The following is a 52,298-nucleotide window of genomic DNA, read 5'->3' on the forward strand; positions in this document are numbered from 1 at the left end:
CGCGACTCATGAGTGCTCGGTTATATGCGGGCCAATTGGTTGTGCGGTAGATTTTGTGTGTAGGCTTCTTCATTTGAAAATTATATCGCTGAAAAAGCCTTTACAGATAGGTTTGTGCAACAAAGCCGTGGTGAAGACCATAATGAGCCACTAAAGAGAGCCTTTTTGTTAAAGGATTTTAAATTAGCTAATCAGGACTCAAATATTAGCATTGAAAATATTGAGAATGATATTTGGCAGTTGAATGTTGATGAAACCGAAAACGGTAATGATAGCACTTTGGTTGTTAGTCGTTTAAAGCAAAAAGACATTCAAGACTTAATACAACAAGTTGCCCAAATGACAGATACAAGCCAAATTAATCAAATAGAAAGTTCTATTTTTAATAGTTTTGCAAAAAAAACTTTCTATCCAGTTGATGATACGGATCTAAGATCCTATATAAGGAAAATTGCTACGAGTTGGACTAGAGAGCAACGTATTTCATCAATTAAAAACTTACCTAAAGTTGCATCTTTGTTTAAAGCAAAAATTGATAGTTTGATGAATAGCTTCGCTTCTGAACAATTTAAATTTTTTGTGAGTAGCTCTCAAATAAAAGCTCAACCTTCATTTAAATTATCTCCTAAGTTATCTATCCCTTCAGTTCTACCACTAACTTATGAATATCAACTTTATGAGAAGGAGGCTGAAGCAAATAGCTTAGAAAAAAGCTTCATAGCGGAATTGGTTGGATTAAACAATATTTATTGGTGGCATCGTAATTTAAATAGAGGAAAAGGTTTTGCGATAAATGGTTATTTAAATAATCATTACCCTGACTTTATTATTATGACTAAGAGCAAACATATCATCCTGCTAGAAACAAAAGGTAATATGCTAGATGGATCGGACTCAAAGTATAAACTTCAGTTAGGCAATACTTGGGCAAATCTATCAAATTCAATGACTCTTTCATCTGATTACCGATTTAAGTATTTTATGGTTTTTGAAAAACAAACAGATCTAGAGAATGCTTATACCTTTAATCAGATATTGACGGTAATTAGAAATCTTTAAACAAGTAGGCGTGAAGGATAGTTGAACTAAACATTGATAATGGTCGGAATAGATAAAATTATTTGTTTTGTATCACTATATGTATCACATGATTTTATTTAACTTGAAAAACTAATATAAATCATGTGATTATGATTTTAGTTCAATTGACGCCACCCCACCAAATTCTTAAATTCATATGAAGTTACATAACTAAATATGACTAAAAAAGCCTTTAAACTCAATGTTTAAGGGCTTTTTTTATGGGTTTAGCGTCCAATGCTATCCAGAACAAATTGACCCAAATTTGAATAAATTGGGTCAAAATTGGGTCAATTTGACCCACAACTTTTGAGCATCGTTTACCACGAGTAAACACACTCTAAATGCAACTGTCATCAATCTGTAATATGACTTGCTTCTTCCTCATGTGATAATTCAACTTTATATTTTAAGGTTCAGGAATGTCAGCAAACATCAGCTTAAAGTATCTAAATTCATTGATCAGTGATGCTCAGACTAAAGGCAATAAAATTGAGAAAATATTATTGGGCTATAAGGCTTATTATTTTTTCATGTCAGATAGTGATTTCCATAAGGCAGTGACTAGCTCTGCACTCTCGCCAAGCAAACGTAAATATAAAGACCATAAAATTAAAGTGACCCAAGACGACTATCAAATTGAGGTAAAACTTCACGAAAAATGATCAGGATTGCTCACTTTTGCACAATACAGGTTCAAATCCACTTTTAGGATTTAAGCCTTTTTATTGGACGGTTTATTCATCTCCAAACATTTTTCGCTTTCATCCCCCAAACCGAATAACTCTCCCGCACAATAACAAAATAGATTATATTCTCCTTAATTGATAAAAAATTATGCGGAGTACACATGCAGGTATTTCCCTTAGGCAAGCGAACGATTTCCGTGATTGTGGTCATTGTAGCTTTGGTTTTATTGTTAATTTACGTAGTCTTACGCACAGGCCCATTTGCCCCTGTCAACGTCACCCTCACGCAAGCCAAATATCAATCCATTCAACCTAGCCTGTTTGGCATAGCTACCGTTGAAGCGCGTTATAACTATAAAATTGGCCCAACTGCAGCAGGTCGCTTAAAAAACTTAAAAGTAGATATTGGCGATAACGTACAAGCAGGACAACTGTTAGGCGAAATGGATCCTGTCGATCTAGAAGATCGTTTATTGGCTCAACGTGCGATAATCCAAAAAATTACCGCTCAGCAACAAGACACTCAAATCCGTCAAAATTTTGCGCAGCAACAAGTCAAGCGTTATCAACAACTGGCCAAAATCAATGCCACCAGCCAAGAATCTTTAGCCATTAAACAACAAGAGCTCGATTTGGCAACGGCGGCACTCAGCGCGATGCAACAAGAACTCAATAAAGCACGCGCAGACTTAAACACCTTACAAGCACAGCGCGATAATTTAAATTTAGTGGCCACAGCCGCAGGTGTCGTCACTGCACGTTATGCAGAACCGGGTTCAACAGTCGTGGCAGGTCAAACAGTACTAGAAATTGTCGATCCTAACTCCATTTGGATGAATGCCCGTTTCGATCAATCCAGTGCGATTGGTTTAGCTGCTGACTTACCAGCTCAAATTCATTTACGTTCACGGCAAAATAATGCTTTGGCAGGTCATGTGTTATGGGTAGAACCTCGTGCCGATGCCATTACCGAAGAAATTTTAGCTAAAGTGGTTTTTAATCAACCTCCAACGCCTCTTCCGCCTTTGGGTGAGTTAGCAGAAGTCACCATCAGCCTCGCACCATTGGCACGCAGCTTAACCATTCCCAATGCGGCAGTTCACCGTATCAATAACCAAGTAGGCGTGTGGAAAGTTGTGGCCGAAAAGCCGCAATTTGTTGAAGTTCAATTAGGACGTTCAAATTTAGCGGGCGATGTGCAAGTGCTCGTAGGCTTATCCGAAAATGATCAAGTGGTGCTGTATAGTGAAAAACCCCTACATGCCAAAAACCGTTTACGGGTTGTCAAGCAACTTGCAGGAGCAGCTAAATGATTAGTCTGGCAGGTCGTGATATTTTCCATTCATGGGGTAAATTTGTATTTACTGGCTTTGGACTCGGCTTGCTGATTGGTGTGACCTTAATTATGGCTGGCGTGTATCGCGGCATGGTAGATGATGCCAAAGCCCTACTGAATAACAGTGGTGCTGACCTATGGGTAGTGCAGCAAGATACACTTGGCCCTTATGCAGAACCTTCAAGTGTGCGTGATGATTTATATCGCAGCGTGATGAATATGCCCGGGGTGGCGCATGCTTCAAATATTACTTATTTAACCATGCAAGTGCATCATCAAGATAAAGATATTCGCTCGATGGTGGTCGGGATTCAAACAGGTGAACATGCGTGGAATAACTTGGGGTGGCCGCCACATTTATTGGCAGGACGTCAATTGACCCGCGGGCACTATGAAGCCGTAGCCGACATGAGTACGGGATTAAAGTTGGGTGATCGTATTAAAATCCGTCGTAACACCTTTACCGTGGTGGGTTTAACCCGACGCATGGTGTCTTCGGGTGGTGACCCGATGATTTTTATTCCGCTGAAAGATGCACAACAGGCGCAATTCCAAAAGGACAATGCTGCCATTTTACAAGACCGTAGACGAATTGCAGTAAACCCAATTTATAACCGCCCTGCTTATCCTGACTTGCTTGAAAGCGTACTCAATGCACAAAGTAGCAACCGTTATGTGAATGCTATTTTAGTCCGTTTAAATGCAGGTGCTTCAGCTGAAGAAACAGCAGCACATATTCAGCGTTGGCAACAACTAACAGTCTATACCCGCCCGCAGATGGAACACATTTTAATCAGCAAAATGATTGCCACATCCGCCAAACAAATTGCCATGTTTTTGGTGATTTTGGCCTTGGTCAGCGCCGCGATTGTGGCATTTATTATTTATACCCTGACTATGGACAAAATTCGTGAAATTGCGGTCTTAAAATTAATTGGCACACGCAATCGCACAATCGCTTGGATGATCTTGCAACAAGCACTCGCGCTTGGATTAATTGGGTTTGCTGTTGGTAAAATCAGTTCAACCTTTGCCGCACCATATTTCCCGAAATATGTCTTATTGGTTCCGCAAGATTCTATTTTTGGATTTATTGCGGTGATGCTGATTTGCATGTTAGCCAGTTTGGTTGCAATTCGGATGGCACTGCGCATTGACCCTGCCGAAGCAATTGGGGGATAACATGACACACGGCATTTTAATTGAAGGTTTAAAAAAGCGTTTTGGACAAGGTGACAATGCCTTTTATGCCTTAAAAGATGTCAAAATGCAGGTTGCACCCGGTGAAGTGGTTGGGCTGATTGGCCCCTCAGGTTCGGGTAAAAGCACCTTGCTCAAATGTTTAGGTGCCGTGATTGATCCTACCGAAGGACGCATGACTTTGGGCGATGAGGTGATTTTTGATCAACGTTGGTTAGTCAAAGACTTAAGTGCCTTACGCCGCGATAAAATTGGTTTTATGTTCCAAACCCCGTACTTAATTCCTTTTTTAAATGTTTTGGATAATGTAGCGCTGCTGCCGATGTTAGCAGGCGTAGCCAATGACATTGCCCGCGCCCGCGCATTGGAAATTTTAACGGCGCTCGATGTGCAGCATCGGGTACATGCCATGCCTGGGCAATTGTCTGGTGGTGAACAACAGCGTGTCGCCATTGCACGTGGTTTGATTAATCAACCGCCTGTGATTTTAGCCGATGAACCCACTGCACCATTGGATAGTGTACGCGCGATGACCGTGATTCGCTTATTACACGAAATGGCAGAAAAATTTCAAACTGCAATTATTGTAGTCACACATGACGATAAAATCATCCCTACCTTTAAACGCTTGTACCACATTCGAGATGGTGTGACTTATGAAGAACAAGGCGAAGGACGTCCTTTTAAGTAGGCTCTAAAGTTTTCAGCGCTGGAAACTGATGTTTTAGCTCAATATCAAAAGCAATAAAATATCTGCATTTCAAGTTACATGCGACACAATGCTAAAAAACGGTTGATGTGGTATTCTGATAGCATCAGAAATGCAAAAATATAATACTTACTAGCTTCATACTGTTCTTGGAATTTAATCAAAATACGCATATATTGATTAAATAGAGCAATTTATTCTTAATCCAAGAATTGACGCGCTAACCATGAAACTTAATCACCTAGAGGTTTTAGATATGTCAACTAGAAACCGAACCAATGAAAGTGAAATCGCTACAGCTGCAGCTGACGTTTTGCGTGAACGCTTCATTGCAGTAGCTCACAGTGATCGAGTACTTTATGTGGAAAATGATGCCTTAGTCAGCAAAACCCCGAATGGCAAACCAGTTTTAATCAAACAGTTATCTGGTCGGAACCCTGATCTAGCCCGCCAGTTTAATGGTCGCAGAACCTTTAAAATTAGAAAACGTAACATAGAGGCTACTGCAGAATAATTTATGTTGCCAAAAACACCTCGAATCAGAATGTTTGCGGGTCCAAATGGATCGGGCAAAAGTACGATGATTAATGGTTTAGATAGCCGTTTATCTAAATTGTTTTTGAATGCTGACAACCTTGAGCGCGATCTTAAAGCCACACCCATTCTTGATCTAAGTCAATTTGATATACGCATTAATGCAAACATATTGGTTGATTATCTTACTCAAGCAAGTCGACCACTAAAAAATGCAGATGGTACTCTAAGCAAAAGTCCTCTCCTCTCAGTAGATCCTGTGATTGATGGAAGCTTAATCGACTTAAGCGGGAACACGATTGATTCCTACCTCGCAGCCCGAATTCTTGATGTCATCCGTAAAGAGTTACTTACGCTTAAGGTTGGATTTACATTTGAAACCGTAATGTCTCATGAGAGTAAAATCGAGTTTTTGCGAGATGCTAAAACGCAAGGCTATCGTACCTATTTATACTTTGTGACGACTGAGGACCCTGATATTAATGTGGACCGAGTTAAACAACGTGTGAAAAATGGTGGTCATCCAGTCGAAGAAATTAAAATCCGTGAACGCTATTTCCGCACTATGCACATGTTGATTGATGCGATTGAAGTATCCGACCGAGCGTATTTATTTGATAACTCAAGTAATGCGACCAAGAATATGGCTTCTTATATCTGTGAAGTGACTAACGGAGATACATTGATCATTAATCCAGATTTTAAAGGAGAGTTTCCGATCTGGTTTGAAAAATATGTACTTGTTCATTTGGTTGATGAAGAATAAAAAAACCGCGCTTGAATCATTCAAACGCGGTTTTTTAAATATTCACAGGTCAGTAAACTGAACCCATCGGCATCTTACTCAGCCAACATTTTACTCAGTATTCATAGCCATTGTTGATTGACCATTGCTGCAATTTGCCATAATAGATTTCATCGTTGAACAGTAGGTCTGCTTTAGAGGCAGCATTACTTTCTTCAGTTGGGCAGAAACCATCATCACAATCGGCATCGACAACCCAGCAACCACGAACGAACAATACTTTATTGCCTTCTTGCTCCAGCTGTTTCTGAACGCGATCAATCGCTTCATGTAAGTCATCTGCGCCTAAATATGCGGTCAAATACGCATAAGAGCCTGTTTCATCGGATGCTTTGCGGAACTCGACACCCACACAAAATAAATGTTTTTTCATTCTTGGCTCCTTGTCATCTTATACAGCTAAACTAATCTTTAATTTGGTCTAGGTCTAGTGCTTTTTCTTACACTTAACAATACGTTACCTATTCACAATACTGCAGTTCAAAGTAAAAACATAGTATCCAAATATTAGACTTAAGCCATAATCGCTGTATAAATGAGGTAGAGCGCAACACCAATGACTGTTGTAGCAAATACCTTTTGTACAGTATTGCTATTCATGCGATGTACCAAAGTACGTCCAAGTAACATCCCGACAATACACGCCAGAACAAAGGTGATGGTGACTGCCATTGGGTACTGAAAGCCATCTAAAACGTGTGCTGAAATACTCACGCCACCAATCAGGAAAATAATCATCAAAGAGGTTGCGACGATACTGCGCATATCCAAATCGGTAAATTTACGCAATAACGGCACAATAATAAAACCACCGCCCACACCCAACAAACCCGTCAGCAAGCCTGCAATTACACCAACACCACCAAGCAAAGACGCCGTTTTAACATTCCAAATTAAGCGTCCTGTGTTTTGGTTTACCTTACACGGTGGATTAATTTGGTCGTTGACTTTATTAAAGAAAATACGATACGCCACAATAAACATGACCAGACTGAACGCCAGTGTTAACCAAATGGGCGGGACAATACCTGCCAAATGCACCCCGTAACGTGCAGATGGAATACTGATTAAGGCAATCCACAATGCAGCACGATAACGCACAATACGTTTGAACAAGCCTTCAACTGTGCCAACCAAAGCTGCCAAAGTGACTGCCAATAAACCCACGGGTGCAGCCTGCGCCACAGTCCAGCCTTGGCTTGCCATAAGAGCAGGAACGGCAAGAATACCGCCCCCTGCCCCTGTCAAACCCAGCAAAGTACCAATCGCCAAGCCTTCTAGGATTAACATCCACATGCGTATTTTCCCCTATTCCATCACTGTGTTGTGCTGTGCAAGCATTACTTGCCGCAAACTTTATTGGCAGGCAAAGCCACATCAATATGTTTTGGATAAGGCAGTTTTAAATTCTGCATGAGGGTAATAAATTCCGCTTTGGTGCGCCCTTGTCCTAAACGCGAGTTATTGCGTTTTTCCTGCCCAACGGTAGAAGACACACGCCCTTTGTAGTCATGCCCTGGGTACACCAAAGTGTCATCAGGTAAGCTAAAAATTTGTAGATGAATGCTGTCATATAAAGTCGCTGGGTTGCCTTCCTGAAAGTCAGTACGACCACAACCATCAATTAACAATGCATCGCCAGTGAATACCATGCCATCGACCACATACCTGGTACAGGCGTTGGTATGACCTGGGGTATAACGTGCTTCAATCAATAATTCACCCACACGAATGGCGCTGCCATCGGTAATGAAAATATCGCCACACACCACACCTGAATTACGATGTAATACAGTTTTACAACCAAAACGTGTTCTGAGTTCGTTGGCAGCAGTAATATGGTCAGCGTGTACGTGCGTATCTAAGCTATACACCAATTGCAAATCATGCTGTTCTAGAAAAGCAGCATATTGCTCAACCTCTGAAATTACAGGGTCAATCAGCACCGCTTCACGGGTTTGTTCAGATGCCAATAAGTAAGTATAGGTCGAGCTGTCAGCTTCAAAAAATTGATGAAAGATCATGAGATAGATACTGAGTTTTATATTTTGTTATTCTTAATTTTGCAAATATAGTGCCAACTTAATCTATTTTAAATATATTAATAAAATACAATATATTAAGAGATATTATTTAATTTAGATCATCCTCCATGTTTCACATCTGTTGCATTTTGTGTTTCAATTGAATCAATAATGAAACAAAAGATGAAACATCATGAATGCGATACATGACTTTGAACAACAAGCCAGTCTTGAAAGCTTTTTGTTTCATTTACAACAACTTTGTCCAGACAGTTTGCTCTATGTTTATGACGACATTGCTCAAACATGGATTTATGAATATGCACAAGATGCTTCTGTTTCTGCAGCTACGGGTAAAACATTAAAAAACCAATTATTGAAATTAAAACTACAATCACAATCAGCATCACAACCACAGACAGGTCTGCTGCAACTCCCGAATAGTGCTAAGGCATGGCACTACCACAGCTTAAATATTCGTGTCCATACAGCCGATTTCACAGGATGTTTATTCTTTCTGCAGCCTAGCGTTGCAACAGTGTCATCACAAACACTCACCCCATCTGCCCAAGCACAAAATAGTTTGGCGGAGTTTTTCCATAGTGATTCGCCACAAATGCAGCATATGTATTCCATTATTGAACGGGTAGCGATTACTGAGTTTCCTGTTTTGGTGCGTGGTGAATCTGGTAGTGGTAAAGAGTTGGTGGCGCAAGCAGTACATGCACGTAGCCAACGGCATGCACAAGTCTTTATTGCGATTAACTGCGCGGCTTTAAATGCCAATATTTTAGAAAGTGAATTGTTTGGGCATGTGAAAGGTGCATTTACAGGGGCAATTCGTGAGCATAAAGGTGTGTTTGAACGTGCTGCAGGTGGTACTTTATTTTTAGATGAAATTGCAGAAATTCCACTGGAACTGCAAGCTAAATTATTGCGGGTATTAGAAACGGGCGAATTCACCCCTTTGGGCGGTGAAAAAGCGATTAAATCGAATGTCAGAATTATTACCGCAACCCATCGCGCTTTACGTGAAGAAGCGCGTTTAGGCAGATTTCGCCAAGATTTACTTTATCGTTTACGGGTGATTCCAATTTTTGTGCCACCACTACGTGAACGTAAACAAGATATCCCTAAAATTGCAGCATTTATTTTGCAACAACAAGCCCAGTTTCAGGTCACGCCACATTTGACCGAGCAAGCACTGAAGGTATTAATCAATTACGATTGGCCAGGCAACGTGCGTGAATTAAAAAACACCTTGCTGTATGCCTTGACCATGTCGGCAGGTAAAATTGAAATTGATCAACACGATTTACCCGATGAAATTGTACATGCCAGTTTGAAACTCGCCACAGCTACCCCAACGCCACAACCTATTGAGCTGCCCATCAAAACCAACAATAAAGTAGATAAAGACACGCTGCAGGATTTACTAGAAAAATATCAGGGGCAAACCGAATTGGTGGCACAAGCCTTGGGCATTAGCCGAACCACCTTATGGCGTTATCGCAAAAAATATCATTTATGAGGCGGAAGTTTGCTGAATAAAGGACGCTTTGCTTTGATCTGCATATTCATAAATGGTGTCTAAATCTTTTTGAATGGCAGCTGCGACTCGGCTAGGCATCAACTGATTAAGTTTTACAAAGACTTTTTCAGGATAACCGACCTGATAGGATTGACGGTCTGTTTGTAAAAATTGATACAGTTCTTGTGCCACAAATTCAGGTGAATCCACTTTTGTACCCATTTTGATATTCATTTCAATCACATCGGGATTATTCATACTGGTATTGGTCGCGCGTGGGGAGAAATATCTAAAACGAATGGCAGTCTGACAATACTCTCGCGCCAACGCTTCAGTTGCACCACGCAAGGCAAACTTACTGGCGCAATAACTCACATAGCCAGGATAGCCGATGCTGCCAAAAGTCGAGCCAATATTGATGATCTGACTCGGCTGACTGTCCGACATATATGGAATCACATCCTGAATCAGTTGCAGCGGATAAGCCACATTGACCAACATCATTTGCTCAATGGTATCCTGTGATTGCTGCGCAAACAGACGAAAATCATTCATGCCTGCATTGTTAATATAGTAATGAATCGGCTGTTTTAATGCGGCAAGTGCCTGAATAAAATCATGACGACTGCTGGCATCAATTAAATCACAACGCAGACTGTGTAATTGCAACTGAGGATACTGCTGCGCCAGACTTTGCTCTAGTTGTTGCAAGGTGTCTTGCTTACGCCCAACCAAAATTAAGTTTAAGCCTTTTTCAGCAAAATGATGCGCAATCGCATGACCAATCCCGCCTGTTGCCCCGAAAATCACCGCAGTTAAATTTGACATAAAAGATACTCTCAATTTTAAGATATTCGATACAACTCAATTATAAAAATGCAAGATTCAGTCCCAAGCCCATACAAATATAGAGTTTACGATCTTCTAATGGCACCAATATTTCACGTCTGCCATGCATAAAGCGCTTGTTATCAATGAGCACCACATCACCATCTTGCCAGTCAATTTCTGAGGTTTCACGCTCGCAACGCTCTGCCAATTCTTCCAATAATTCTGCTTGGATTTCGCTGCCATCGGCAAAGTAAAAACGCGGCTTTTCGTAATTATAAGAAGGCCCCAACAAGGTATTGGCAAAGGCAGGCACAGCTTTTAAATTGTCATGGCGAATCATCGGCATGTTCAAGTCATACTGCACACCTTCATCATGCGCAGGACGAATCCGTTGTCCAGGAATCATCTCAATAAAATGAGCGAGTTCCCGCTGCCCGACCTGTGCAGCATCGGCAATATTGAGTGCAGTTGCCACATACTTTTGCCACATACTTTTGCCACATTACTTTAGGTAAGTAACGGCTGATGGTCATCGGTTCAGCAAATTTCTGTTTCAGTGTGTCAGGCAGTTTTTGCCATACCTCATGTCCATCACATAAAGTAGTCTGCGAACCACGCGAAGCACTTTTTTCACTAAAAAAAGCAATAATATCAGGCGGCATTGGGGTTGAACCATTTTCTATATGCAGTCCCATTGCCTGCGTACCTGCATCTACTTTTTGCGATTGTCGGGTCACATTTTCACGTGCAGGGTCATAGGTCAGCTTTTGGCAAATATTGCTCATCAGCCCACTAAACGCATTCACATCATAATGTTCATTTCTAAGTAAAACCCAACCGTGCTCCACCAAACGATCTTTAATTTGTTGTGGGGAATGTTTGAATTGCTGTTGTGCAATATTCATGTGATTTCTCTCTATCTCTATTGATGACTGACAGGTATGTCTATCTGTGAAACATCTCCAAGATCAGCCATTAAATACGTTGTAGGATGTGCCAAAGCTGTCTGATACTGTTGCTGAATGACTGCTCTACGCAATTTTCCGTTATCGGTTAACATCTGATTATTTAAAGAAAAAGGTTGTTCAGCACGGCACCAGTGTTTAATTTGGGCATAATCAGGCATACGGGTATTGGCACGATAAATCGCGGCTGCCAATTGCGCATCTGAACGATGTTCCTCGGCATAAATCACTGCAGATAATGACGGCTGCGCTTCACCAAACACGGCAATCTGTTGAATTTCAGGCTCACTCAAACTGTTCGATTCAACCCATTCTGGTGAAATATTGCGCCCAAAACTGCTGACAATAATTTGCTTGATACGCCCCGTGATATATAAATAGCCATCTTCATCAAAATAACCTGCATCGCCTGTGTGAATATCGGCTGATACCGCATCCTGCTCACGCCCAAGTTCATGCATATATCCCAACATGGCATTGCCCTTGACCACCACTTCTTGATTAGCAGCAATTTCGACTTGAACATGCGGTAATACGCGGCCAACACTGCCACTTCTGCGAGCTTCAGGCAGGTTTAAACTCACGACCGATGCACATTCAGACAGACCATAACCTTCATAAACAGGTAAATTGAATTGCTGACACTGCTTGAGTAAATCTGCAGACACCTTGCCACCACCCACGGCAATAAACTTCAAAGTGCGCAAGCCCAAATCGCCGTGTTGATGGATATATTCCACAATCGCTTTGAGCATTTGCGGCAATAAAATCACGCTTTCAATGCGATATTGCTGCACGGCATCGACAAAGCGTGAAACATCAAACTCATGGTTGGACAGCAAACCGAACTGGCTGACTTCACCCACCACCACTGCACGTCCCATGTGAAAAGGCACATACACGCCTGCGATATTTTCAAGCAATGTTGCAAATGGAATTAGACACAAATGCCGCCCAAGCTGGCTACTTTGTAATGCCTGACTTAAAGAGTGTGTAATTGAATTGATGGTGGCTTCTGCCAAACACACACTTTTGGGTGTACCTGTACTGCCCGAGGTATAAGTAATTTTTGTAGGCTGCTCAGCAGAATTTGGGGATAAATGCGGTTGTGCTGTTTCAACGCTTAGACGAAACAACTGCCCTTGATATAAATCTGATGGTGGCAAAACCTGTGCCTGAACTGCATCAATCATCTCCAACAAAGCTTCTGGAATAGCAGTATTTCCAATAGCCGAGTTAACATTGGACGGAGTATCGCTTTGTGCAGTATCCGTCAAAATACACAGCAACTCCGCTTGGCTGTCTTGCAGTAAATGTTGCACTTGTGCAGCAGTAAAAAATAAAGGCACAGGAATGACTGTCATTGCAGCTTTACGTGCGGCTAAATCGACCACAATCCAATCGGCCTGATTCACACCCGACAACGCCAAACGCTGTACTTGATAAGTTGCCAATTCTGCACTGAGCAACTCAACCCGTTGCTGTAATGTGGCATAACTCAGTGTGGTTTGTGCCGTCACAATTGCTTCACGCTCAGGGTCTGTTTGAGCATAGTGATTCAGGTTTTCAAATAACTCATTCATCTTTCAATTTCCGCCTTTCTGCATGACCTTAGGCATAAAAACAATATTGCTGTTGCGTGACCGCCAACGCTGCTGCAACGTCAATCGCCAGTACATAAGGCGTCTGTTGGTAATAACTGCCCCATTGATGCTGTGCATCGCCCAAGGCTTCGGGGTTGGCTTTTTCTAGTACCTGAAAATGCAAACCCATTTGCTGTAACACATAGCGCACTGCTGCTGTTCCTGTGCAAACTGCCCACGACACATTGTTCTGCGATAAGTGAAAGACCAAAAAAGCCACCATCAATTTGGCTTTGCTCATGTCTTGCGCTGCCAAGTTGCCAATTTCAACAATCTGCGCGCGCGTTACAGGCACTTGGCTCAATTGGGTTAAAATGGTTTCAATGGGTGCACCTAAATACTGTTCCAAAAAGGCTTGGTTTGCGCCCAATGGTTGCATGCCAATCACCACTTGCATGTCGTGGTTTACATAGCCTGCAAACAAGGTATCTAAAAAAGTATTTATGGATGCCTGATGGACTTTTTGGTATTTATCTCGAATAAAATGCTCTAATGCCAAGCGTTGTTTGCTAGCATCTTGGGTCACAGTTGTCACATTTAAATGTTGTGCTGTTGTGTGTGCTTGAATCACCGAGGCATAGCTGTGTAATACATCTAAATGTGGCTGTTCTAGGTTCAACTGTTTTGGGTTCGTTTGTGGTTTATACGGCTGCGCTACAGATGCATACCCGTTGAATTGTTTTTTATTTTTTTGCTGATGAAAATTCGCATCCAGAAAATGCGTTTGACTGGATGATTGAGCATCAAAATTAAATTTGATCATGTGCATCACATTGGATAGAAAATAACTCAATGCTCAAGATAGAAATCTAAACTTAAAGAAAACTTAAGTCGCTACAAACTGTCACAATTCAAAAAACTCTTCATGCACACAAAAAAAGGAGATGATCACTCAACTCCTTATATGTTTAAAACAATAAACTAATCAAAAATAAACAGTCATCCAATTATGCAAAACACAATTGTTCGCGCCCTACCTTAGATTTTAATAGGCATAAGACGCAATTGCCGTTGCAATTGGTTTATCTTCATCATTGACCATCGTCATACGCATGGTGCAGCCTTTACGCCCTAAACGCAAAGTTTCCGCACGGGCAATAAAATACTTGCCGCGTCCCGGTGCTAAATAATCCACTCGCATATCTATGGTAGCCAAACGAGTGACTTTTTTAATGGTATCGGGCAAATCGTCAGGTTCTGTCCGTTTATATAACTCCCCCATTGCCACAATACCGCCCACACTGTCCAAAATGGTTGCAGCAACACCACCATGTAAAATTTGGAAAGCCACGTTGCCCACCATATACGGTTGCATCTCAATATAAGCTTCAATTTGACCATCTACCACACGCATGCTCATGCCATTGTGTTGAAAAAATGGCGATCCATTAAATGCATTGACCAATTGTCTTAGCACGACATCAATATCGACTTTCGCGCCTAAATGTATATTCCCAGTCCAATTTTTCTCTGCATTACTCATAACGTGCCCAAAAGTCCAAACAACTCAATTTACCAACAATAAAAACAGCCAATGTATGCCCAAATGAAATTTAAGGGGCTACAATAGTCGTCTAGTTTAATACTGATCAGTGAGATTTTTATGACCTATACGTTCAATCGCCCTGCATTTCCTGCCACTCGTATGCGTCGTATCCGTAAAAATGATCAATTACGCGCCATGGTTCGCGAAACTCACTTAACCACAGATCACTTGATTTATCCTGTATTTGTTTTACCGGGACAAAATCAAACCCAAGATATTCCAAGCATGCCGAATATTCAGCGTTTATCGGCAGACTTATTACTCAAAAAAGCCGAGCGTTTAATGCAGCTGGGTGTGTCTAAACTGGCATTGTTTCCAGTCACGCCACAAGAAGATAAAAGCCTGACCGCAGAAGCAGCATGGCGTGAAGATGGCTTGGTGCAAAACACACTACGCCTGCTGAAAAAAGAATTGCCAGAGATGGTACTTATTACCGATGGCGCACTCGACCCGTACACCACTCATGGTCAAGATGGCATTATTGATGACACAGGCTATGTCCTGAATGATGAAACGGTTGAATGTCTAATTAAACAGGCTTTAAGCCATGCCGAAGCGGGTGCAGATGTGGTTGCGCCAAGTGACATGATGGATGGCCGTATTGGTGCGATTCGTCAGGCGTTGGAAAGCAACGGGCACATCTATACCTCTATCATGGCTTATTCAGCCAAATACGCCTCTAGCTTTTACGGCCCATTCCGTGATGCAGTCGGTTCTGCCAGCAACCTCAAAGGCGGCAACAAATACAATTATCAAATGGATATTGGCAACCGCGCCGAAGCCTTGCATGAAATTGCACTGGATATTCAAGAAGGTGCAGACATGGTGATTGTAAAACCAGGTATGCCTTATTTAGACATCGTACGTGAAGTGAAAGATAACTTTGGTGTGCCAACCTTTGTCTATCAAGTGAGTGGTGAATACGCCATGCTTGCTGCCGCGATTCAAAATGGCTGGTTGTCGGACAGTGTGATTATTGAATCGCTAATGAGTTGCCGCCGTGCAGGTGCAGATGGTATTTGGACATATTTTGCCGAAGAAGCAGCACTCAAACTTAAAGATATGGCATAAACAGGCGACTTTCATGCACATCGCAATCATTGGTGCAGGCATCAGCGGTTTGTTGTCTGCACTCGAACTGGTAGAGCAGGGCTGCTCTATCAGTATTTTTGATCAACAACAAGCAGCACAAGCGGCATCATGGGCAGGTGGTGGAATTCTTTCTCCCATGTATCCATGGCGTTATCCTCAAGCGGTCAATGACTTAGCCCAATTTGCCAAACCGCAGTACCAAGCATGGAATGAAAAACTCAAACCTATTACAGGCATTGATTTTGAAATCCATGAAACAGGCATGTTGATTTTTGATGAAGATGATTTTGAGATTGGTATAAATTATGCCGAACGTCATCATGAACCGATGCAGCAAGCTGAATGTCTGAATCGGGAACAGCTCGAACAAATTAACCCGCATATCCACCCCAAATTTAAACAAGCCCTGTATTTCTCACAACTTGCCAATGTGCGCAATCCGCGTTTATTACAATCGCTCACGCAATATTTGAAACAACATCCGCGCGTGCGATTTTTTGAACACTGCCCAATTCAGCAATTTCAGATCACTGAAGATCGTATTCAAGCCATTCAATCTGCCGATGGTCGCTTGCATCGTGCAGATCATATCGTGCTTGCGACAGGTGCATGGTCACAGCACTGGGCGGCACAACTGGGTTTAGAGATTCCTGTACAGCCTGTACAAGGGCAAATTGTGTTATTTAAAACCCCTGCACAATGGTTGCCAAGCATGTGCATGAACAAGGTGATGTACTTGATTCCACGTCAAGATGGGCATGTGCTATGCGGTTCCAGTATGCGTCACGTTGGTTTTGACACCACACCAAACCCGCAAACCCAACAAGATATTTTAACGGCTTGTTTTGAAATGGTGCCTGAATTGGCACAGTTCCCTATTGTGAAACAATGGGCGGGTTTACGTCCAGGCTCGCCTACAGGTGTGCCATATATCGGCAAAGTGCCAAGCCTAAATAATGTATGGATGAATTTCGGACACTTCCGTAATGGCTTATGTATGGGCACTGCTTCAGCGCAGTTATTAAGACAGCTCATGCTTGGGCAAGAAACGATTGTTGATCCTGCCGCTTATGATCCAAAGCAGTTACAGCCCACCTCAATCTGTGCATAACACTCAGCAGCATCCTCTGTTTAAGTAGAGGATGATGCACCCAGACAAGCCGCTAGCGCCTGTTCAAGTTTTGGATATTGAAAGCAATAACCTGCTTGTTCTAACGCTTGTGGTTTGACATATTGCCCATTCAGCACCAATTGCGATTGCTCGCCCAATAACCAACGCAAGACAAAAGCAGGTAACACCAAAAATGGACGACGTTTTAAAAGCCGAGCTGCGGTTTCAGCAAAGTCTTGCTGACTGGTTTTTTCAGGTGCAACCACATTCAAAATTTTGGCGTCTACAGGTTGCATCATTAACCAGTGAATGGCCTGTAAAACATCTTGTATATGCACCCATGCAACAGGCTGCCGTCCATGCCCAATCCGCCCGACGGCATTTAAACGAATTGGTAATAACATTTGCGGTAAAATGCCGCCACCGTGTCCAAACACCACACCCAAACGCATAATTTTAGTATTTTGCTGGCTAAAGCTTAACGCAGCTTGTTCCCATTGCTGACACAACTGCGACATAAAAATATCTTGTGCTGCACTGTGTTCGGTACATACTGCTGACCATTGTTCCTGCGGGTCAATTCCGTAATACCCCACTGCCGAGCCTGAAATAATACACTTGGGGAAAATACGGCGCTTTTCAAGATATTGATATAAGTGCAGTGTGGTCTGAACTCGACTATCAAGCAATTTTTGTTTGCGTGCTGCTGTCCATCTGCCCTGCCCAATACTTTCTCCCGCCAAATTAATCACATAATCAATTTGGTCGGTGTCGAGTTCATCTAACTGCTGAATCCAGCGTAATTGTGGATGTTTGGATACTCGATTGGGCTGTCGGGTTAGCCCCACCACCCGATAATCCTGTTGCAATAAAAACGGCAACAATTGTGAACCAATAAAACCACTTGCCCCTGTTACCAGTACCAAAGGTTTATGCATCTTCCAATCTCAGCATGATGAAAAATATAGTTTTAGCTATACGTGATTTAGACTGAATGTTCAAGTCTAAGCAAATCATCATCACATAACTGATCATGTATATTTGAAGAAAATCAGATATTAACAACTTCTTTTATCAGCCAAACATTTTAACTGCCATACGCTGTGCCTGTTTACCATAAAACCAATAGGTCAGCAGATACAATGGAATTGCGATCAACAAGAACATGATCACCACCACACTCATAAATTGCGGCTGTTGCAAATACTGTAAAAAATCTTGCCAAATGCTTGGGTTTTGGCGAGAAAATATCGCCAAACCTAATAATAAAAACGCCAAGTTATAGCCCCAAAAAATCAGGCTAAATCCTAAAGTAAATGTCTTGCGTTCCTTGTCATTCGGCGCACGGTGTTGTTGTTTTAAAAACTTATACAGCACTAAAATCATGGCAACCAAATAAGGCACCGCAGTTAAAATCCCGCCTACACCCGCAGGTAATAATGCAGCCAATACGCCACAAATACAGGTCATCACAAAGCAATACAAGAAAAACCAGATAAAATAACGGCTTAGCGATACCATAAAGATGACTCAGACAAAAGATTCAGCCTAGTATAAAAAAAATTGATTTTTTTTTCATGAAATTGTCAACCGAATACAAAAGCCTGACGTTATATAGGCTACAAGGTCACAACAACCGTTAATGTGTATGGCATCCACAATATTTTCGGTGACCTGACTAAAGCAATAAATCGCATACAGTCATGCTTTGAACAGCAGCCAAAGCTTTACTGTATCGCAAGTTTTTCTTTGACCGACGATTTCATCATCACTCGAATCGTCGGTCTTTATTTTTTAAGGTCTTTTTTTAGCCTTTCTAACATCAGTATTTTAACTCTCTATATTTTTCTATACAGATCACGACAGATTTTACTTTCCCTTCTCTTTAAAATCTCTGCGACCTAAATTGTCGCTTTAAAAGCAGAAAACTGGTTTTTTGCCGCAGTGTTGCGCTCAGTTATGTTAAGTTATCCCATAATTCAACATCAAGATTGGAACACGCATGGCTGTTCATTTTTTACATACGTCTGATTGGCATTTGGGGCAATTTTTCCATCACCATGAACGTGAATATGAACATACTGAATTTTTAAATTGGCTCTTAACTCAAATTAAAAGCAAACAGCCGAATGCCCTGCTCATAGCAGGCGATATTTTTGATGTGGTCAATCCTGCTTCGAGCGCTCAGAAACAACTCTATCAATTCCTTACCGATGCGCATGTGCTTGCTCCACACATGCAAACCTTAATGATTGCAGGCAATCATGACTCTGGGTATCGCATTGAGCAAGTTGAACCCTTTTTAGACCGCTTCAACGCCAAAGCTGTGGGCGTGATTGGTAAAACAGCCGAGCAAAAATTAGATTTAGATAAACTCCTAGTGCCTATTTATGACGCTGCGCAAAATATTGTGGCATGGTGTCTGACCCTGCCCTATTTACGCAGTGCAGAAATTACAGGTTTAAATGAACATAGCAGTGACAATCAATCTGCGGTTGCTTACTTACATCAACAACTGATTGCAGAAGCCAAAGCCCGTAAACAACCCGATCAAGCCCTGATTTTAATGTCACATGCACACATGCAAGGTGGCGAAACTTCCGACTCAGAACGCCCAATTGTAGTGGGGAATGAAGAAGCCTTATCGACTGCGCTGTTTGATGAGGTGATTGACTATGTCGCACTCGGACACTTACACAAACCGCAACAGGTCGGACAGCCACACATTCGCTATAGCGGCTCACCCATCCCTTTATCATTTAGCGAGCTGAATTATAAACACCAAGTCCTTGAAGTTAGGATTGATCCATTACAGGCAGATGCACAGCGTTTCCAATATGAAAGCTTGCTTATTCCACGTACGGTAGAGCTGCTTCGGATTCGCTGTGAACTTTCTGAATTAATCACTAAACTTCATCAATTGCCAAAAGATGAAATTGCAGAAGTTTGCGCACGGCATTTTTTAGAAATTGAATATATCAGCGATGCCCCGCCACCCATTGATTTACGCCAACAAATTGAACAAGCACTGCCTGCCAACCGCTATCGTTTACTGCGCATTGCACGACGCTTTCAAAACTGTGAAAACTCGAACGTGCAACAATCAAAAATTGATTTAGAGCCGCCTACGCCTGAAAAATTATTTTTAGATTTATGGGAAAAAATGGGCTATCAACCTGACCCAGAAGTGAGCCAAGATTTTTTACAGCTTTTGGCCGAAGCCCAACAAGAACTTGATCAGAATAAAGCTTAAGGATTTGCCATGAAAATTTTACGTTTAAGTTTAAATAATTTGGCATCTTTGGCAGGCACGCATGTCATCAATTTTGAAGATGAGCCACTGGCACAGGCAGGTTTAATTGCAATTACGGGCAAAACTGGTGCAGGCAAATCGACTTTGCTGGATGCCATGTGTTTGGCACTTTATGACGAAATTCCACGTTTGAGAGGTGCAACAGGCAGCCTGACCGATACCGCAGGCAAAGAAATTTCCTTAAAAGATTCTAAACATATTTTACGTCGTGGTACGACTTCTGGCTTTGCAGAACTTGAATTTATCGCGCTTGATCAAAAACGCTATTCGGCACGTTGGCAAATTCGCCGTGCGCACAATAAAGTGGATGGGAATTTAAAAGTTGAACGTGCCATCACCTGCTTAGATGAACAACGGGTTTTAAATCAAAAAATTTCTGAAGCTACGCCGATTGTAGAACAACTGATTGGTCTTAGTTTTGAGCAATTCACACGCGCAGTATTATTGGCACAATCGGAAGTTGGGGCATTTTTAAAAGCCAAAGACCATGAACGGGCAGATTTACTTGAATATTTAACCAATTCGCAAATTTTTACCGAAGTCAGTAAACGTGCAGCCGTTAAATTTAGTGAAATTAAACAAAAGCGAACAGATCTTGAAAATGTCATGGGGCATGTGGTGCTCCTCAGCGATGAAACACTAAAAGACTTAGAAACCCAACAACATGACCTAAGTCAACAATTAGCTTTGCTGACCCAAACCGAAAAACTGTATGAAAATGATGTGAAATGGCACAAAGATTGCCATGAACTCTATGCCAGCACCCAAGCTAAAAAAGAAATATATGATGTTCAAGTCGATGCCGATCTTAAACTCGCCTCTCAAAAACAATTGCTCAAACATTTAGATGAATTTCAAACCATCCGCGAGCAATTTGTCTTGCGTCAGCAAGCAGATACCGAGCTAAAAAATCTGAATCAGCAGCTTTTGAAATTTGAACCAAACTTGCAACAAGCGGAATACGCACAACAGCAAGCGATTAGTCAGCAACAGCAAGCGGAAAAAGACCTTCAGGCATGGCAGCAGCATGTTGAACAATTGAAACCACAACTTGAAATTGCGGCACAGTTACAACATGAAATTTCTAGCAAACTTCAACAATATACCGCTTTGGATGCTGCACAAAAATTATTTGCAGAGCAGCAAATTCAGCCTGTGAAAAATAATTTGAAGCAACTGACGACTCAACTTGCAACCGAGCAACAACAACAGCAACATTTACAACAGCAATTCAAACAGACTGCGGCATGGGCAAATTTTGATGATAATTTAGCCCTTACGTTGCAACGTCTGCAAGATTATTTGCAGCTTGAACAGCAGCTACGTCAGCAAAACCCTACGCTGTTCCAATCTGCATTAGATACTTTAATTGAGCAACAACAACATACACAGCAACAACTGTTGGTTTGGGAAAAACAATATCAACATCCTGAACAACTTGAGCAGCAACTCACGGCAGAGCAACAGCAATTACAACATGCTTTAAAGAGTGTGCATGTTTTAGAGCGCTTGCAACAGGCACTTGAACAATGGCAACAACAGACCACCCTATTTGAGCAGTTACAACAGCGTCAGCAAGAAACTTTAAGTCTGCAACAGCAGACACAGACTCAAATTCAAACCCAACAGCAGCAAGTGCAAATTACTGAACAAGCCTTGCAACAATTACAGCAGATTTTTGAACAGCAGCGTTTATTGCAGCATCAAAGTGTGCAGGATTTACGTGCCCAATTAAAACCGAATGAAGCCTGTATGGTCTGCGGCAGCCATGAACATCCGTTTATTCAGCATGAAAATTTACTCAGTGACGCTTTAAACCAATTGCAGGATCAGCAATTGCAGCAGGCCAAAACTGAATTTGAGCATGCGCAAAAACAGCTACAACAATTGGAGCGTGCTCGCAGTCAATACGATGCAACTTATCATCAACAACAACAACGCAGTCTTGAACTGCAACAGCAACTTGAACAACAACAGACATTGGTGCAACAGCTTGCAACATCCTTATCTTTAGATTTGGATGCAGCGCTGCCTGTTGCAAAGCAAATTGAACACGTACAGCAACATTGGGCAACAACACATCAATCCACTCAACACTTGCAGCAGAGTATTCAACAAGCAAACGATACCCTGAAACAATGGCGCAATGCTGCACAGCAGGCAGAACAACTCAAATATGCTATTCAACAACGCCAAGACCTCGCTCAGCGTTTACAGCCTATTTTGTCGCTTTTAGATGCAGAACAAAGACACGCTTGGCTCAATCAACCGATTGAATACTATCAAAATGCCTTACAACAGTTAGAGCAACGTCATCACTTGCAGCAGCAGCAAGTTCAACTGAGCAAAACGATTGAACAACTGACTCAACAACAGCAGCAAGTGCAAGAAAAGTTGCTATTTTTACAACAGCAACATGCAGAGAAAACCCTACAACTGCAGCAGATTAAAACTGCAGGAAGTGAGCTGCGTGATCAAATTAAGCAGCTTACAAGAACTCATGCGGGATGTGAATATCAGACCTATCAAGAATGGCAGCAGGCTTTAGATCAGCAACAACAGCAACTCAATCTTGCACTTAGCACACAACGAACTGTACTTAATCAAGCAGAACAGGTGTTAAAAGACTTACAACTGCAAAAACATGGTTTGGATAGTAGAATTCAACAGCGCATGCAGCAACACACTGAATGTCAGCAACACATTGCAACGTGGCAAGCGACACACACGCATTTTCAAGCCAGCATCATTGATAAATGTTTACAGATTTCTTATGCCGAACATCAGCAAATACGCAACATGCTGCAGCAACAACAAAACAGTTTGGAGAGTGCTAAAACGGCTTGGCAAACATTGGAAGAGCAATATCAAAAACACTTAAAGCAACAGCCACAACTGAGTTTTGACGAGGTCACCACGCAACTGGCAGCGCTACAAACAGACAAAGCCAAACAACAGCAAAACTATAATGAGATTGAGGCACAGCTACGCCTGAATAGCACCAATCAAGGGATTTTTGCTACCTATCAAACTCAAATTGAAAGTATCAAAGCTGAAGAATACCGCTGGGGACGTATTTACGATTTAATTGGGCATAAAGAAGGTACGAAATTTAAGAAAATTGCTCAAGAACATCACTTGGATATTTTGGTGGAATACGCCAATCAGCAATTGCTGCCACTGAGTTCGCGTTATCAGTTGCATCGTATTCCTGACAGTTTGGGGTTGGCGATTATTGATTTAGATATGAACAGTGAAATTCGCCCTGTTCTGTCTTTATCGGGTGGCGAAACCTTTTTGGTTTCTTTAGCTTTGGCACTAGCAATTGCCAATATGGCATCTGGCTCAATGAAACTGGAATCGCTATTTATTGATGAAGGCTTTGGCACCCTCGACCCGACTTCCTTGCACATGGTGATGAATGCCTTAGACCATCTGCAAAGTCAGGGACGTAAAGTGGTGCTGATTTCGCATATTCAGGAAATGCACGAACGAATTCCTGTGCAAATTCAAGTCAAACCAGTGGGTGCAGGGGCAAGTGAAGTCAATGTGGTGGGTTAAAGCCAATACTGCCTAAAATCTGAAGATTATTTGTCGATTGAAGAATTATTGAAATGACTGTGAGATTTCAGATTTTAGGCTTCCATGAAGTTGTATTGAATTTATTTTAAAATCACCCACACTTTAAGTACTTAATTTTATGGATATAAAAACGATTATTCTCTTTGCTGTATTGCCCAGTTTAAGTATTATTTTTCTCACATGGTTAATACGTTTCCCTAAACCTTGGGTTTTTAAAGCGGTTTTAATTTTTGAAATCATTCTCACCGTCTGCACTTTAGTCATTGAGTTGGATGCAAGAAAAACACCTGGAAATAGCGGTTGGACCATCATTTTCACAGGCTTCTTTCAGTTCTGTTTTTTGCTATTTTTACTGATTGCCCGTATTCGAATCTGGATAGAAAATAAATCTTGAATGTCTACTTCACCTATTTACTGGACGGGAGTGGCGCTTTCTAAAAATAGTGAAGGTTATTAAAAATAATCTACACAAGCCAAAACTTTGACAGCTTTACAGCATACATAACTAAAAAAGCCTCGACATCCTGTCGAGGCTTTCTAGATTCAGTTTTTGGTATAACTCCTGTCGTACCAAGCACTTCCGTGTTGTTCTATTTCTTATTCTTCTTATTTAGGAAACTCCCTGTTTCCCGATAAGTTCATATTAAGAAAATCCAACCTTCAGCACTAGCCGCAAAATTCCGCATTTCATGTCAGCCAAAACGTACAAGATAATGTTTGCAAAATCTTGGCAGATTCTTTGTTTATCTAGCAATTAAGCCTTGGAATAGTCACGTGCGCCAAACAATGCTGTCCCAATCCGTACCATAGTTGAACCTGCTGCAATTGCGGCATTTAAATCGCCCGACATGCCCATACTCAAAGTATCCCAATCTTCAGGTTGTGCATGTTGTGCTTTCACTGCATCAAACAATTGTTTGGCATCTTGAAAAGCTTGAGGATGATCAGGTGCAGGAATCACCATCAAACCGCGTAGTTTTAAATGCGGTAATTGGCTGATCTGTCGGACTAATTCTGCAACTTCGCTCGGCTGACAACCATCCTTCGTGTCTTGCGCATCAATATTTACTTGTAAACAAATATTCAGGGGCACTTGTTGAGCATCGCGCTGATTCGATAAACGCTCGGCAATAATCAAACGATCTACCCCATGCACCCATGCAAATTTTTCTGCCAAATGTTTGGTTTTATTGCGTTGCACATGCCCAATAAAGTGCCATTCAATTTCTAAATCACTCAGGGCCTGCATTTTATCCAAAGCTTCTTGCAAATAATTTTCGCCAAAAGCGCGCTGCCCTGTCGCATACATTTCACGCAAGGCTTCACTCGGATGAGTCTTAGACACCGCCAACAATTGCACCGTATTTGGCTCGCGCTGAGCCAAATGGCATGCCTGTTGAATTTGTTGCAAAACCTGAGTGCGCATAAGCTGCAGATTATTCATTGATGCATTTCTCATTTCATTCATCTTTTTTTAGCTTGTCCAGCAACTAACAGTTGGTTAAGCTGATGGAAAGCCGTATTATTCTATCAAAATAATTAAGATTTAATTGATCTCGGGGACTTTCATGGATATTACAGAATTATTGGCGTTCTCCGCTAAAAACGGCGCTTCGGATTTACACTTATCTGCGGGCATGCCACCACTGATTCGTGTGGATGGTGAAGTTCGTCGAATTAACTTACCAGCATTAGAACATAAAGAAGTACACAAATTAGTGTACGACATTATGAATGATAAACAACGCCGTGATTTTGAAGAAAACCTAGAAACTGACTTTTCTTTTGAAGTGCCTGGCGTGGCACGTTTCCGTGTGAACGCATTTAACCAAAACCGTGGTGCAGGTGCGGTATTCCGTACCATTCCATCAAAAGTATTAACACTTGAAGATTTAGGCATGGGGCAAATCTTCAAGGATATTTGTGAATATCCACGCGGTTTGGTTTTGGTGACAGGGCCAACAGGTTCAGGTAAATCGACCACCCTTGCGGCGATGATCGATTATATTAACGACAATCGTTATGACCACATTTTAACGGTCGAAGACCCAATCGAATTTGTACACCAATCTAAAAAATGCTTGGTTAACCAACGTGAAGTACACCGTGATACACATGGCTTTAATGAAGCACTGCGTTCAGCGCTGCGTGAAGACCCTGACATCATCTTGGTGGGTGAGATGCGTGACCTAGAAACCATTCGTTTGGCACTGACCGCTGCGGAAACAGGTCACTTGGTATTTGGTACGCTACACACCACCTCGGCGGCAAAAACCATTGACCGTGTCATTGACGTATTCCCTGCAGAAGAAAAAGACATGGTTCGTGCCATGTTGTCTGAATCTCTACAAGCCGTCATTTCACAGTCTCTGCTGAAGAAAAATGGCGGCGGTCGTGTTGCTGCGCATGAAATCATGATTGGTATTCCTGCAGTACGTAACTTGATTCGTGAGAACAAAGTAGCGCAAATGTATTCGGCTATTCAGACTGGTGCAAACTACGGTATGACTACACTCGACCAAAGCCTGAAAAACTTGGTATCGCGTGGTGTAATTAGTCCACAGACTGCACGAACTGTTGCGAAGCAGCCTGAATCATTCTTATAAGTTTAAAATTCGAGATACGCGATGGACTTTAATGATTTACTGAATTTGATGATTCAGCAAAAAGCGTCTGACTTGTTTATTACTGCCGATGTTGAACCGTCCATGAAAATTCATGGACAAATTGTGCCTGTTGCCAAAAGCAAACTGACAGGTGAAATTGTCGGGCAGTTACTGAACTCAATTATGAGTGAAAAGCAGCGCAAGGAATTTGCCGAAACACGTGAATGTAACTTTGCCATCACCAACCGTGAAAAATCGGCACGTTTCCGTGTCAGTGCATTTCAGCAACGTGATGAACCTGGCATGGTACTGCGCCGAATTGAAACCAAAATTCCAACCATGGATGAGTTAAAACTGCCGCCAATTTTAAAAGATTTGGCAATGACCAAACGCGGTATTATCATCTTTGTGGGTGCAACTGGTACTGGTAAATCGACCTCTTTGGCATCAATTATTGGTTACCGTAACCAAAATTCCAAAGGTCATATCATCACTATTGAAGACCCGATTGAATTTGTACACGAACATGCAGGCTGTATTATTACCCAACGTGAAGTGGGTATTGATACCGACTCATTTGAAGTGGCATTAAAAAATACCCTGCGTCAAGCGCCAGATGTGATTCTAATTGGTGAGATTCGTTCCCGCGAAACCATGGATTATGCTATTGCCTTTGCCGAAACCGGTCACTTGGTTTTTGCAACCCTGCACGCCAACAACGCCAACCAAGCCATTGACCGTATTATTCACTTCTTTGAAGCAGACCGTCATGGCCAGTTGTTTATGGATTTATCGCTGAACCTCAAAGCAATTGTGGCGCAGCAACTCCTTCCAACTATTGACGGTAACTCACGTCGTGCTGCAATTGAAATTTTAATTAACTCACCGCTCATTGCAGATTTAATCCGTAAAGGTGATGTAAACGAAATTAAAGATTTGATGAAGCGTTCACGTGAATTGGGCATGCAAACCTTTGACCAAGCCTTATACGATCTGTATAAAGCCAAGCAAATTAGCTACAAAGATGCACTCAAGCACGCTGACTCACCAAACGACTTGCGTCTACAAATCAAGTTATCAGAAGAAGGTGGCGACCGTTTATTGCATGCTACATCTAATATCACCTTTGATGGGCAATAAACTCAAAACAGATAAGAAAAAGGCTTCCGTAATGGAAGCCTTTTTTGTATTTCTAACTTATTTTTTACGCAATGCTTCACGACATTCAGGCGCATCGCAATAACCATATAAATTTAGTGAGTGACCTGTTAATTCAAAACCGAATTTTTCTGCCACATCGTGCTGTTCTTTTTCAATAGTATCATTAATAAATTCAACTACTTTACTACAGTTCAAGCACACCAAATGGTCGTGGTGATCTTCCTGCATAATTTCAAATACAGAGTGGTTGTTCTCAAAATTATGACGCTCAATAATCCCAGCAGCTTCAAACTGTGTTAACACACGATACACAGTTGCTAAACCCACATCTTCGCCCTGATCGAGTAAAGTTTTGTAGATGTCTTCTGCACTTAAATGATGTTGTTTTGAATTTTCTAATAATTCTAGGATTTTAATTCGTGGAAGGGTAACTTTAAGTCCAGCTTTGCGTAATTCTTGATTTGAAATAGGCATGTAAAAAGGTCTCTCAACAAAATTAAAGTTGGAATATGCAACAAAGTTAAGATGCAGTATGATCTAACACTGGATCAAATGCATCATAATTAATTTGGGATAGTGTAGCAAAATGCAAAAAATCATGTTGACGTTATTGGTCACTTCACTGCTCGCAGGCTGTTCGACCTTGGGCGTTTATAAAGTAGATATTCCACAGGGTACGCCTTTAACCCAAGCGCAAGCTTCAAAAGTCCAAGTCGGTATGAGTCACCAACAAGTTCGCTTTTTACTGGGCAGTCCAACCATTTCCGATCCAATGAACCCGTTACGTTGGGACTACATTTACAATTATATCCCAGGAACTTATGCTAAAAAAGCCAAGATCCCTGCCGCGCATGGTCAGCATTTGAAAATCTATTTCGATCAAACTGGTATCGTGCAAAAAATTGAAGGCTTAGAAACCATCCCAGAATCTCAACCTGGTCTACCAGGATCGAAAGAAGCGATTCTCAACGCGCCACCACTATAGCCCCTTTAAAATAAAAAGAAACCCCTCGCTGAGGGGTTTTTCAAATCATTTCAATTGTCTGAGGCGATTGCTTTTGGCATAGCGCCCTACAGGGTTCTTTTCAGCACGCTTACGCCGAATGTCTTTCGGGTTAATGGTCAAAGCACGATAAATCTCAACCCGATCACCTGCTTGTAATACATGCTGCGGCTCAACCCGTACGCCAAAAACACCTACCATCAACGGTTCAGGCAATGTCGTTGCTGTCACAAGTCCACTTTGCTGAATTGCATCCAGTACAGTCATGCCCTGCTGAAATGCGACAGCCACATGCCATTGTTGTTCGGGTGTGGCATACGCCACCCAAACCTGCGCCATTTGACTCATGCGATCCACTGTCCAATTAACGCCACCATCGCCACTACGATAGATACAGGTAACACCACACGTACCGCAATACGCCAAATGTTATAAAAGGCTTCACTGCTAAAGTTCATGGCTTTACGCAAATGGCTGATTTTCATAATCCAGCCTGCAAAAATTGCGTAAATCAAACAAATAACTAAGCCCCAAAGCAATAAGGCAAAATTAAATACAGGACCAATGGCAGGAATTGCCCAAACCAAAGTTGCTGCAATCAATACAATCCACTGAATCGCAACCGCCATTTGACGTTGTGCCAATTGTTCACGTGCCAATTGCAATAGAACCGCTGCTGCTGCAACAGTTGCCACCACCAAAGCCAACGCTGGAATTTGTGCTTGCACGGCAAAGAATGCAAAAGCAACGACTGCCAATAGCTGTGCAATCCAAATTGGCAATACCGTTGAGGTTGCTGCAGATTGTTGCTGTACTTGCTGCAAACTGGTTTGCCAGTACAAGCCCATGCCTAAACCACTGGCCACCAAAGCCAAAACGGTTGCACTGCCCCATTCACTAAACTCGATTGAGGTGACTTGCCATGCAGGAAGTTCTGAACCCATCACCATTGCTAAAACCAAAGCCGCCACAATAGCAACAGCAGTACACAACAATAAAATTTGACGCGGAACTAATGACAATGCCAGTGCTAAAACAGCCACAATCACAAATAAGACATGACTAGCCAAGTCTGCAGCGGCATATTGATTTAAAATTTGCGCAGCATTAGACAACAAACCGCCTGCTAAAAATGGAATGAACACCACTGCAAGCCAGCCCACCAAACGCCATTTTTGAGAAGCATCGGCATCACGGGTTAAACTTGAAAGTGCTTGTAATGCTGTCGTTTTTGAGCGTTTGGCTAAGGCAATTTCCAAATAAGTAATCGGTAATGCCAAAATCAGCATGGTTGCTAACCACAACAACCAAAAGTCGAGCTGGCGCTCAACCTGAATACCTGTCATTGGTGCGAGTGTGGCAATAATAATGAATGATAAACCAAATGCCATCAGCGGCGATAACCATCGTGACATAGCATTGTCCTGCATGACGCTGTCCTAATAAAAATCTACGGCTATTTTGCCTTTGTCATCAAGGAAAAGCAAAACCTCAAAAAAGAAAAAAGCAAACTATCGTTAGACAGTTTGCTGCGCAAATTTATAATTTTTATTCTTTCATTTTTTATGGCTTCAGACTTATGAGAAGAAACGAGCGAACCAACCTTTACCTTTCTTCTTCTCATTTTCCTTAATAATGCCCATCATATTCTCTTTCACAGCACCAACATAATCGGCGTCATCGTGTTGAATATGATTAATTAACCATTTTGATAAGACTTCATGCAATTCGCCTTCAATGGATTGTCCCATTTCAAAACGATCGCGATAAGACTCAATTTTTTTAATGAATAAATCATGCACACGTTTATGTGGTACGCGGTATTTATAACCCGCTTCTTCTTGTAATGATTCTTCAAACGTAAAATGCGACTGGGTGTAATCAATAATATTATTTAAAATCTGCTTTACACGTGCTCGATCTGTACCATCGCTAATTTCAACAATTTCATTAATATAATCGAGGATACGTTTATGCTGATCGTCAATCACATCGATACCAGTGTTGTATTCTGGAACCCATTTCATCTTCATACGACCACCTTACAGAAATAAATGATTAATCACATTGCGGAATGGTAGCCGTATTTCCCATAAATAAAAATGAAGCGAATTGGTAGGGATTGGTTTAAATCGCACAAAAACAACACAAGACATTGATTTAAATAAATTTTAACAAAAATACCCGACTAAAAGAATCAATTATTAATTAACCAATTTATACATTTTCATTCTTGATTTAATTGAATTATACAATAATAAAATGAATATTTTTCAACCACACATACCCGTATAAATTAGTATTGATCCGCTTTGGTGATCCGTCTTAATTCAGGATTTAAACGCTCACGTTCCAAACGCGCAATATGTGTCATTTGGGTTTTAATTGGGCGTCCATGTTGAAATAAAATCATTTCACCTGGCTGAAATGCTGTCCATGTTTCATTTTGAGTCAAGGGTTCAGTGGTAATCACTGCCACACAATCCTCTGCTGTGGTGACTTGGCTAAAATCAACCTCAACATCTAAATCAATTAATTGTGCAGGCTGAAATGGATAAGCACGCACTAACCAATGTAATTTGGTCACCGCATAACTAAATAATGCCTGACCATTGGACAAACAAAAATTAAAAGTGCCATGTTCTGCAATTTTAGGAGAAATTTCGGCTAACAAGTCAAAAATTTGCGTCAGGCTCGGTTCATCATAACCAAAATGATTTACCAATTGATCTAACAAATAACAAAATGCACGTTCACTGTCGGTATTGCCCACAGGGGTAAAACGACCTGATAAACGTGGATGAAAGTCATGTAAATCACCATTATGGGCAAAAATCCACTGGCGTCCCCACAACTCACGACTAAACGGATGTGAATTTTCTAAATTAATTTTGCCTTGTGTCGCTTTACGAATATGGGCAATCACATTACGCGATTTGATGGGATAGTTACGGATCAATTCTGCAATGGGTGACTCCACTGCAGACTGGTTATCGACAAATAAACGGCAAGCTTTATCTTCAAAAAAAGCAATGCCAAAGCCATCAGAATGATCTGAGGTGATTCCTGCGCGCTGCGAAAATCCCCGAAATGAAAAGGTAATATCGGTAGGTGTCGCACAATTCATTCCAAGCAACTGACACATAAGGCCTTATCTTTATACAAATAATGAAATTATCTGATTATTGTGCATCAGCCATGTGGATAATTCAAATCTGAAAAATATAAATAGATTTCTACAGTACCACTTCATAGATATGCAGTGCTGTAGAAATCTCTGCTTAATTATTCTAGTTAAGATGCTTTCACTTTCTTTTGGCGAATAAAATGTTTCGCCATTTGTTTCACATCTAACAAAACAAAATAATCTAGACAGTTAAACTCACGGTCATAAAATGCTTGCTCAGACAGCTTAGCATTCATTTTCAGATAAACATCAAACAGTTTAGGTATTCGTTCATCTTGGCTAAAGCTATGACTTGGACAACTTGGCTCAAACGGCTGCTGTGACTGAATATCGCAGCGTTGATTTTCTGCCAATTGTTGAATCGCTTGATGGGTATGATACGCGCGTGCTTCATTACCTTCCAAACGAATACTGACACAGCCAATCATGTGTTTGGCACGCATTTCCCATAACACTTTAGGCACTAAATTCAGCCATAAAATAGAGAGTGTTTTGCCTGAACGATAACGTGGATGCACACAAGTACGCCCCATTTCGACAATATTCGAGAGATGCCCTAACTCATCTATAATTTTAAACTCGTGCGCACTATAACTGTTGGCTAGCTCATGCCCTTGCCAAAGTTTTAAACGAGTATAAGCAACAATTTCACCCGTAGATTTATCTCTGAGTACGGCGTGTTCACAGCCAAAATCGTACAAGTCCTGATCTAAACCCGATTCAAATTCAATGCCAAATTGCTTGGAAAATTGCTGTGCACGAAAGCGCTGTACTTCTTGTAGTTGCTTTAAATTTTCAACCCATTCAAACGCATATTGCGTAGCTTTGCTGTTTTTTTTCTGTGCTTTACCCACTTTAACCATAGGAAAGCTAAACTGCTGACGATACTGATTTAATTTTTGTAGCATCATAGATACCTCATGTTTTCTCCTACACTAGGACAGCAGCATGACACTATGATGACCGCGATTTTAGCGACTACAATTTTAAGATTGCAGGATAGGTGCAAAGCAATTTCAAGGATGCTGAATCAACAAAATTTCAGTTTCTTACCGTAAATTTGACATAAAAAAGAGCTTCAATTGTGAAGCTCTTTTAGGGATCATCTTATAGAGTTTTATTTACGCGTTTGGACACGGTTGGTAATTAATGTTCCCACACCATGATCAGTAAAGATTTCCAATAAAGTAGCATGTGGCACACGACCATCTACAATATGTGCACTGATTACACCGCCTTTAACTGCATCCAATGCACAACCCACTTTTGGAATCATGCCACCGTAAATCACGCCTGTATCAATTAAACGATCTACTTCCTGCGTAGTCAAACCAGTTAACAGGTTTTTATTTTCGTCTAATACACCCGTAATATTGGTCAGCAAAATTAACTTTTCCGCACCCAATGCTTCGGCAACTTTACCTGCGACTAAATCGGCATTAATGTTATAGGTATTGCCTGCATCATCGACACCTAAAGGTGCAATCACTGGAATAAAGTCGCTGCTGGTAAACATTTCCAACACGTCGGTTTTGACACCCACCACTTCACCCACCAAACCAAGGTCAATTTGTTGTACTTCGCCTGTTTCAGTAGTTTTTTGCATCAATAATTTTTGTGCGCGAATCAAGTTACCATCTTTACCCGTCAAACCAATGGCACGACCGCCATGTTGGTTAATCAGATTGACGATAGATTTGTTAACGCTACCACCCAAGACCATTTCTACGACTTCCATAGTCGTAGGATCGGTGACACGCATGCCATCAATACGGTCAGACTCACGTCCCAATTGCTTGAGCATAGAATCCACTTGTGGGCCACCGCCATGCACCACAATCGGGTTTAAGCCTACAGTCTTTAACAACACGATATCACGAGCAAAAGAACTTTCCAGCTCAGGATCGGTCATGGCATTGCCGCCATATTTCACAACAAGGGTCTTGCCCGCAAAACGTTGAATATACGGCAAAGCTTCAGTCAAAATTTGCGCTTTGTCGATACCAGTCTGTTGATGTGGCATTCGCCTCTCCTTATTGAGCATCTAAAATGTCTTGGGCGATTTCAGGGTATCGCTCACTTAACATGGAAACAAATGTATCGCGAATATCATTCAGTCGTGATGGATTATCGGCATCAAAACGCACCGTAAAATATTCGCCTGTATTGGATGCTCGAATAATGCCAAATCCATCTTCAAAATCAAGTCTTACACCATCTATTTTACTTAATTCTGCACCACTGCGATGGCTAGAACTTTCAACATCATTTAAAACCGCACTCGGTTCAATATTCCGTGTGCTGATATACGTGTCTTCAGTGCAGCAACGCTCAGGGTATTTCTGCATCAATGCCGAAAGGCTGCTGTAATTACTGTGGCTTAAATATTCCAACACGCGCAGCGCTGCGTAAATACCATCGTCATAGCCAAAACCACGTCCATCATTGAATACATAATGTCCTGCGTATTCGCCACCGAACACAGCCTTGCCTTGCGACTGCGCCAAATAACGCCGCAAGAAGGTACTGCCCGTGCGAATCATCACCGCTTCGCCACCCAAATCACGCACGGTATTGCGCACCATAGTGGAGCATTTTACATCAAACACCACTTGATGCTGAGGATGAGTTTTTAAACACATTTCTGCAAATAAAGACAGCAAACGATCTGCTGAAAGCACATTGGCATGTTCATCCAAGAGGACGACACGATCACCATCGCCATCTAAAGCAATGCCAATGTCCGCCTGATGTTCACGCACCGCAGCTTTTAAATGTTGTAAGTGTTTTTCTTGTGATGGATCGGGTGCATGTTCTGGAAAATGACCATTGGCTTCGCAGCGTAAAGCAATCACCTCACAGCCCATTTTTTGCAAAACCAAAGCAGCGCAATGACCTGCCGAACCATACATCCCATCTAAAACCACTTTAAAAGTGCCCGCCAGTTGAATATCGTTCAACATTGCCTGCTGATATTGCTGACACGCATCTTCAATAAATTCATGTGAAATGTTGGTGGCGTGTTGTGAGGCGATGGATGGTGCTGCATCGGTATTTAAATAATATGGCGCTGCATCGTGTGCCACGTGTTGAATCATTTCAGGGGTTGGCGGTTCGCCCTGCACAATCCATTTAATGCCGTTGTCTGATTTTGGATTATGACTGGCCGTAAGCATAATGCCATTGCCTGCCGTGTGTCGTGCCATAAAATACAACATCGGGCTAGAACAACAACCCACCATCGTCACTTGAAATTGATGGGCAAGAAAGACTTGGCGCATAATTTCAGCATAAGCGGGGCTATTTAAACGCGCATCATAACCAATACTAATTTGAGTTTGCTTTTCTTGTTGATATTGTTGCACCAATCCTTGTGCAATGGCGTGTACCAATTTCGCGGTCAGCACAGTTTCTTTGCCACGAATGTCGTAAGCGCGAAAAATATGCTGAGGAAAAAGTGTTTGTGGATTGTTCATAGGCTTACAACTACAAAGATGAGCCAACATAAAGTGAATAAATCTTGGCTCGAGATATTTTGAAAATTCTAATTAGATTTTTTAATTGATGTGCAATGGTCTCATCAGAGCTAGTGATTTACTTGTCATTATTAGTACATCTTTCGTTACTTTTCAAGAATTGTTGGTAAAGTTTCAGATAAAACTTTACCAAACGATATAGGCTGAAACCTAAGTAACTTAGTTTTTGCCCGTATGCCCAAAACCACCTGCACCACGTTCGGTGGCAACAAATTCATCTACTTGTTCAAACTTGGCCTGTACCACAGGAACCAAAACGTATTGCGCTAAACGCTCACCAGGTTCTAAGCTAAATGCTGTTTGGCTACGGTTCCACACCGAAACCATCAATTCACCCTGATAATCTGAATCAATCAAACCCACCAAGTTCCCCAACACGATGCCATGTTTGTGACCCAAGCCTGAACGCGGCAAAATCATGCCTGCAAAACCTGTATCTTCAATATAAATCGCTAAACCTGTTTTGACCAATACTGTTTGACCCGGCTCAATCACGGTGCTGCTGTCTACACAAGCACGTAAGTCCAACCCTGCCGAACCTGCGGTTGCATAAGTTGGCATTGGCCATTCTGTGCCTAAACGTGAATCTAAGACTTTAACTTGAACTTTCATGAAGTTTATCCTGTTTTTAAATTTTCAATGTAATTTCGATATAAATTATGCCCTTTGATGCTGTACTTGCATCAACACCGCTGAATGTTTTTCAGCGCTTAATCAGAGCACGTAAATTTTCCAAATAATGCTGTGCCTGTAATTTCGGATCGACATCACCGGCTAACTTTTTTTTACGTCCGAGCCATTCCAATTCATCTTGTGGTAATTCATCCAAAAAACGACTTGGGGTCATTTGTTTCATTTGCCCGCCCGCTTTGCGCTGCTCTGCCAAAGTAATGGTTAAGCCCTGACGTGCACGAGTAATCCCCACGTACATCAAACGGCGTTCTTCCTCGACAGTATCTGCCACAATTGAGTTTTTATGCGGTAAAAGCTCTTCTTCCAAACCAATCAAATACACGTACGGAAATTCCAAGCCTTTGGACGCATGCAGGGTGAGTAAATTGACTTTATCGGTGTCTTCTTCTTCCTGTTGCTGTTCGAGCATATCGAGCAGCACCATTTTACGAATCACGCTTTCAATATTCTTTTCATCGACATCTTCAGCACGGTTAATCAAACTTTGGATGCTGCTATATAGAACTTCGATATTATCTAGCTTGGTTTTTTCCTGCGCAGGGGTAGCTGCTTGCTCTTTAATGTAGTCGATATAACCTGCTTCGAGCATCATTTGACGGATGATTGGCACAGGCTCATCATCTTCCAATAAATTACGAGTAAAATTACCAATAAAATCTGCAAACTCTGCCAACTGTGTCGTGGCTTTTTTCGGAATTGCCATCGTCAGACGCTGATCACCTGCGGCAGCCAATAATGACAAATGGTTTTCTTGTGCAAACAGCCCTAGTTTTTCCAAAGTCACAGGACCAATCGCACGTTTAGGCGTATTAATAATGCGCAAGAATGCGCTGTCATCTTCAGGATTAATAATCAAACGCAAATAGCTCATGATGTCTTTGATTTCAGCGCGCGCAAAGAACGATTGACCACCGGAAAGCTTGTACGGAATTTGCATTTGGCGTAATTGGGTTTCCAAAATGCGCGCCTGAAAGTTACCACGATACAAAATCGCATAATCTTTCCAGCTTTTGCCATTCATCAGTTTATGAGTGAGTAAGTCTTTAACCACACGTTCTGATTCATCATCATCGTTACGGCAAGTGATCACCCGAATCACTTCGCCATGACCTTTGTCTGACCAAAGTTTTTTATCAAAAATATGTGGATTATTGCCAATGACGGTATTGGCCGCTTTTAAAATGCGACTGGTCGAGCGATAGTTTTGCTCAAGTTTAATCACTTTTAAATTCGGGAAATCATCTTTCAGCAAGGCCATATTTTCAGGCTTGGCACCGCGCCATGCGTAAATCGATTGGTCGTCATCACCTACCGCAGTGAACTGCCCCATCACACCCACCAATAATTTCACCAAGATATACTGTGCGGTGTTGGTATCTTGATACTCATCGACCAATAAATAACGGACACGGTTCTGCCATTTGTCACGCACTTCAGCATTTTCTTGCAATAAACGGGTTGGCATCACAATCAAATCGTCAAAATCGACTGCGTTGTAAGCTCGTAAATTACGTTCATAGAGTTGATATAAATGCGCAAATTGAACGTCTTCTGGCGTTTCGCAGGTGGTATGTGCCTGCTCTGGTGCAATCAGATCGTTTTTCCAATCTGAAATCATCTTCATGGCTTTGGCAATCAGTTCCTTGCTTTCTGCACCCGACAAATTATCGCGGTGCATTAAATCCATCAGAATACGTTTGCAGTCATCGGCATCCAAAATAGAGAAGTTGGCTTTTAACGGCGTGTGTTTTAATTCAAAACGTAATAAATTCAGACCAAAGGTGTGGAAAGTCGAAACCGATAATCCTTTAGCTTCTTCACGTGACAACAATTTGGTCACACGCTCTTTCATTTCTCGTGCTGCTTTGTTGGTAAAAGTCATCGCTGTAATACGATACGCAGGAATCCCGCAATGCTTAACCAAATAGGCAATTTTTCGGGTAATCACCGAAGTTTTGCCTGAACCTGCACCTGCAAGCACTAACAAGGGTCCTTGAGTGTATTTCATCGCTTCAAGTTGCTTGTCGTTTAACTGACTTGCCAGTGTCATAGTATTTCCTCTATTTCGGTTCGAGCTCGATTATAGTCATCTCCGCCAAAGATGACTAATCTAAAATGCTACTTTAGACGTCATTGTCTATTTGCTGAGTAGACCCTAGAAATTGCTTGCATAAAAAAACCGCCCGAAGGCGGTTCTTTACAATCTATACAATGCCAAATTATTGGATTGCATAAATGCTGATTTCTACACGACGGTTTTGCTCACGACCTTCTGCAGTAGCATTCGATGCGATTGGGTTTGCAGCACCGTGACCTTGTGCATTAATACGTGAAGTTGATACACCACGGCTAGCCAAGTAGTTTGCAACCGATTGTGCACGTGCTTGTGACAATGGAATGTTGATTGCGTCGTTACCAGTGCTGTCAGTATAACCTGTTACCAAAATACCGCTCTTGTTATCTTGGGTTAGCGTTTGCGCTACTTTGTCCAAGGTAGAATAGAAGTTTGGTTTGATGTTTGATTTGTTAGTATCAAACGTGATGTTACCCGGCATGATCAAGCCAACAGAACCATCGGCATTACGGTTTACTTCTACGCCTGTACCAGCCATTTGTTGACGAAGTTGTTTTTCTTTATTGTCAAGATAAACACCCGCAGCAGCACCCACTACAGCACCAATCGCTGCAGCACGGTTGTTTTGTGCGCTTGTATTTGCGTTACCTTTAGAGATGCCATAACCCGCAGCAGCACCAATTACTGTGCCTAACGCAGTTTTGTCATATTCCATACCACCAAGGTTGTTACCAGTCGTTTGACAACCAGTTAAAACCATTGCCCCTACGACTGCTGCCGAAATTGCTAATGCACGCATGGCATGCCTCCTTACTTGTGTTTTGTTGTATATGCTGAATATTGAATGAAAAAATATACTTAGACCATTGATTTTTTGTTAATAAAGAAACTTTTACTTACAAATATACATGATCATGTACAAATCTTGGTATAACTTCATCACAATTTCTACACACTTTCACTTCAACACTTTTTTATTTTAAAAACAACATTTATATTGGAGTCATCTACAAACACGTGACGCATTGGACGATTTATCTTCAGGATTGATTTATATGTCATCGCAAGCAAAGAAACACCCTTTATTAAAAAAAATCACAAAAGGTCTCACCGTGGGTACAGTCATCACTGGCAGTACATTTTTTCACGGCCCTCCTGTGTTGGCTTTGGGCTTAACCAAACTGTTAAAGCAGTCACGTAAGGTCGATGAAACCAATATTCAAATTACCAACAGTTGGCTCAGTGTAAACAACTGGCTGATTGATCATGTATTACCCAACACCCAATGGGATATCAGCATTGATGAAGATTTGCAACTGAGCATGCAAGGTCGTTATCTCATGACCTGTAACCATCAAAGTTGGGTCGATACCACAGTAAATCAGTATTTTGGCTTAACCCGTATGCCATTGACCCGCTTTTTTACCAAGTGGGAACTGATCTTTATTCCCTTTGTAGGACAAGCCTTTAAAATTTTAGGCTTCCCAATGATGAAGCGTCACAGCAAAGCACAAATTGCCAAAAAACCTGAGCTGAAAGACCGCGATATGGAAGAAGCGCGTAAAGCCTGCCAACAGTTATTAAGTCAGCCCTTTACCCTGCTGAATTATTTAGAAGGCACACGCTTTACCCAAGAAAAACATGATCAACAACAATCGCCTTATCAACATTTATTAAAGCCAAAAGCTGGTGGTTTAGCTTTGGCATTGAATATTTTGGGTGATCAAATTGATGCCTTGGTAGATATGACCATTGTGTACCCAGATGGCGTGCCGGGCTATAGCGAGTTTTGGTTAGGTGAGGTGCCGCGCATTGCGGTGAATTTACGCAAAATTAATATTCCAGATTGGGTGTTGGGCGGCAATTACGAAGATGATGCTGAATATCGTGAGCGTTTTCAGCAATGGGTGCATGAACTGTGGCTGGAAAAAGATCAATTGATTGAAAGCATGCAACAAAAACTTGCAGCTCCGACTGCATAACCATTCAGGTACGCCATGAAAAAGTCTGAAGAACCTGTCATCAAATCCTCTTTTCATCCCCTGCGTAAAGATTCATGGGGATGGAAAATTGCCTTGGCTTATGACTTGTTTTTGATGGGTTTAATCATCTTTAACTTGTTCTGTTTAAGTGCCAATGCCATTTTAATGAGTGATTTTGGCGAATGGTTGTTCGATTTTATTCGTCTACCTGAAATTTTACAGTTTTATCGAACAGAATTGCGCCCTTGGGTGGTGATTACCGAAGGCTGGTTTACCACGTTTTTAATTGTAGAGTTGGGCGTGCGTTGGGGTATTGCAATTATTTTCAAACATCATCAGCGTTGGTGGTTTTTCCCGTTTATTCACTGGTATGAAATTCTTGCAATTATTCCGCAATTGCGTTTTTTACGTTTATTACGTGCCATCGCGATTGGTTACAACCTGCATAGCCATGGCTATAAAGTCATTCCAGACAGTTGGTATAAACGCGGCAACTTTTACTACAACTTGCTAATGGAAGAACTGAGTAGCCGTGTGGTGCTCACGGTACTTAATGGTGTGCAACGTGAATTGACCACCAGTACCACTCACAAACAATTTATTGATGATTTGGTCGAGCATCATCGTCAATTACTCGCGATTGCCCTAGCCGATATTTTGCAGGAATCCTTAGGCAAAGAATTACAAATGCAGCGTCACATGATTGCGAAAAATGTCGGGTTGGTGGTGAATCAAGCCATTGAAGATACGCCTGAACTGACGCAATTGCTGCGCCTGATTCCATTGGTCGGTGGACGTATTGAACAGCAAATTCAAAGTATCGGACAGCGATTGGGTGAAAATATCACCCAAGGTTTAATTGAACCTTTTGCACAGCAGAATCAACAAGTACAAAATCCAACTTATCAAATGATTGCTGAAAAAATTAGTCAGATTGAGATTGAACATAATCAGCATATTGATAAATTAGTGGAATCGGCAATATTTGAAAGTTTAGAAGCAATTCGCAAACAAGTAAAAGTTAAACAATGGCAACAAATTTTAAATGAAGGACAACAACACGATATTTCATAAAGGTCTTTCGATAATTTCAGCTAAAACAATGTGAAATATTTTTAGTAACTGAACTAGAGAATTCACCCAATTTGTTCTAGGATTTGCTCTATTTATAAGATGACTTCAACAACCAGCAAAGTTAGAAGTGTTAAGGAATTATTATGGCTGACATACGGATAAAAGGCAGATTGGTCAATGCGATTCGCATTAGCTTAGACACCAATGATCATGATGCGATCCGCCAGCAACTAAGCCCAATGTTGCAAAAATCATTTCCACCAGGGGTTTTGGTGGTCATTGAAAGTTCAGTCGAACAAGAATTGATTGCGCTAATTCAATTGCTAATTAGCCTAGAAGCACAGCCAATTGCTGTGACTGAAGGCATTATGGCAGATCAGGCACGTGCTATTCAGTTCCCTGTCATCCCGCAAGACCGTCCCTTGCAGGAAGTGAAAGCCACCAAAGAACAAGTGGTTGAAGTAAAACCTGAACCTGCGGCAGAACAGCAACAGACGGAAAATCAAGTTGCTGAAACTGCACCTGCTGTAGCGCATATTACGTCTTATCACGATGAAATTTTGCGTACAGGTCAATGCTTGGTACAACATCAGGGCGACATTATTTTAACCGCAGGCATCAACAGCGGTTCTGAAGTGATTGCTTCAGGAAATATACATATTTATGGTAGTGTACGTGGTAGAGTCATTGCCGGCGCGGGCGGGAATATTGCGGCACGAATTTTCTGTCATTCCCTAGAAGCAGAATTGGTATCTATTGCAGGCACGTATTGCGTGGCGGACGATATTCCTCAGCATGTGACTAAAAAACCTGTGCATATTTACTTAAATGATAACCAAGAGCTTGTATTTGAAGCTCTACAATTTTAATGTATAAATAATCACCAAAAATCCCCGAAAAAATATAGGGGAATTTAAACCATAACAGGAGTGGATTCGGTGGCGAAAATTGTTGTCGTAACATCAGGCAAAGGTGGCGTAGGTAAAACCACTACAAGTGCATCTTTTGCAACAGGTTTAGCCCTACGTGGTCACAAAACTGTTGTTATCGATTTTGACGTGGGTTTACGTAACCTTGACTTAATTATGGGTTGTGAACGTCGCGTTGTTTATGATTTTGTGAATGTATTAAATAATGAAGCGCGTTTACAACAAGCATTAATTCGCGATAAAGATATCGAAAACCTTTATATTCTTCCAGCTTCACAAACCCGTGATAAAGATGCCCTCACCGATGAAGGTGTGGCACGTATTATGGATGAGTTGGCACAAGAGTTTGATTACATTATTTGCGACTCACCTGCAGGGATTGAGCGCGGTGCCATTCTTGCAATGTACCATGCCGATGAAGCGATTATTGTGACTAACCCTGAAATTTCTTCAGTACGTGACTCTGACCGTATTATTGGTATGCTTGACAGCAAAACCAAAAAAGTAGAACAAAATGAAGGTCGTGTGCGTAAGCACTTGTGTATTACACGTTACAACCCAGAACGTGCCGATAAACAAGAAATGCTGACCATTGACGACATTTCTAAAGATATTTTACGTGTACCAACTTTAGGCGTGATTCCTGAATGTAAGAGCGTACTTCAAGCATCTAACGAAGGTAAACCTGTCATTCTGTATAGCGATGCTGCTGCAGGTCAGGCGTATGATGACTTAGTTGCACGTTTCTTGGGTGAAGAACGTCCGTTTCGTCATATTGAAACAAAACCGAAAGGTTGGTTAGCACGGTTATTTGGAGCGTAGACATGGCAGGATTTTGGAGCAAATTATTTAGCGGTGAAGATAAGCCATCTAGCGCACAAACAGCAAAAGATCGCTTAAAAGTGATTGTTGCTTCTGAACAAGGTCTAGGTAAACGCTTAAGCCAAGACAAAATTGATCAGATGAAAAAAGAAATCATGCAAGTGGTAAATCGCTACGTGCGTGGTGTCGATGAACAACATATTCAAATGTCTGTGCGTTCAGAAGCCAATATTGAAATGTTGGAAATGAATATCAATTTGCCTGAAGAGCGATAATCTGAATACTGATTAGTCAAGCAAATTGAATCAGGGCAGAATATGAGACTGGAATAGCAAAGCACTGCTTTGCCCAGTCGCAAGACGAGAAGCTGTGCTTCGAGTGGACTGGATGTACAAAGTTTACTTTGCCGTCGCAAGACGAGAAGCTATGCTTCGAGATAAAGTGTACTAAAACACTTTTCCGCTTGTGAACTCATATTTTGCCTTTTTTATTTATAGAACAATACCTGGAGATTGCCATGGCATTATCTCAACCTGCGACCTTTAACGAAGCATGGTCGGATGAACGTGTATTTGCCTATTTGAATCAACTTCCACCTGCAGGTGTGAATGCAGATTTTCACGTACTCTATCACGCATTTAAACACATGCGTCCAAGCGACTATGAACGTCTATTGACACAATTTGTTGCCGATGGTCGCGATGTCAATGCCACTAATCCTGAAGGTCAGCGTATTCACGATGTGATTGCTGAATTTCCACGTCAAAAAGATGGTTTTTTAGCAGTTTTAGCCAAGTTTGCTTAAACTGTTTAAACACAATCTCTGGCTAAATTCAGCCAAAAAGATTGAGTGTAAAAAGAAAAAATCCCGCAATTGAATTGCGGGATTTTTTTATAGCACTACTTGATTCAAAATCAAACAGAAAGTGAAAGCTTTACACTAAAATTTCACGTTTCCCATTTGCTCCTTGCTCGCTCACAATGCCTTGCTCTTGCATCTGATCGACAATACGTGCAGCACGGTTATAGCCCAAGCTAAATTTGCGCTGTAAAGATGAGGTCGACACTTTACGTGTTTCCAAAACAAATGCTACACACTGATCATACAACACATCACGGTCTGGACTGCCTTCACCATCTTCAAAACCACGTGAAGATGGTTCTTCATCAAATGGCGTCAAGATTTCATCGACATAGTCAGGATCGCCACGCTCACGCCACGCATCACAAATACGGTTGACTTCATCATCCGAAATAAATGCGCCATGCACACGTTCTGGCTCAATTTTACCCGGCCCTAAAAATAGCATATCACCATGACCAAGCAGGTCTTCTGCACCGCCCGCATCCAAGATAGTACGTGAGTCAATTTTCGAGTTCACACGCAAAGCTACACGGGTTGGAATGTTGGCTTTAATTAGACCTGTGATCACATCCACCGATGGACGCTGAGTTGCTAAGAGTAAGTGAATCCCTGCTGCACGTGATTTTTGTGCCAAACGGGTAATCATTTCTTCCGCTTTCTTGCCCACTTGCATGATCATGTCGGCAAACTCATCTGCCACAATCACAATAGATGGCAATGGTGTTAAACGCGGTGCACGTTCTTGCGTTGCTGAATCTCCCGGCTTCCAAGTTGGATCAATTAAATCTTCACCATTGGCAATAGATTCTTCAACCTTACGGTTATAGTCGCTTAATTTACGAATTTTCAGGAAAGACATTAGCTTATAACGACGTTCCATTTCATTGACACACCAATTTAAAGCGCTGACGGCATCTTTCATATCAGTCACTACAGGCGTCAATAAGTGTGGAATATCGTTATAGTTGGCGAGTTCCAATTGTTTCGGGTCAATCAAAATTAAGCGTAATTGATCAGGCTTGTATTTCAGCAACATCGACAAAATCATCGAGTTCACTGCCACTGATTTACCTGAACCCGTTGTCCCTGCTACGAGCATGTGTGGTGCTTTGCCCAATTCAGTAATCACAGGATTGCCTGAAATGTCTTTCCCCATCGCCATAGATAAAATGCCGTTTGGATCTTCAAAAGCAGGCGTTTGTAATAACTCAATCAAACGTACCATTTCACGTGAACTATTCGGTACTTCAATGCCAATATACGGTTTGCCTGGAATCACTTCGACCACACGTACCGATGCCATCGACATTGAACGCGCCAAGTCACGAGAAATATTGGTTACTTTTGAAGCTTTGACCCCAGGTGCCAAATCCAGCTCAAAACGGGTCACGACAGGACCAGGCTGTGCTTCAACCACTTTGGCTTTGACATTAAATTCCTGTAATTTAATTTCCAGCAATTCCGACAAGCGCGATAATTGTTCTGCGGTGAAGTTCACTTTTTTGTTTGGATCGACTTTATCAAGCAAATCCAAACCCGGTAATGGCGATAAATCACGACGTTTTTCTGCAACCTGCATGGCGCGTGACATCGGACGACCATGTGCATCGGTCAGCGGCGCATCAAAATCAAAGTCATCTTCGTCTAGTGGTTTGCCTGCGGTTTCCTGCCAAGCTTCGATAAATGCTTCTTTGGATAACGCCACTTTTTCTGCTTGTTCAGCCTGTGTAGCAGTCGCTGCGTTTGCCATCACTGCGGCAGTGGCTGCCGTCTGAATAGGTGCCTGAACAAAAGCAGAACTTTGTGCATAGCTACTGGTACTACGCGCTACAGGCGCTTGATCTTGAAATGCATCTTGCTGTAACTCATCACCCAAAAGATCATCCACCAACAAGTCATCTAAACTGTCTAAATCATGCTGCAAATGGCGCTCTTGGCGTACAGCATGATTTTGCGTATTCGAAGCACTTGACGATGGCGGGTTAAAATCTGACTCAAATCTGCTGAGATCATCGTTAAAATTGTGAGCCGTAGGATTCGAGTGCGGATGCACTGTTTCTTGCTGGGTCACAGACTCATCTAAAGTATCCATTGCCCCGCTGTTTTGGAATGGGCTGTGTAAATCACTTGCAGCTTTGCCTTGCGGAACTGCTGCGAGCAATTCATCAAAAATTTGATCATCATCCCAATCTAACGAAGATTTTGCAGTGGCTTGAGATGCCGTAGATGCAGGACGCACTTCATCAAAAGGATTCGATTGTAGATGTGGCTCTGGTTCTTCAGAAGCACGTAATAATGCATGAATGTCTTGGTTATGCTGACTGTCGGTATTTTCTTGTAAAGCACGCCACACTTCGCCTGTCGCAACAATACGCTGGCTGTCTTGTTCTAAGCGATGCGCCTTTTCGATGGTTTTTTCTAACTCAACATCATCAATTTCATCTTGCACCAATAGCTGTTGCTGCGCCTGTTGCTCTTCTTCTTCACGTTGCTGCATGTGATTAAACATACGCTCTGCCGCAGGATGTGGCGCAGTTGTTTCAGCTTCTTTCGCCTGTGCAACCACGGGTTCACTTGCTGCTTCTAAATCAGTTGATGCCACTTCAACAGCAACCACAGGTGCAGCAGCGACAACGGTCTTTTTCACCTGTGGTGTAGAACGGTCAAAGTCAGATTCTGCTTCAGGTACATTGCGATAGAACAAATCTTGCAGATAAGCAGGTGTAGCTTTTAAAGTTGCCCACGTTCTGTTCCACTTCACCCCAAATGCGAGGGTAAATAAGAAAATCCAAAAGACGACTAAAAAAAGTGTTGCTCCATAAATGGTTAAAATTTGCGATAAACTTTTCCCAAGTTCAAAACCAATGATGCCGCCTGAGGCATTGTCTAACGTATCGGCAGGTACTTGCCAAAATAAATACAGCAAACTTGCTGTTGCCAATAAAATGAAGAATTGTGCAGCATAACGAAATGGACGGTTTAAAAAACTACGTGGCCACCAGACTTGTAAGGCTTCAATAAAAAAATAAGCAGGAAGAAGCAGACTCGCCCAACCTAAAAAGCCAAACAGTAAATCGGCAATCCACGCACCTGCGATTCCACTCGCATTTGAAACCTGTTGGGTGTCACTGGAAATGTGCATCCAACCTGGGTCAAATGGAGTATAGGTCACCGTTGCAAGGAACAGATATATTCCAAAAGAGACCAAAAATAATGTCGCTATTAAGCGATGTGCATAAGCACCCGACACCGCAGTCATATATTGTCCTGTCGCCAATTCTTCATCAATGTTTTTTGTTTGTTCGATGGTCTTAAAAAGCCACCTGATTCGGAGCGTCTGTATTTCATTTAGCTGTGTCATTTAAGTTGCATTTCACGATGCAAGCTTCACCACACAGCAAGCTATAAATTATAACAGACCTTCTATTATGCATGTGTTGCCTAGAAAAAGATGCAAGATTATTGAAGTGTGTTGTTAACTTTTTCTATATAGCTCAAATCGATTTACATGATCAGTAATATCAACTTTAATCACACAGCAAACTCATCCTGTTTCACGTATAATTCCATAAATTTCTAAATAAAAAAAGGATGCTGTGCATGAGCGCTCGTCACTCACGTTTAATTATTTTAGGTTCAGGCCCTGCAGGTTATAGTGCCGCAGTATATGCTGCACGTGCCAACTTAAAACCGACTTTAATTGCAGGCTTACAATTGGGTGGTCAGCTCACCACAACTACGGAAGTTGATAACTGGCCAGGTGATCCTGAAGGTTTAACAGGCCCAGCGTTAATGGAACGTATGCAAGCTCATGCGGAACGCTTTGGCACAGAAATCGTGTATGATCATATCAATGAAGTAAACCTGAATGTGCGCCCATTTGTACTGAAAGGTGATATGGAAGAATTTACCTGTGATGCTTTAATCATTTGCACAGGTGCGACTGCACAATATTTAGGTTTAGAATCTGAAGCAGCATTTATGGGTCAAGGCGTAAGTGCTTGTGCTACCTGTGATGGTTTCTTCTACAAAAACCAAAAAGTGATGGTCGTTGGCGGTGGTAACACGGCTGTTGAAGAAGCATTATACCTGTCTAACATTGCATCACACGTGACATTGGTGCATCGTCGTGATTCACTTCGCTCTGAAAAAATCTTGCAAGATCATTTATTTGCCAAAGAAAAAGAAGGCAAAATCAGTATTCTTTGGAATAACCAAGTTGATGAAGTCTTGGGCGACAACACAGGCGTAACTTCAGTACGTTTAAAATCAACCACTGATGGCTCTACTCAAGATGTTGATGTGTCTGGCTTATTCATTGCAATTGGTCACAAACCAAATACAGGCATGTTCGAAGGTCAATTGAACTTGCGTGATGGTTATATCCAAGTACAAAGCGGCACTGCAGGCAATGCGACACAAACTTCTGTGGCTGGCGTATTTGCTGCGGGTGATGTAGCCGATTCCATTTATCGCCAAGCGATTACTTCTGCAGGTTCAGGCTGTATGGCAGCACTGGATGCAGAAAAATATTTAGATGCACTTGGTGAATAATTTAGTGTCCAAGTTTAAAGACCGCTCTCCTTGAGCGGTTTTTTATCACGACATTTTTAGGTATGATGAAATCAAGTTCATCGTAAAACTTCATACGGCAATTGATATGCACACGCTCCCGGCTTCACAATTCATTTTCCCCGATCCCATTGAAGTTGATCCTGAAGGTGAAGGCTTGATTTGTGTAGGTGCAGACCTTTCCCCTTCAACCTTATATGAAGCCTATACACATGGCTTATTTCCATGGTTTTCAGAAGGTGATCCTATTTGTTGGTGGAGTCCTGAGCCACGTTGCGTGATTATTCCGCAACATTATCAGCCGAGTAAGTCTTTAATCCGCAACATGAAAAAAATGGATTATCGCATTACTGTCAATCATGCCTTTGAACAGGTAATTCGCAATTGTGCCTTGCCCCGTAGCTATGCCAATGAAACTTGGATTTCTGAAGAGATCATTCAAGGTTACAGTCAGCTTTTTGCAGCAGGTTATGGCTATAGTGTAGAAGTTTGGGATCAAGATCTTTTGGTCGGTGGTTTATATGGGGTCAGCATTGGTAAAGGCTGTTTTGGCGAGTCCATGTTTAGCCATCGTACCGATGTCTCCAAAATGGCATTTTATAGTTTGATGCTGCTCGGACAAGAACAACAATTGCCTTGGATTGACTGCCAATTGATCAATGACCATTTAATCAGTCTCGGAGCATGTACACTTTCTCGCCAAGACTATCTTAAATCGTTACAAGATGTTGTAAAACAACCTGCAATCAATTGGAAAAAATATCAGGACAGTGTATTTTCAAGTAAAACAATAGCGCAGTATGCGCGCCTACTTGAATGACAATAACAGAGAGGGATCTTGAAAATGAATTCATATCACCCAAAATCCCTGCTAAATGATTTGCAGTATTACATTACCCCGCCGCACGATTGCAGCTATTTACCTGAAAAATCTGCGCGGATGGTTTTTTTAGACCCTGCACATAAAATTGATGTGCTGACTTTGTCTGAACTCTCTCGGGTCGGTTTTCGTCGCAGTGGCGATTTTGTCTATCGTCCTGAATGCCATTTGTGCCGCCAATGCCTTTCTTCGCGTATTCCTGTCGCTGAATTTAAAATGAACAGCACCCAAAAAAAAGCTTGGAAACGCAATCACGATTTACAAATCAAAATCACCAAGCCACAAGATGCAGGTGATTTGCATTATGCGCTGTATGAACGCTATATCAATGAACGACATGCCGATGGCGATATGTTCCCTGCCAGCCGTGACCAATTTGAAAAATTTTTAATCCACAGTTGTACCAGCAGCTTCTTTTTAGAAGTTTGGCAAGCAGATCGCCTAATTGCGGTATCGACCTGTGATTATTTAGATGATGGTATTTCTGCGGTCTATACCTTTTTTGACCCAGACGAAAGTCGTCGCTCACTCGGAACATTTGCGGTATTAAAACAAATTGAACAGGCACAGCATTTGGGACTGCAATATGTTTACTTAGGCTATTGGGTACCACATTCCAATAAAATGAATTATAAATCGCAATATGGGCCCCTTGAGCTACTACTCGATGGTCAATGGCGACGCATTAACCGCAGCCTAAATACCGATGAGGTGCAGCAATTGGGAAACTCCTTAATGACCACGCTGCCCTTAGGCTGGAATAACTCCATCATCAAATAAAAATGTAATGATGCAATACTATTTTTGCATCGATCAGATTTACTTAAACAAACTGGCAAAATCATCGCTACAAGATTTCACCATAATAATGGCATGCTCCCGTGTGCCATCCGTTTTAGGATAATAATTTTTACGTAAATCAATTTGATGAAAACCTGACTTTTCATACAGGGCTATCGCAGCTAAATTACTTTCACGTACTTCTAAAAAAATCTGCACAGGTTGGTTTTTCAAACCTGCAATAGAATGTTCTAGCAGTTGATAACCTAAACCTTTGCCTTGCTGACTTGGATGCACCGCCATCAACAACAAATTTGCTTCATCCAACACAGGTTGCAAAATACAAAAACCCACCACTTTCCCTGCATGTTCAATCACGGTACTGTGATAACTCTCTACCGCTTCGGCAAATTGTTTGGCACTCCACGGATGACTTTGTACCAAATTTTCAATCGCAACCACATCGGCGACATCATGGGCTTGCATTAAACGAATCATAAGAAATGATCTTGTGCTGTTCTAAGATGTAGGCATTATAGATTTCACGACAAAAAAATCGAGCAAAAAAAAAGGCAACTTACGTTGCCTGACCAAAGGGAAAAGTTTAAAAGCCTAATTTAGCTTTCCAAGTATTTAATAATGTTGTGGTATCAAAATCGTTAGGATGAAAATTCGGTTTGAAATAGAACAACATTTCTTTGCCCATGCCGGTAATAATCCCTTTAGATGGACTATAGGCATAACGATAAATCATGCGTAAATTTTCCAAATTCAACTGCTCGTCTTGTTTTAGTAAACGCAACAAAAAATAGTTTTGTACAAAAAATAAAGTCAGCATCGAAATAACCAAAGAACTTGTACGTAGTGCATAGGCTTTCAGACCTTTGCCAAACACACCTTCAAATACATCATACGCAACAGCTTTATGTTCGTTTTCTTCAATCGCATGCCACAACCACATAGTTTTCATGGTGTCATCAGTCATCAATTCTTGAATATGTGAATTGGTTAATAATTGCGAGGCAATCGTTGCTGTGAAATGTTCTAGTGCAGTAGTTGCTGTTAAATCTACCATTTCCTGAGTAATGCCAATCTGTTTAGCCAACTTTGCCATAAATTTGCGTGTAGTTTGAATCACAGTATCTGTATGACGATCCAAAGTATCAACATCATGCCCAAATTTCTGTGCAGAGGCATTAAAACCGACATGCTCATGCGTGTGCATGGCTTCTTGTCCAATGAAGGCACTGATTTCTTTCTGTAAATCTACATTGTCTTTCAGCATTGGGTGATAACGCACAGCACGTACACTGTCTATAAAGAACTTCTCACCTGCAGGAAATAACGCAGATAATGCAGTCATAAAATGCGTTAGACCTGCATTACCACTCATCCAATATTCAGGTACAGCATCAAAGTTGAAATTCATTCGACGGACAGGAAAACTCGCCCCTGCACGTTCACTAATACTCACTTTAGCATTCATGTTGCTCACTCCTGAGGTTACAACAATGAAGTCATTCATTTCCTGTAACCCGCTATATTTTTTATTTTTCGGTATGAGTTCATATTACGGTTTTCTGTGCGGTATTTAAGTGCAGTTAAGGACAGTGAGTTGTCAGTTCAGGACATGAAGAATAAAAAATAATGATAAGTGAAATTATTTTTTGTGACGCAAGAGTAAAAAATAGACAATGAAATTATTTTTACGACGCAAGAGTAAAAAAATAGACGATGATTTTTTATGACGTAAGAGCAAGAATAATTAGACAGCAAAATTATTTTTATGATGTAAGAGAAAAAAAGGCAACTAAACCGCAGCAAAAGAATGTTCATAAAATGGTTTTAGATTGATTCAAGGTTTAAAGAACAGCTATTTCATCCATCAATACAGTAGGACAAGCTTTCATCCATCTGGAAACTAGCACACAAAATACAGCCATAAAAAAAGCGCCCCAAATGGAGCGCTTTTTCACACTATAAAGTGATTATGCTGTTACTTTAGCAACAACACCAGCACCTACAGTACGACCACCTTCACGGATCGCAAAACGTAGACCTGGGTCCATTGCGATTGGGTGGATTAATTCTACTGACATTTCAACGTTGTCACCTGGCATTACCATTTCAACGCCTTCTTTCA

General features: G+C 41.6%; 49 protein-coding genes and 2 pseudogenes. 25 read left to right on the forward strand and 26 right to left on the reverse strand.

Going from position 1 to position 52,298, the window contains the following annotated elements; all coding sequences use genetic code 11:
• The first annotated feature begins 114 nt into the window (after positions 1–114).
• From FTT91_RS11310 to FTT91_RS11340, 7 genes are all read left to right on the forward strand, one after another.
• On the forward strand, positions 115–1,059 hold the full coding sequence (locus FTT91_RS11310; RefSeq protein ID WP_180169467.1) for a hypothetical protein: 945 nt from the start codon (positions 115–117) through the stop codon (positions 1,057–1,059).
• A gap of 443 nt (positions 1,060–1,502) precedes the next feature.
• A complete protein-coding gene (locus FTT91_RS11315; protein ID WP_004975383.1) occupies positions 1,503–1,745 on the forward strand; it encodes a hypothetical protein in 243 nt (80 codons plus the stop codon).
• 185 nt (positions 1,746–1,930) lie between these two features.
• Positions 1,931–3,082, forward strand: a complete 1,152-nt coding sequence (locus FTT91_RS11320; RefSeq protein WP_167846193.1) for an efflux RND transporter periplasmic adaptor subunit — start codon at positions 1,931–1,933, stop codon at positions 3,080–3,082.
• Positions 3,079–4,287, forward strand: coding sequence for an ABC transporter permease (locus FTT91_RS11325; RefSeq protein ID WP_136144179.1), 1,209 nt, complete (start codon positions 3,079–3,081; stop codon positions 4,285–4,287). The genes FTT91_RS11320 and FTT91_RS11325 overlap by 4 nt, the downstream gene beginning before the upstream one ends.
• 1 nt (position 4,288) lies before the next feature.
• Positions 4,289–4,996, forward strand: coding sequence for an ABC transporter ATP-binding protein (locus FTT91_RS11330; RefSeq protein ID WP_096902281.1), 708 nt, complete (start codon positions 4,289–4,291; stop codon positions 4,994–4,996).
• Positions 4,997–5,270: 274 nt separating this feature from the next.
• The gene (locus FTT91_RS11335) at positions 5,271–5,528 is read left to right on the forward strand and encodes a hypothetical protein (RefSeq protein WP_004975373.1); all 258 of its coding nucleotides are present in this window, start codon (positions 5,271–5,273) and stop codon (positions 5,526–5,528) included.
• A 3-nt stretch (positions 5,529–5,531) separates the two neighbouring features.
• The gene (locus FTT91_RS11340) at positions 5,532–6,314 is read left to right on the forward strand and encodes a hypothetical protein (protein WP_225543583.1); all 783 of its coding nucleotides are present in this window, start codon (positions 5,532–5,534) and stop codon (positions 6,312–6,314) included.
• A gap of 94 nt (positions 6,315–6,408) precedes the next feature.
• Here the strand turns inward: FTT91_RS11340 and FTT91_RS11345 are convergent, their stop codons facing one another.
• The 3 genes from FTT91_RS11345 to FTT91_RS11355 all read right to left on the reverse strand — a co-directional run bounded on the left by FTT91_RS11345 (position 6,409) and on the right by FTT91_RS11355 (position 8,377).
• Positions 6,409–6,726, reverse strand: coding sequence for a hypothetical protein (locus FTT91_RS11345; protein WP_004975369.1), 318 nt, complete (start codon positions 6,724–6,726; stop codon positions 6,409–6,411).
• Positions 6,727–6,866: 140 nt separating this feature from the next.
• Positions 6,867–7,649 carry a sulfite exporter TauE/SafE family protein gene (locus FTT91_RS11350; protein ID WP_180169468.1) on the reverse strand — a complete coding sequence of 261 codons (783 nt, stop codon included), beginning with the start codon at positions 7,647–7,649 and terminating at the stop codon, positions 6,867–6,869.
• Between the two features lie 44 nt (positions 7,650–7,693).
• Positions 7,694–8,377: an MBL fold metallo-hydrolase gene (locus tag FTT91_RS11355; protein ID WP_180169469.1), complete on the reverse strand. Its 684-nt coding sequence runs from the start codon at positions 8,375–8,377 to the stop codon at positions 7,694–7,696.
• A gap of 193 nt (positions 8,378–8,570) precedes the next feature.
• On the opposite strand from FTT91_RS11355, the gene FTT91_RS11360 reads away from it, so the two are divergent.
• Complete coding sequence (locus FTT91_RS11360) at positions 8,571–9,908, forward strand: sigma-54-dependent Fis family transcriptional regulator (protein ID WP_180169470.1); 1,338 nt, start codon at positions 8,571–8,573, stop codon at positions 9,906–9,908.
• Here FTT91_RS11360 and FTT91_RS11365 read toward each other — a convergent pair.
• The 5 genes and pseudogenes from FTT91_RS11365 to FTT91_RS11385 all read right to left on the reverse strand — a co-directional run bounded on the left by FTT91_RS11365 (position 9,903) and on the right by FTT91_RS11385 (position 14,830).
• Positions 9,903–10,736, reverse strand: a complete 834-nt coding sequence (locus FTT91_RS11365) for an SDR family oxidoreductase (RefSeq protein ID WP_096902277.1) — start codon at positions 10,734–10,736, stop codon at positions 9,903–9,905. The genes FTT91_RS11360 and FTT91_RS11365 overlap by 6 nt on opposite strands.
• Positions 10,737–10,776: 40 nt before the next feature.
• Positions 10,777–11,644, reverse strand: a pseudogene (locus tag FTT91_RS14905) (TauD/TfdA family dioxygenase).
• Positions 11,645–11,661: 17 nt separating this feature from the next.
• Complete coding sequence (locus FTT91_RS11375) at positions 11,662–13,287, reverse strand: AMP-binding protein (RefSeq protein WP_180169471.1); 1,626 nt, start codon at positions 13,285–13,287, stop codon at positions 11,662–11,664.
• 28 nt (positions 13,288–13,315) lie between these two features.
• Entirely contained in the window at positions 13,316–14,110 is a 795-nt protein-coding gene (locus tag FTT91_RS11380; RefSeq protein ID WP_180169472.1) for a thermostable hemolysin, read from the reverse strand.
• 222 nt (positions 14,111–14,332) lie between these two features.
• Complete coding sequence (locus tag FTT91_RS11385) at positions 14,333–14,830, reverse strand: thioesterase family protein (RefSeq protein WP_180038158.1); 498 nt, start codon at positions 14,828–14,830, stop codon at positions 14,333–14,335.
• A 120-nt stretch (positions 14,831–14,950) separates the two neighbouring features.
• On the opposite strand from FTT91_RS11385, the gene hemB reads away from it, so the two are divergent.
• Both hemB and thiO read left to right on the forward strand, forming a co-directional pair.
• Positions 14,951–15,964 carry a porphobilinogen synthase gene (hemB, locus tag FTT91_RS11390; protein ID WP_004975342.1) on the forward strand — a complete coding sequence of 338 codons (1,014 nt, stop codon included), beginning with the start codon at positions 14,951–14,953 and terminating at the stop codon, positions 15,962–15,964.
• Positions 15,965–15,977: 13 nt separating this feature from the next.
• Positions 15,978–17,096, forward strand: a complete 1,119-nt coding sequence (gene thiO / locus FTT91_RS11395) for a glycine oxidase ThiO (RefSeq protein ID WP_004975341.1) — start codon at positions 15,978–15,980, stop codon at positions 17,094–17,096.
• Between the two features lie 20 nt (positions 17,097–17,116).
• Here thiO and FTT91_RS11400 read toward each other — a convergent pair whose 3' ends face one another.
• Together FTT91_RS11400 and FTT91_RS11405 are read right to left on the reverse strand one after the other, a co-directional pair.
• The gene (locus FTT91_RS11400; RefSeq protein ID WP_180169473.1) at positions 17,117–18,034 is read right to left on the reverse strand and encodes a TIGR01777 family oxidoreductase; all 918 of its coding nucleotides are present in this window, start codon (positions 18,032–18,034) and stop codon (positions 17,117–17,119) included.
• A gap of 136 nt (positions 18,035–18,170) precedes the next feature.
• Complete coding sequence (locus tag FTT91_RS11405; protein WP_168418227.1) at positions 18,171–18,617, reverse strand: ABZJ_00895 family protein; 447 nt, start codon at positions 18,615–18,617, stop codon at positions 18,171–18,173.
• A 481-nt stretch (positions 18,618–19,098) separates the two neighbouring features.
• On the opposite strand from FTT91_RS11405, the gene FTT91_RS11410 reads away from it, so the two are divergent.
• The 3 genes from FTT91_RS11410 to FTT91_RS11420 all read left to right on the forward strand — a co-directional run bounded on the left by FTT91_RS11410 (position 19,099) and on the right by FTT91_RS11420 (position 24,385).
• Positions 19,099–20,349, forward strand: a complete 1,251-nt coding sequence (locus FTT91_RS11410; RefSeq protein WP_104852401.1) for an exonuclease SbcCD subunit D C-terminal domain-containing protein — start codon at positions 19,099–19,101, stop codon at positions 20,347–20,349.
• Positions 20,350–20,358: 9 nt separating this feature from the next.
• The gene (locus FTT91_RS11415; RefSeq protein ID WP_180169474.1) at positions 20,359–23,970 is read left to right on the forward strand and encodes an SbcC/MukB-like Walker B domain-containing protein; all 3,612 of its coding nucleotides are present in this window, start codon (positions 20,359–20,361) and stop codon (positions 23,968–23,970) included.
• 139 nt (positions 23,971–24,109) lie between these two features.
• Positions 24,110–24,385, forward strand: coding sequence for a hypothetical protein (locus FTT91_RS11420; RefSeq protein WP_004975329.1), 276 nt, complete (start codon positions 24,110–24,112; stop codon positions 24,383–24,385).
• A gap of 360 nt (positions 24,386–24,745) precedes the next feature.
• Here the strand turns inward: FTT91_RS11420 and FTT91_RS11425 are convergent, their stop codons facing one another.
• Positions 24,746–25,435: a YggS family pyridoxal phosphate-dependent enzyme gene (locus FTT91_RS11425; protein ID WP_180169475.1), complete on the reverse strand. Its 690-nt coding sequence runs from the start codon at positions 25,433–25,435 to the stop codon at positions 24,746–24,748.
• 124 nt (positions 25,436–25,559) lie between these two features.
• Here FTT91_RS11425 and FTT91_RS11430 point away from each other — a divergent pair, with 124 nt between their 5' ends.
• Together FTT91_RS11430 and FTT91_RS11435 are read left to right on the forward strand one after the other, a co-directional pair.
• A complete protein-coding gene (locus FTT91_RS11430) occupies positions 25,560–26,597 on the forward strand; it encodes a type IV pilus twitching motility protein PilT (protein ID WP_168418233.1) in 1,038 nt (345 codons plus the stop codon).
• A 21-nt stretch (positions 26,598–26,618) separates the two neighbouring features.
• On the forward strand, positions 26,619–27,737 hold the full coding sequence (locus FTT91_RS11435) for a PilT/PilU family type 4a pilus ATPase (protein ID WP_180169476.1): 1,119 nt from the start codon (positions 26,619–26,621) through the stop codon (positions 27,735–27,737).
• A gap of 57 nt (positions 27,738–27,794) precedes the next feature.
• Here the strand turns inward: FTT91_RS11435 and fur are convergent, their stop codons facing one another.
• Complete coding sequence (gene fur, locus FTT91_RS11440; protein WP_004975325.1) at positions 27,795–28,232, reverse strand: ferric iron uptake transcriptional regulator; 438 nt, start codon at positions 28,230–28,232, stop codon at positions 27,795–27,797.
• A 112-nt stretch (positions 28,233–28,344) separates the two neighbouring features.
• Between fur and FTT91_RS11445 the strand changes: the two genes are divergently transcribed.
• Positions 28,345–28,743, forward strand: a complete 399-nt coding sequence (locus tag FTT91_RS11445; protein ID WP_168418235.1) for an outer membrane protein assembly factor BamE — start codon at positions 28,345–28,347, stop codon at positions 28,741–28,743.
• Positions 28,744–28,788: 45 nt separating this feature from the next.
• On the opposite strand, the gene FTT91_RS11450 is transcribed toward FTT91_RS11445, so the two are convergent.
• The 10 genes from FTT91_RS11450 to FTT91_RS11495 all read right to left on the reverse strand — a co-directional run bounded on the left by FTT91_RS11450 (position 28,789) and on the right by FTT91_RS11495 (position 39,050).
• Entirely contained in the window at positions 28,789–29,109 is a 321-nt protein-coding gene (locus FTT91_RS11450) for an RnfH family protein (protein WP_180169477.1), read from the reverse strand.
• Positions 29,106–30,191 (reverse strand): hypothetical protein, encoded by a 1,086-nt coding sequence (locus tag FTT91_RS11455; protein WP_180169478.1) that lies wholly within the window; start codon positions 30,189–30,191, stop codon positions 29,106–29,108. The genes FTT91_RS11450 and FTT91_RS11455 overlap by 4 nt, the downstream gene beginning before the upstream one ends.
• A 147-nt stretch (positions 30,192–30,338) precedes the next feature.
• Entirely contained in the window at positions 30,339–30,794 is a 456-nt protein-coding gene (locus FTT91_RS11460) for a bacteriohemerythrin (protein ID WP_096902263.1), read from the reverse strand.
• 263 nt (positions 30,795–31,057) lie between these two features.
• Positions 31,058–31,906, reverse strand: a complete 849-nt coding sequence (locus FTT91_RS11465; RefSeq protein ID WP_004975313.1) for a class II glutamine amidotransferase — start codon at positions 31,904–31,906, stop codon at positions 31,058–31,060.
• A 149-nt stretch (positions 31,907–32,055) separates the two neighbouring features.
• Positions 32,056–32,856 carry a GNAT family N-acetyltransferase gene (locus FTT91_RS11470; protein ID WP_026438333.1) on the reverse strand — a complete coding sequence of 267 codons (801 nt, stop codon included), beginning with the start codon at positions 32,854–32,856 and terminating at the stop codon, positions 32,056–32,058.
• A 209-nt stretch (positions 32,857–33,065) separates the two neighbouring features.
• Positions 33,066–33,971, reverse strand: coding sequence for an acetylglutamate kinase (gene argB, locus FTT91_RS11475; protein WP_004975310.1), 906 nt, complete (start codon positions 33,969–33,971; stop codon positions 33,066–33,068).
• Positions 33,972–33,981: 10 nt separating this feature from the next.
• On the reverse strand, positions 33,982–35,424 hold the full coding sequence (locus FTT91_RS11480; protein ID WP_004975308.1) for a phosphomannomutase/phosphoglucomutase: 1,443 nt from the start codon (positions 35,422–35,424) through the stop codon (positions 33,982–33,984).
• Positions 35,425–35,643: 219 nt separating this feature from the next.
• Complete coding sequence (gene dut / locus FTT91_RS11485; RefSeq protein ID WP_096902692.1) at positions 35,644–36,096, reverse strand: dUTP diphosphatase; 453 nt, start codon at positions 36,094–36,096, stop codon at positions 35,644–35,646.
• A gap of 91 nt (positions 36,097–36,187) precedes the next feature.
• Positions 36,188–38,227 carry a UvrD-helicase domain-containing protein gene (locus FTT91_RS11490; protein ID WP_180169479.1) on the reverse strand — a complete coding sequence of 680 codons (2,040 nt, stop codon included), beginning with the start codon at positions 38,225–38,227 and terminating at the stop codon, positions 36,188–36,190.
• A gap of 169 nt (positions 38,228–38,396) precedes the next feature.
• Complete coding sequence (locus tag FTT91_RS11495) at positions 38,397–39,050, reverse strand: OmpA family protein (RefSeq protein WP_104852412.1); 654 nt, start codon at positions 39,048–39,050, stop codon at positions 38,397–38,399.
• A 256-nt stretch (positions 39,051–39,306) separates the two neighbouring features.
• Here FTT91_RS11495 and FTT91_RS11500 point away from each other — a divergent pair, with 256 nt between their 5' ends.
• The 6 genes from FTT91_RS11500 (at position 39,307) to FTT91_RS11525 (ending at position 43,863) form a co-directional block, all read left to right on the forward strand.
• Complete coding sequence (locus FTT91_RS11500) at positions 39,307–40,233, forward strand: acyltransferase (protein WP_104852413.1); 927 nt, start codon at positions 39,307–39,309, stop codon at positions 40,231–40,233.
• Positions 40,234–40,248: 15 nt separating this feature from the next.
• Positions 40,249–41,307, forward strand: coding sequence for a preprotein translocase subunit SecA (locus FTT91_RS11505; protein ID WP_131261721.1), 1,059 nt, complete (start codon positions 40,249–40,251; stop codon positions 41,305–41,307).
• A gap of 143 nt (positions 41,308–41,450) precedes the next feature.
• Positions 41,451–42,176 (forward strand): septum site-determining protein MinC, encoded by a 726-nt coding sequence (gene minC, locus FTT91_RS11510; RefSeq protein WP_096902696.1) that lies wholly within the window; start codon positions 41,451–41,453, stop codon positions 42,174–42,176.
• A 69-nt stretch (positions 42,177–42,245) separates the two neighbouring features.
• Positions 42,246–43,058, forward strand: a complete 813-nt coding sequence (gene minD, locus FTT91_RS11515) for a septum site-determining protein MinD (protein WP_096902697.1) — start codon at positions 42,246–42,248, stop codon at positions 43,056–43,058.
• 2 nt (positions 43,059–43,060) lie between these two features.
• A complete protein-coding gene (gene minE / locus FTT91_RS11520) occupies positions 43,061–43,333 on the forward strand; it encodes a cell division topological specificity factor MinE (protein ID WP_096902698.1) in 273 nt (90 codons plus the stop codon).
• A 242-nt stretch (positions 43,334–43,575) separates the two neighbouring features.
• Positions 43,576–43,863, forward strand: a complete 288-nt coding sequence (locus FTT91_RS11525; protein WP_004975291.1) for a PA4642 family protein — start codon at positions 43,576–43,578, stop codon at positions 43,861–43,863.
• Between the two features lie 130 nt (positions 43,864–43,993).
• On the opposite strand, the gene FTT91_RS11530 is transcribed toward FTT91_RS11525, so the two are convergent.
• Positions 43,994–47,182 carry a DNA translocase FtsK gene (locus FTT91_RS11530; protein ID WP_104853253.1) on the reverse strand — a complete coding sequence of 1,063 codons (3,189 nt, stop codon included), beginning with the start codon at positions 47,180–47,182 and terminating at the stop codon, positions 43,994–43,996.
• A gap of 341 nt (positions 47,183–47,523) precedes the next feature.
• On the opposite strand from FTT91_RS11530, the gene trxB reads away from it, so the two are divergent.
• The 3 genes from trxB (at position 47,524) to FTT91_RS11545 (ending at position 50,155) form a co-directional block, all read left to right on the forward strand.
• Positions 47,524–48,477: a thioredoxin-disulfide reductase gene (trxB, locus tag FTT91_RS11535; RefSeq protein WP_070154293.1), complete on the forward strand. Its 954-nt coding sequence runs from the start codon at positions 47,524–47,526 to the stop codon at positions 48,475–48,477.
• A gap of 106 nt (positions 48,478–48,583) precedes the next feature.
• Entirely contained in the window at positions 48,584–49,315 is a 732-nt protein-coding gene (aat, locus tag FTT91_RS11540) for a leucyl/phenylalanyl-tRNA--protein transferase (RefSeq protein WP_180169480.1), read from the forward strand.
• 24 nt (positions 49,316–49,339) lie between these two features.
• Positions 49,340–50,155, forward strand: a complete 816-nt coding sequence (locus FTT91_RS11545) for an arginyltransferase (protein ID WP_178866996.1) — start codon at positions 49,340–49,342, stop codon at positions 50,153–50,155.
• A gap of 39 nt (positions 50,156–50,194) precedes the next feature.
• On the opposite strand, the gene rimI is transcribed toward FTT91_RS11545, so the two are convergent.
• The 3 genes and pseudogenes from rimI to FTT91_RS11560 form a co-directional block, all read right to left on the reverse strand.
• Entirely contained in the window at positions 50,195–50,653 is a 459-nt protein-coding gene (gene rimI / locus FTT91_RS11550; protein ID WP_180169481.1) for a ribosomal protein S18-alanine N-acetyltransferase, read from the reverse strand.
• Positions 50,654–50,759: 106 nt separating this feature from the next.
• Positions 50,760–51,641: a metal-dependent hydrolase gene (locus FTT91_RS11555; protein ID WP_180169482.1), complete on the reverse strand. Its 882-nt coding sequence runs from the start codon at positions 51,639–51,641 to the stop codon at positions 50,760–50,762.
• 502 nt (positions 51,642–52,143) lie between these two features.
• A pseudogene (locus FTT91_RS11560) lies at positions 52,144–52,298 on the reverse strand (elongation factor Tu); the annotation flags it as partial.

The sequence above is a fragment of the Acinetobacter sp. YH12021 genome (assembly GCF_013420145.1).
Lineage (GTDB): Bacteria > Pseudomonadota > Gammaproteobacteria > Pseudomonadales > Moraxellaceae > Acinetobacter > Acinetobacter towneri.

Coding starts and splice junctions, on each gene's coding strand:
- thiO (WP_004975341.1), top strand. CDS start 15,978: ATGCACATCGCAATCATTGGTGCAGGCATCAGCGGTTTGTTGTCTGCA.
- FTT91_RS11505 (WP_131261721.1), top strand. CDS start 40,249: ATGAAAAAGTCTGAAGAACCTGTCATCAAATCCTCTTTTCATCCCCTG.
- FTT91_RS11525 (WP_004975291.1), top strand. CDS start 43,576: ATGGCATTATCTCAACCTGCGACCTTTAACGAAGCATGGTCGGATGAA.
- FTT91_RS11490 (WP_180169479.1), bottom strand. CDS start 38,227: ATGACACTGGCAAGTCAGTTAAACGACAAGCAACTTGAAGCGATGAAA.
- FTT91_RS11425 (WP_180169475.1), bottom strand. CDS start 25,435: ATGAATAATCTGCAGCTTATGCGCACTCAGGTTTTGCAACAAATTCAA.
- FTT91_RS11355 (WP_180169469.1), bottom strand. CDS start 8,377: ATGATCTTTCATCAATTTTTTGAAGCTGACAGCTCGACCTATACTTAC.
- trxB (WP_070154293.1), top strand. CDS start 47,524: ATGAGCGCTCGTCACTCACGTTTAATTATTTTAGGTTCAGGCCCTGCA.
- FTT91_RS11385 (WP_180038158.1), bottom strand. CDS start 14,830: ATGAGTAATGCAGAGAAAAATTGGACTGGGAATATACATTTAGGCGCG.
- FTT91_RS11365 (WP_096902277.1), bottom strand. CDS start 10,736: ATGTCAAATTTAACTGCGGTGATTTTCGGGGCAACAGGCGGGATTGGT.
- FTT91_RS11530 (WP_104853253.1), bottom strand. CDS start 47,182: ATGACTGCGGTGTCGGGTGCTTATGCACATCGCTTAATAGCGACATTA.
- FTT91_RS11350 (WP_180169468.1), bottom strand. CDS start 7,649: ATGTGGATGTTAATCCTAGAAGGCTTGGCGATTGGTACTTTGCTGGGT.
- FTT91_RS11360 (WP_180169470.1), top strand. CDS start 8,571: ATGAATGCGATACATGACTTTGAACAACAAGCCAGTCTTGAAAGCTTT.
- FTT91_RS11380 (WP_180169472.1), bottom strand. CDS start 14,110: ATGATCAAATTTAATTTTGATGCTCAATCATCCAGTCAAACGCATTTT.
- FTT91_RS11445 (WP_168418235.1), top strand. CDS start 28,345: ATGCAAAAAATCATGTTGACGTTATTGGTCACTTCACTGCTCGCAGGC.
- FTT91_RS11330 (WP_096902281.1), top strand. CDS start 4,289: ATGACACACGGCATTTTAATTGAAGGTTTAAAAAAGCGTTTTGGACAA.
- aat (WP_180169480.1), top strand. CDS start 48,584: ATGCACACGCTCCCGGCTTCACAATTCATTTTCCCCGATCCCATTGAA.
- FTT91_RS11460 (WP_096902263.1), bottom strand. CDS start 30,794: ATGAAGATGAAATGGGTTCCAGAATACAACACTGGTATCGATGTGATT.
- FTT91_RS11320 (WP_167846193.1), top strand. CDS start 1,931: ATGCAGGTATTTCCCTTAGGCAAGCGAACGATTTCCGTGATTGTGGTC.
- argB (WP_004975310.1), bottom strand. CDS start 33,971: ATGCCACATCAACAGACTGGTATCGACAAAGCGCAAATTTTGACTGAA.
- FTT91_RS11495 (WP_104852412.1), bottom strand. CDS start 39,050: ATGCGTGCATTAGCAATTTCGGCAGCAGTCGTAGGGGCAATGGTTTTA.
- FTT91_RS11465 (WP_004975313.1), bottom strand. CDS start 31,906: ATGTGTCAGTTGCTTGGAATGAATTGTGCGACACCTACCGATATTACC.
- dut (WP_096902692.1), bottom strand. CDS start 36,096: ATGAAAGTTCAAGTTAAAGTCTTAGATTCACGTTTAGGCACAGAATGG.
- hemB (WP_004975342.1), top strand. CDS start 14,951: ATGACCTATACGTTCAATCGCCCTGCATTTCCTGCCACTCGTATGCGT.
- FTT91_RS11325 (WP_136144179.1), top strand. CDS start 3,079: ATGATTAGTCTGGCAGGTCGTGATATTTTCCATTCATGGGGTAAATTT.
- FTT91_RS11430 (WP_168418233.1), top strand. CDS start 25,560: ATGGATATTACAGAATTATTGGCGTTCTCCGCTAAAAACGGCGCTTCG.
- FTT91_RS11345 (WP_004975369.1), bottom strand. CDS start 6,726: ATGAAAAAACATTTATTTTGTGTGGGTGTCGAGTTCCGCAAAGCATCC.
- FTT91_RS11415 (WP_180169474.1), top strand. CDS start 20,359: ATGAAAATTTTACGTTTAAGTTTAAATAATTTGGCATCTTTGGCAGGC.
- FTT91_RS11545 (WP_178866996.1), top strand. CDS start 49,340: ATGAATTCATATCACCCAAAATCCCTGCTAAATGATTTGCAGTATTAC.
- FTT91_RS11450 (WP_180169477.1), bottom strand. CDS start 29,109: ATGAGTCAAATGGCGCAGGTTTGGGTGGCGTATGCCACACCCGAACAA.
- FTT91_RS11435 (WP_180169476.1), top strand. CDS start 26,619: ATGGACTTTAATGATTTACTGAATTTGATGATTCAGCAAAAAGCGTCT.
- FTT91_RS11455 (WP_180169478.1), bottom strand. CDS start 30,191: ATGCAGGACAATGCTATGTCACGATGGTTATCGCCGCTGATGGCATTT.
- minE (WP_096902698.1), top strand. CDS start 43,061: ATGGCAGGATTTTGGAGCAAATTATTTAGCGGTGAAGATAAGCCATCT.
- FTT91_RS11335 (WP_004975373.1), top strand. CDS start 5,271: ATGTCAACTAGAAACCGAACCAATGAAAGTGAAATCGCTACAGCTGCA.
- FTT91_RS11410 (WP_104852401.1), top strand. CDS start 19,099: ATGGCTGTTCATTTTTTACATACGTCTGATTGGCATTTGGGGCAATTT.
- rimI (WP_180169481.1), bottom strand. CDS start 50,653: ATGATTCGTTTAATGCAAGCCCATGATGTCGCCGATGTGGTTGCGATT.
- FTT91_RS11400 (WP_180169473.1), bottom strand. CDS start 18,034: ATGCATAAACCTTTGGTACTGGTAACAGGGGCAAGTGGTTTTATTGGT.
- FTT91_RS11375 (WP_180169471.1), bottom strand. CDS start 13,287: ATGAATGAGTTATTTGAAAACCTGAATCACTATGCTCAAACAGACCCT.
- FTT91_RS11470 (WP_026438333.1), bottom strand. CDS start 32,856: ATGCTACAAAAATTAAATCAGTATCGTCAGCAGTTTAGCTTTCCTATG.
- FTT91_RS11340 (WP_225543583.1), top strand. CDS start 5,532: ATGTTGCCAAAAACACCTCGAATCAGAATGTTTGCGGGTCCAAATGGA.
- fur (WP_004975325.1), bottom strand. CDS start 28,232: ATGCCTATTTCAAATCAAGAATTACGCAAAGCTGGACTTAAAGTTACC.
- minC (WP_096902696.1), top strand. CDS start 41,451: ATGGCTGACATACGGATAAAAGGCAGATTGGTCAATGCGATTCGCATT.
- FTT91_RS11315 (WP_004975383.1), top strand. CDS start 1,503: ATGTCAGCAAACATCAGCTTAAAGTATCTAAATTCATTGATCAGTGAT.
- FTT91_RS11405 (WP_168418227.1), bottom strand. CDS start 18,617: ATGGTATCGCTAAGCCGTTATTTTATCTGGTTTTTCTTGTATTGCTTT.
- FTT91_RS11555 (WP_180169482.1), bottom strand. CDS start 51,641: ATGAATGCTAAAGTGAGTATTAGTGAACGTGCAGGGGCGAGTTTTCCT.
- FTT91_RS11420 (WP_004975329.1), top strand. CDS start 24,110: ATGGATATAAAAACGATTATTCTCTTTGCTGTATTGCCCAGTTTAAGT.
- FTT91_RS11500 (WP_104852413.1), top strand. CDS start 39,307: ATGTCATCGCAAGCAAAGAAACACCCTTTATTAAAAAAAATCACAAAA.
- FTT91_RS11480 (WP_004975308.1), bottom strand. CDS start 35,424: ATGAACAATCCACAAACACTTTTTCCTCAGCATATTTTTCGCGCTTAC.